The organism is Alkalispirochaeta americana (assembly GCF_900156105.1).
In the GTDB taxonomy this organism is placed as follows: Bacteria; Spirochaetota; Spirochaetia; order DSM-27196; family Alkalispirochaetaceae; genus Alkalispirochaeta; species Alkalispirochaeta americana.
Map to the genome: position 1 here is coordinate 57340 of NZ_FTMS01000014.1, position 52029 is coordinate 109368.

The 52029-nt window shown below is 57.8% G+C and carries 41 protein-coding genes (1 of these 41 only partly in view); 20 read left to right on the forward strand and 21 right to left on the reverse strand.

Going from position 1 to position 52029, the window contains the following annotated elements; genetic code table 11:
* Window positions 1-817: the 3' portion of a glycine betaine ABC transporter substrate-binding protein gene (locus tag BW950_RS11030; RefSeq protein WP_076489403.1), read on the forward strand. Its footprint begins 170 nt before the window's first position; the window shows 817 of its 987 coding nt (coding positions 171-987); the start codon falls outside the window, past its left edge; its stop codon occupies window positions 815-817.
* Window positions 818-819: 2 nt separating this feature from the next.
* On the opposite strand, the gene BW950_RS11035 is transcribed toward BW950_RS11030, so the two are convergent.
* The 4 genes from BW950_RS11035 to BW950_RS11050 form a co-directional block, all read right to left on the reverse strand.
* A complete protein-coding gene (locus tag BW950_RS11035) occupies window positions 820-1626 on the reverse strand; it encodes a patatin-like phospholipase family protein (protein ID WP_076489357.1) in 807 nt (268 codons plus the stop codon).
* Entirely contained in the window at window positions 1623-2288 is a 666-nt protein-coding gene (locus BW950_RS11040; RefSeq protein ID WP_076489358.1) for a methyltransferase domain-containing protein, read from the reverse strand. Before BW950_RS11040 ends, BW950_RS11035 begins: the two co-directional genes overlap by 4 nt.
* Before the next feature lie 112 nt (window positions 2289-2400).
* Window positions 2401-2925: a YeeE/YedE thiosulfate transporter family protein gene (locus BW950_RS11045; RefSeq protein WP_076489359.1), complete on the reverse strand. Its 525-nt coding sequence runs from the start codon at window positions 2923-2925 to the stop codon at window positions 2401-2403.
* Window positions 2922-3491: a YeeE/YedE thiosulfate transporter family protein gene (locus BW950_RS11050; protein ID WP_076489360.1), complete on the reverse strand. Its 570-nt coding sequence runs from the start codon at window positions 3489-3491 to the stop codon at window positions 2922-2924. The genes BW950_RS11045 and BW950_RS11050 overlap by 4 nt, the downstream gene beginning before the upstream one ends.
* Before the next feature lie 168 nt (window positions 3492-3659).
* Here BW950_RS11050 and BW950_RS11055 point away from each other — a divergent pair, with 168 nt between their 5' ends.
* Window positions 3660-3923 (forward strand): hypothetical protein, encoded by a 264-nt coding sequence (locus BW950_RS11055; protein ID WP_143559215.1) that lies wholly within the window; start codon window positions 3660-3662, stop codon window positions 3921-3923.
* On the opposite strand, the gene BW950_RS11060 is transcribed toward BW950_RS11055, so the two are convergent.
* Entirely contained in the window at window positions 3920-4126 is a 207-nt protein-coding gene (locus tag BW950_RS11060) for a YjfB family protein (protein ID WP_076489362.1), read from the reverse strand. The two genes, BW950_RS11055 and BW950_RS11060, sit on opposite strands and share 4 nt — an antisense overlap.
* Window positions 4127-4287: 161 nt before the next feature.
* Between BW950_RS11060 and BW950_RS11065 the strand changes: the two genes are divergently transcribed.
* The 8 genes from BW950_RS11065 (at window position 4288) to BW950_RS11100 (ending at window position 16475) form a co-directional block, all read left to right on the forward strand.
* Entirely contained in the window at window positions 4288-5862 is a 1575-nt protein-coding gene (locus tag BW950_RS11065; RefSeq protein WP_076489363.1) for a phospholipase D family protein, read from the forward strand.
* Between the two features lie 215 nt (window positions 5863-6077).
* Entirely contained in the window at window positions 6078-8444 is a 2367-nt protein-coding gene (gene purL, locus BW950_RS11070) for a phosphoribosylformylglycinamidine synthase subunit PurL (RefSeq protein ID WP_076489364.1), read from the forward strand.
* Window positions 8441-9505, forward strand: coding sequence for a phosphoribosylformylglycinamidine cyclo-ligase (gene purM / locus BW950_RS11075; RefSeq protein WP_083943953.1), 1065 nt, complete (start codon window positions 8441-8443; stop codon window positions 9503-9505). Before purL ends, purM begins: the two co-directional genes overlap by 4 nt.
* Window positions 9506-9516: 11 nt before the next feature.
* Window positions 9517-10812, forward strand: a complete 1296-nt coding sequence (purQ, locus tag BW950_RS11080) for a phosphoribosylformylglycinamidine synthase I (protein WP_076489366.1) — start codon at window positions 9517-9519, stop codon at window positions 10810-10812.
* On the forward strand, window positions 10799-11890 hold the full coding sequence (locus BW950_RS11085) for a phosphoribosylaminoimidazolesuccinocarboxamide synthase (RefSeq protein ID WP_083943954.1): 1092 nt from the start codon (window positions 10799-10801) through the stop codon (window positions 11888-11890). The genes purQ and BW950_RS11085 overlap by 14 nt, the downstream gene beginning before the upstream one ends.
* 129 nt (window positions 11891-12019) lie before the next feature.
* On the forward strand, window positions 12020-13480 hold the full coding sequence (purF, locus tag BW950_RS11090) for an amidophosphoribosyltransferase (protein ID WP_076489367.1): 1461 nt from the start codon (window positions 12020-12022) through the stop codon (window positions 13478-13480).
* Window positions 13468-15390 (forward strand): phosphoribosylamine--glycine ligase, encoded by a 1923-nt coding sequence (purD, locus tag BW950_RS11095; protein WP_076489368.1) that lies wholly within the window; start codon window positions 13468-13470, stop codon window positions 15388-15390. Before purF ends, purD begins: the two co-directional genes overlap by 13 nt.
* A complete protein-coding gene (locus BW950_RS11100; protein WP_076489369.1) occupies window positions 15387-16475 on the forward strand; it encodes a hypothetical protein in 1089 nt (362 codons plus the stop codon). The genes purD and BW950_RS11100 overlap by 4 nt, the downstream gene beginning before the upstream one ends.
* 51 nt (window positions 16476-16526) lie before the next feature.
* Here BW950_RS11100 and BW950_RS11105 read toward each other — a convergent pair whose 3' ends face one another.
* A complete protein-coding gene (locus BW950_RS11105) occupies window positions 16527-17081 on the reverse strand; it encodes a transposase (RefSeq protein WP_076489370.1) in 555 nt (184 codons plus the stop codon).
* A gap of 100 nt (window positions 17082-17181) precedes the next feature.
* Here BW950_RS11105 and BW950_RS11110 point away from each other — a divergent pair, with 100 nt between their 5' ends.
* Window positions 17182-18012 carry a J domain-containing protein gene (locus tag BW950_RS11110; protein ID WP_076489371.1) on the forward strand — a complete coding sequence of 277 codons (831 nt, stop codon included), beginning with the start codon at window positions 17182-17184 and terminating at the stop codon, window positions 18010-18012.
* A gap of 66 nt (window positions 18013-18078) precedes the next feature.
* Here the strand turns inward: BW950_RS11110 and BW950_RS11115 are convergent, their stop codons facing one another.
* From BW950_RS11115 to BW950_RS11130, 4 genes are all read right to left on the reverse strand, one after another.
* The gene (locus tag BW950_RS11115) at window positions 18079-20688 is read right to left on the reverse strand and encodes a putative PEP-binding protein (RefSeq protein ID WP_076489372.1); all 2610 of its coding nucleotides are present in this window, start codon (window positions 20686-20688) and stop codon (window positions 18079-18081) included.
* A 21-nt stretch (window positions 20689-20709) separates the two neighbouring features.
* Entirely contained in the window at window positions 20710-21651 is a 942-nt protein-coding gene (locus BW950_RS11120; protein WP_076489373.1) for a hypothetical protein, read from the reverse strand.
* A 5-nt stretch (window positions 21652-21656) separates the two neighbouring features.
* Window positions 21657-23654 (reverse strand): cytoplasmic filament protein CfpA, encoded by a 1998-nt coding sequence (gene cfpA, locus BW950_RS11125; protein ID WP_076489374.1) that lies wholly within the window; start codon window positions 23652-23654, stop codon window positions 21657-21659.
* Window positions 23655-23834: 180 nt separating this feature from the next.
* A complete protein-coding gene (locus BW950_RS11130) occupies window positions 23835-26528 on the reverse strand; it encodes a LysM peptidoglycan-binding domain-containing protein (protein WP_076489375.1) in 2694 nt (897 codons plus the stop codon).
* Window positions 26529-26757: 229 nt separating this feature from the next.
* On the opposite strand from BW950_RS11130, the gene BW950_RS11135 reads away from it, so the two are divergent.
* The 6 genes from BW950_RS11135 to BW950_RS11165 all read left to right on the forward strand — a co-directional run bounded on the left by BW950_RS11135 (window position 26758) and on the right by BW950_RS11165 (window position 34386).
* A complete protein-coding gene (locus BW950_RS11135) occupies window positions 26758-27897 on the forward strand; it encodes a nucleotide-binding protein (RefSeq protein WP_076489376.1) in 1140 nt (379 codons plus the stop codon).
* A gap of 37 nt (window positions 27898-27934) precedes the next feature.
* Entirely contained in the window at window positions 27935-28513 is a 579-nt protein-coding gene (locus BW950_RS11140) for a hypothetical protein (RefSeq protein WP_234969093.1), read from the forward strand.
* 178 nt (window positions 28514-28691) lie between these two features.
* Window positions 28692-29960: an ABC transporter substrate-binding protein gene (locus BW950_RS11145; RefSeq protein ID WP_076489378.1), complete on the forward strand. Its 1269-nt coding sequence runs from the start codon at window positions 28692-28694 to the stop codon at window positions 29958-29960.
* 96 nt (window positions 29961-30056) lie between these two features.
* Window positions 30057-30956: a carbohydrate ABC transporter permease gene (locus BW950_RS11150; protein WP_076489379.1), complete on the forward strand. Its 900-nt coding sequence runs from the start codon at window positions 30057-30059 to the stop codon at window positions 30954-30956.
* A gap of 17 nt (window positions 30957-30973) precedes the next feature.
* A complete protein-coding gene (locus BW950_RS11155) occupies window positions 30974-31840 on the forward strand; it encodes a carbohydrate ABC transporter permease (protein WP_076489380.1) in 867 nt (288 codons plus the stop codon).
* A complete protein-coding gene (locus BW950_RS11165; protein ID WP_143559216.1) occupies window positions 31837-34386 on the forward strand; it encodes a GH116 family glycosyl hydrolase in 2550 nt (849 codons plus the stop codon). Before BW950_RS11155 ends, BW950_RS11165 begins: the two co-directional genes overlap by 4 nt.
* 27 nt (window positions 34387-34413) lie before the next feature.
* Here the strand turns inward: BW950_RS11165 and BW950_RS11170 are convergent, their stop codons facing one another.
* The 10 genes from BW950_RS11170 to BW950_RS11215 form a co-directional block, all read right to left on the reverse strand.
* Window positions 34414-35871, reverse strand: coding sequence for an SLC13 family permease (locus tag BW950_RS11170; protein ID WP_076489383.1), 1458 nt, complete (start codon window positions 35869-35871; stop codon window positions 34414-34416).
* On the reverse strand, window positions 35871-36761 hold the full coding sequence (locus BW950_RS11175) for a succinate--CoA ligase subunit alpha (RefSeq protein ID WP_076489384.1): 891 nt from the start codon (window positions 36759-36761) through the stop codon (window positions 35871-35873). The genes BW950_RS11170 and BW950_RS11175 overlap by 1 nt, the downstream gene beginning before the upstream one ends.
* Window positions 36758-37972 (reverse strand): succinate--CoA ligase subunit beta, encoded by a 1215-nt coding sequence (locus BW950_RS11180; RefSeq protein ID WP_076489385.1) that lies wholly within the window; start codon window positions 37970-37972, stop codon window positions 36758-36760. Before BW950_RS11180 ends, BW950_RS11175 begins: the two co-directional genes overlap by 4 nt.
* Window positions 37973-37984: 12 nt before the next feature.
* Complete coding sequence (locus BW950_RS11185) at window positions 37985-39397, reverse strand: aldehyde dehydrogenase family protein (protein ID WP_076489386.1); 1413 nt, start codon at window positions 39395-39397, stop codon at window positions 37985-37987.
* On the reverse strand, window positions 39394-39882 hold the full coding sequence (locus BW950_RS11190; protein ID WP_076489387.1) for an RpiB/LacA/LacB family sugar-phosphate isomerase: 489 nt from the start codon (window positions 39880-39882) through the stop codon (window positions 39394-39396). Before BW950_RS11190 ends, BW950_RS11185 begins: the two co-directional genes overlap by 4 nt.
* A gap of 2 nt (window positions 39883-39884) precedes the next feature.
* A complete protein-coding gene (locus BW950_RS11195; RefSeq protein WP_076489388.1) occupies window positions 39885-40886 on the reverse strand; it encodes a transketolase family protein in 1002 nt (333 codons plus the stop codon).
* The gene (locus BW950_RS11200) at window positions 40883-41746 is read right to left on the reverse strand and encodes a transketolase (RefSeq protein WP_076489389.1); all 864 of its coding nucleotides are present in this window, start codon (window positions 41744-41746) and stop codon (window positions 40883-40885) included. Before BW950_RS11200 ends, BW950_RS11195 begins: the two co-directional genes overlap by 4 nt.
* Before the next feature lie 148 nt (window positions 41747-41894).
* Complete coding sequence (locus tag BW950_RS11205) at window positions 41895-43277, reverse strand: sugar isomerase (protein WP_076489390.1); 1383 nt, start codon at window positions 43275-43277, stop codon at window positions 41895-41897.
* A 95-nt stretch (window positions 43278-43372) separates the two neighbouring features.
* Window positions 43373-44785 (reverse strand): sensor histidine kinase, encoded by a 1413-nt coding sequence (locus tag BW950_RS11210; protein WP_076489391.1) that lies wholly within the window; start codon window positions 44783-44785, stop codon window positions 43373-43375.
* Window positions 44786-44905: 120 nt separating this feature from the next.
* Window positions 44906-47086 carry a transporter substrate-binding domain-containing protein gene (locus BW950_RS11215; RefSeq protein WP_076489392.1) on the reverse strand — a complete coding sequence of 727 codons (2181 nt, stop codon included), beginning with the start codon at window positions 47084-47086 and terminating at the stop codon, window positions 44906-44908.
* A 177-nt stretch (window positions 47087-47263) separates the two neighbouring features.
* Between BW950_RS11215 and BW950_RS11220 the strand changes: the two genes are divergently transcribed.
* Window positions 47264-48658 (forward strand): family 4 glycosyl hydrolase, encoded by a 1395-nt coding sequence (locus BW950_RS11220; RefSeq protein WP_076489393.1) that lies wholly within the window; start codon window positions 47264-47266, stop codon window positions 48656-48658.
* A gap of 12 nt (window positions 48659-48670) precedes the next feature.
* The gene (locus tag BW950_RS11225) at window positions 48671-49786 is read left to right on the forward strand and encodes a phosphotransferase (RefSeq protein WP_143559217.1); all 1116 of its coding nucleotides are present in this window, start codon (window positions 48671-48673) and stop codon (window positions 49784-49786) included.
* Between the two features lie 34 nt (window positions 49787-49820).
* Here BW950_RS11225 and BW950_RS11230 read toward each other — a convergent pair whose 3' ends face one another.
* The gene (locus BW950_RS11230; RefSeq protein WP_083943957.1) at window positions 49821-50984 is read right to left on the reverse strand and encodes a M24 family metallopeptidase; all 1164 of its coding nucleotides are present in this window, start codon (window positions 50982-50984) and stop codon (window positions 49821-49823) included.
* A gap of 116 nt (window positions 50985-51100) precedes the next feature.
* Here BW950_RS11230 and BW950_RS11235 point away from each other — a divergent pair.
* Window positions 51101-52029: HAMP domain-containing protein (locus BW950_RS11235; RefSeq protein WP_143559218.1), on the forward strand; the 929-nt coding region annotated here is incomplete at its 3' end.

The window sequence follows — 52029 nt, forward strand, 5'->3', positions numbered from 1 at the left end:
CGAGGCAACAACTGCGGCGGCCCGACTGGTGCTGGAGGCAATCGGCTACGAGACGACCTCGAACACCGTCTCCGTTCCTGTTGCCTACGAGGGGATGGCTGAAGGAGACGTGGATGTCTTCCTCGGAAACTGGATGCCCTCCATGGGAACAATCGCCAATACCTATTTTGAGCGAGGGGCTGTCGAGAAAGTTCGGCCAAACCTGGAAGGCGCCAAGTATACCCTGGCAGTACCCCGGTACCTGGCAGAACAGGGGCTGACTGATTTCTCGCATATCGCAGATTTTGCCGATGAATTAGACTACACGATTCACGGTATCGAGGCGGGAAACGACGGAAACCAGATCATCTGGGATATGATCCACAGCGGGGCCTTCGGGCTGGACGACTTTATTGTGGCTGAATCGAGTGAGGCGGGAATGCTCTCGGAAGCGCGAGCCCGGGCGAATCGTGAAGAGCCAATTGTATTTTTGGGATGGGCTCCTCACCCCATGAACTCCTACATTGATATGGTCTATCTTACGGGTGGTGATGATCACTTTGGACCCGACTTTGGGGCTGCCACGGTCTATACCAACGCCCGCGCGGGGTTTTTGGAGGCCTATCCCAACCTGGAGAGGTTCTTCAACAACCTCTACTATACGGTAGAGATGGAAAACGACATCATGGCAAAAATCGATGAGGGTATCGATGCCCGCGATGGGGCGCGCTCATGGCTTCGGGAGAATCCAGCCATTCTGGACGAGTGGCTTCAGGGCGTAGAAACCCTTTCGGGTGAGGACGCCCTCCCCGTGGTCCTGGACGCTCTGGCCGGCTGATCTCAGGCCAGGGCTTTTAGCGCCGGGAGGGCTTTGCGCATGGCCTGTTCACCTGCGTCAAAGAGCTCCCGGGCGCAGGAGAGCTCGTGGTATCCGATGTGAGCGATCTCCGGTTGCAGGAGGATATCCGCGCTTTCCCTCCCCAGGCGGCTGGTATTCCAGATCAGGACGGCAAAGGTCTGGGACATCACGTCGAGGAGATTCCGGGGGATCCGCCCGTCGGACGATTCCTTGTTCAGATCAATGGCCAGCACAGCCTCGGCGCCCATCTCCCGGACAACCCGGGCAGGAAGATTGTCCACCACTCCCCCGTCTACCAGAACCCGTTCGCCATCACGGAGGGGTTCAAAGATTCCCGGCACGGAAGAACTGGCCCGAACGGCCTGCGCCACAGGACCGGTTTGCAGCAGAATGGGGCTGGCGTTAACAATGTCGACAGCCACGGCTGTGAGGGGTATCAGCAAATCCTCAAAAGAGATGTTGCCCAGTCGATCGGTGAGGATCTCTTCCATCCGGTCTGTCTTTACCAGCCCGAGACCTGAAAAAGAGGGGCGTAACAGCTCTCCCCAGGTTATCTCCTGGCTGAGCTCCCACATCTCCTCCCAGGACATCCCGGCACAGTACATCGCCCCGATGATGCTGCCGATGCTGGTTCCTGCCACAGCGGCAATGGGGATGTCTTCCTCCTGAAGAACTTTTATGGCCCCTATGTGGGCGATCCCCCGGGCCGCACCGCCTCCCAGGGCCAGGCCAAGGGCCTTCGGGCGATGTGAAACGAGGGATCTTCCCAGGCTACGGAGAAGTCTCACCGGGGCCTCCGGAAGAGCGCCACGTTTTTTCGGGGGATTCGGACTTCCCAGCCGTATTGGCCTGCCAGGTAGCGAAATGTTTCTTCCCGATAAAAGACGACGTGGGTGGGGTCGAGCCGGTAATACCATCGGGCAAAGCGGTCGTCATCGTCCTGAAACTCCGTCATGATTCCCAGAAGGCCTCCGGGCAGGAGAAGCCGGGCGAAACGGGAGAACTCTCTGGCCGGGGTGTGAAAATGTTCCGCCGTTTCACAACAGGTGATGAAGGAATAGCTTCCTTCCAAAGGGGTCGGATCGGGTGCGTAGAACGGGTCATAGCAGGCTACCTGGTGACCAGCCTCGGAAAGGATCTCTGCCAGGACCGGGGCTGGTCCCGATCCGTAGTCAAGACCCTGGGCCGAAAAAGGCCGCTCCTCTTCCTTCACTCCTTGATTCAAGGCATCCAGAACAGGGTCGGCCAGGCGATGCAGAAAGGCCCGGTATCGGGGATCTGCGGGATCGTTGTTATGCAGGTTGTATCGGTGAAGCTCCTCCTCGGCAGAAGGAAGCTGGGAGGGGTCCAGGAAGGTCGCCCGGCACTGGAGACATCGCCAATAGTGCCGGGGAGGGAGCGTCATGAAGGGCTCGGCCGAGGTGGCCTCGCAGACAGGGCAGCGTTCCATGGGTGCGAGTATAGCCCGGAAACACCCCCCCTGTCTGTGGATAAGGCCTGGCCCCAACCCTCCCGAAAGCGCCGCTCTGGAGCCCGCGCACCCTTTAGAGCCCGCGCACCCTTTAGAGCCCGCGCCGCTCAAAGAACCGGAAGAGGAAGAATGAGCCCACTGTCAGGGCTGCTATTACCACCCAGTGGTTGACCCCCAGCAGTTGCGGCAGCGAGATCGACCCGAAAGACCCCAGAGGTTGTATGTAGGTCTGAATGAGTGGATAGAGCAGGGCAAAGACAAGACCACCCAGAAGCATCCCCAGGATTGGCCAGATCACATGAAACCGGCCCTCGCCGAGCGCGCCGATACTGGTGCCGGGACAGTATCCGATGATTGCCCAACCGGCGCCGAAGAGGAGCCCCCCCACAATTTGGGAACCCAGGCTGAGGGCTCGGGGGGAGAAGGAAATCACGCCCCCATCCTGAAGGGCATGAATCCCGATGGATCCCACCACAATGGTGGTGAGCATGAATTTGACGATTGTCATGTCCTTGAGAAGCATCGCCTCGACTTGCCGTTCAAAGCGCAAAGCCTGGGCTTGTTGAAGAAAGATGCCGAAAAAGATACCTGTTACAAGACCGTAGACGAGAATCATGAGAGACCTCCCTGGGTTGTGCTGGTTTGAGATGGTGCGCTGCTACGAGACCCATAGAGCAATCGGGCCGTTGTGATTCCTCCGATGAAAAACATGGCCATCGCCAGAAGGCTGCTCACCCCGAGCTGGCTCACTCCGCTCACGCCGTGGCCGCTGGGGCATCCTCCGGCCATGCGGGCTCCCACCATGGCCAATGTTCCCCCTCCCAGAGAATAGAGAAGGCGCGTTTTGTGTCGAGGACCGAAACGGGAGACCCAGAGTTCCGGCAGGTGTTCCCGATGAAAAGTTCCACTCGCTCTGGCAGAGATGAACGCTCCCAGGCCGATGCCGATCACAAAGAGAAGCTGCCAGTTCGGAAAGGCTGAGCCCGTGAGAGCTCCGTCGCGGACCCTGGCAAAGGGGAGCGCGCTAATGTCAATTCCCAGGGTTGTGACTATGAGAGTGGAGAACCTTGGAAAGGTGGTGGATGTGCCGAAGAACTGCCCGGCCACGGCTACGCTGACCGTCAGAAGCAGCCCCGAGAGAGCGCCAAAAATGTACGGCCGGGAACGCTCAGGAATATGCATGGAAACCTCCTGCTATCGAATATATGATAAAACATATATAACGCTTATGAGATTAACAGTCAAGTCTTTTTCTGGTACAATGGAGAATCATCCGTGGCAAGGGAGTCCTTGCGGGCCGGAAAGCAGACAGCCAGGAAAACAGCCAGGAAACCTGCAGGAAAGAAGCTTATGGCAAAACAGAAAAAGAAAGACACAATTGAGACCGTTGGTGAATACAACTTTCGCCATGAGGCCGAACAGGCCTGCGAGCTCCTGCGCAATCAGGAGATTGACTGCATCGTCTGGTCCGACGACGGGGGCGGGATCTACCCCACCGTGGGGTTCATCGAGCGGTACCTGGTGAGGGTCTTTTCCCGGGATCTCGAAGGAGCCCGGGAAATACTGGGGGCCTTCGGTCTGGAGGGGCTCCAGGCCGACACGGGGCGAGACTAGGCCGTTACGTTGATATGCTGACCCACCAGAGGGTCTGTAAAAGCCTGGGACGCTGAGGCTCCGGCCGTCTGGATCAGACCCTGGAGATTTTCCCCGGCCTGCTCCACGGTGTCGATGCTTTTGGCAAGGACTGCCGTTGATACCTCGGTCTGTTGCTTGCTTTGCTCCATGGCCGTGTAGAGGGTGGTAATCGAATCAATCATTTCCAGCTCCTTACGGTAAGTATCGTCATGGGGGCTGATAAAATCAACCCGGCCACGCACCCTGGAAACGAACCCTGTTGTGGCAGTGCAGGATATTTGCTACAGTACAGTATCGTAGGTGCGAACTGTACCATTTTCCAACGTTCAACGGGGCATTTTCCATGGTGATCGCTTCTCTATTCCAAAGGCGGCGGGGTGTTTCCTCTGCTCCACTTTTTCTCTCTCTCGCCTTTGCTGTGACCCTTGGAGGCTGTTCGACCATCGGCCGGCCCCAGGAGCTTCCGCTCGATCACCGGATGCTCCCGGCCGAGACGGGGCGGCTCCAGGAGTTTGCTGCAGCCGGGGAGGATCGTCTTGCCGAGGGTGAATCGGGGCTTTTGCTCCTGCCGGGAAACAGAGACGCCCTGGACTGGCGTCTTGCCATGGTTGATAACGCCCAGGAGTCGATCGACGCGCAATACTTTCTATGGGATGATGATTACACGGGGCGGCTGATGTTAAAGCGGTTGCTCTGGGCAGCGGACCGGGGTGTCCAGGTCCGAATCCTCGTGGACGATATCTTTTTGACCCATTCCGACCGGTCCATCGCGGCGCTCACGAATCACCCCAACATGGATATCCGCATCTTTAATCCCAATCCCGCCCGGCGCACCAGGGCCGCCTCGGCTTTCCGCTTCATGCTGGAATTTCGCAGGTTGAACCGGCGAATGCACAACAAGCTCTTTATCGCCGATGGCCAGGTAGCTATCACGGGGGGGCGGAATATCGGGGACAACTATTTTGGCGTTGCCCGGGGGTATAATTTTCGGGATCTGGACGTGCTGGTGGTGGGGCCTGTAGTGGACGATATGGCCCAGTCCTTCGACGATTACTGGAACAGTCCCTATGCATTTCCGGGGCGAAAGCTGCACCGCCGGGGCACCGAGGAGTACCTTGAACGGGTGAGGGAGCGCCTGGAAGATGATATCGCCCGGGATCCCCGACGCCTCGTCTTTCCTGCAGAGATATCCGCCTGGGATCACCTGCTCTATTATGGTGCCCGGGAGCTGGTTCCTGCCCGGGTACGCTTCGTTGCGGACCATCCCGTGGAACGGGATGATCGTGAGGTGGTGCGGTCGCTGACGGATCTCCTCAACGGTAACGAGGGTAGTGTCCGGGAAATTCTGATTATTACTCCCTACTTTATTCCTGACGAGGGAGTTCTGGAGATTTTTCACCAGCTGGAACAGGACCAGGTAGACGTGCGCCTGCTGGTGCCATCCCTGGCATCGATCAACCATACGGCTGTTCACAGTCACTATCGTCCGCATCGGGAGACACTTCTGGAGAAGGGGGTGGAACTCTTTGAGTATCACCATGAGCCTGGCGGGACGGGCCGCCTCTATGCTGATACCGCGCCCTTTCAGGCTGATTATATCAGCATGCACTTGAAGGCGGTGATAAGCGGGCACCGGAAATCCTATGTGGGGTCCCTGAACTTCGATCCTCGAGCCATGAGAATCAACACCGAGAACGGTCTGATCATCGATTCCCGGCTCTTTAATGAACAGTTGCGGGCCATCGTGGCTCCCCTCTGCGAGGAAGATCAGGCCTGGACGGTGATCCTCAACCCCGATGGCAGGGGGTTGATCTGGACCTCCGACGAGGGAGAGCGCCGCTCTCCTCCTGCCCGGGGGCCGGTGCAGCGGCTGGGTGAGTTCCTCGCCCGGCTTCTGCCGATCGCAAACCAGTTGTAATACCCGGCCTTTTCCGGTACAAGTAGTGTATTCGTTACACGTTATATGGGTGACACATGGCTGGCGCGTTGATAGGAAACACAGTTAAATCTGCACACGTATCCCTTCCGGGGAAGCGGTGCGGCTTTGGCGGTTTCGGGATACCCGCTTGAACGTAAGGACTTCGGAGGACCTCCGGAGTCCTTTTTTTCTTTCTGCACCGCAAGAGAGGGAATATGCAATTAACCAGGGACGTATTTGATCTCCAGGGCCGGTCGGACCAGGAGATAGGGGATTTTCTCGAGCGCTACTCGATCGGGTTGACCTTGCAGGAGGCAAAGCAGCTGCAGTTTTCGATTCTCAAGCGACCTCCTTCGGTGGCGGAGTTTGTGCTTTTCGGAATTGAGGGGTCGGAACATTGCTCGTACAAAAGTAGCCGGGAGCATCTTTCACAGTTTATTACCCAGGGTCCCGAGGTTGTCCTGGGGGCAAAAGAGGACGCAGGTGTGGTCCGGGTTGCCCGGGACCGCCAGGGACGGGGCTATTGCGTGGTGATGAGCCACGAATCGCACAACCATCCCAGCCAGATCGTTCCCTACGAAGGAGCCGCCACGGGCGTGGGGGGGAACGTCCGGGATATCTGTTGCATGGGGGGCGAGGTTGTGGCTCTGGCCGACGATCTTCGCTTCGGCGATATCGAGACTCCTCAAACCAGGTGGATCTACGACGGCGTGGTCTCGGGGATTGCCGGGTATGGAAACCCCATCGGGGTGCCTTCGCTGGCAGGAGGTCTCCAGTTCGACCGGGGATACCAGGATAATTGTCTTGTCACAGTGGTTTCGCTGGGGATTCTCCGGGAGGATCATCTCCTGCATTCCTATGCTCCTCCCGGTGCTGACGGGTACGATCTGATTCTGGTGGGAAAGCCCACCGATTCGAGCGGCTTTGGAGGCGCCAGTTTTGCCAGCTTTGATCTTGATGCGGAACAGCACGAGCAAAACAAGGGCGCGGTTCAGGAACCGAACGCCTTTCTGGGACGACATCTCCTTCAGGCAGCGGGAGCGCTCTCGGAAAAGCTGGCAGAGCTTGGGGCTCATCACCGGGTAGGGTTCAAGGACCTTGGTGCCGGAGGAATCGCCTGCGCCAGTGTGGAGATCGCCGATACCGGGGGCTATGGGGCCGAGGTCATAATCGACCAGGTCCACCGGGACGCCCAGGGCCTGCCTCCTCACGTAGTGCTCTGTTCCGAGACCCAGGAGCGGTATATGTACGCTTCTCCTCCTGATCTGACTCCCCTGATTCTGGCTCATTACAACGAAGATTTTGCCTTGCCCCAGGTTTCTCGGGGGGCCGAGGCGCGGGTGATCGGAAAGATTACCGATTCTCCCCGGTTTCGGGTGATCGCCGGGGATGAAGTGATCGTGGATGCTCCGGCCTGTGAAGTTACCCGGGGATTTCTCTACGACCGGCCCTATACTGATCCCGTGGTGGCGGCCTCTCCGATTCCCCCGGGGACGCTTCCCTCCTGGTCCGGTTCCCGCAACGCCGGGGAGGACCTGTTGGCCTTGCTGGGACACGAGAACATCGCTTCGCGCAAGCCCCTCTATGACCGCTACGACAAGCAGGTTCAGGGACGGGTGGTGGTCGAGGCGGGGTTGTCCGACTCCGGCATCCTGGCGCCCTTTAATAGCACCGACTACCCCGAGGAAATTCGGCGGGTGGGGCTTACGCTTACTACGGATCAAAATCCCCGGATGAACCGCCGGGATCCCCATCTCGGAGCAGTTCTGGCGGTAGTAGAGTCCTACACCAATACGGTTGCTTCGGGGGCTCGTCCTGCGGCAGTCTCGGATTGTCTGTGCTACGGCAATCCCGAGAAGCCACAACAGATGGGGCTCTTTGTAGCAGGTTGTCGCGGTGTGGCCGAGGCATGTCGGGAGCTTTCGGTGCCTGTCATCGCGGGAAACGTCTCCCTTTATAACGAGTCAGCTACGGGCTCCATTCCGCCCAGCCCCATGATCGCCTGCCTGGGAACGCTTGATGACTATGGCCGGGGGATCACCCAGAGTTTTACTCACCCCGATTCCCTGGTGTACCTCCTTCTGGAGCGTCAGGGTCGATGGGGCGGGAGCGTCTACGAGGAGCTTCTGAACACGGACGAAGCTGGCAGCGACCCCGCTTTTACTCCGGTTGTGGGCCCTCTTCCGCAGGTCGACTACGGAAAACTTCGTGCTGCCGGTGAGACAGTTCTGGCAGGAGCCCGCGAGGGGCTTTTGCGGGCCTGTCATGATATTTCCGAGGGAGGGCTGGGTGTTGCCTTGTGCGAGATGACCTTTCCCCGTTCCCTGGGGTGTGCTGTCTCCCTTGATACGCCCGGAGAGCCAGCAGCGTTCCTCTTCGAGGAGTCGCCCGGGTTTGTTCTGGAAATTGATCCTCACCGGGAACAGGATTTTCTTGCCCTGGCGGATCATCAGGGGGCGAAGCCAGTTCTTTTGGGGCGGACCATCAGGGAACCGCGCATAATTGTTGAAGGAGTATGGGATATGACGATTGAAGATGCCCGAACCCGTTGGGAGCAGGGGCTTATGGAGAAGTTGTTGTGAGTTTGTCCTACAAAGATTCCGGTGTTGATATCGAGGCGGGAAACCGCACGGTCGATCTTATTCGTGATGCGGCGGCATCGACCTTTACCCCGGCGGTCCTGACAGGTGTGGGGAGTTTCGGCGCCTTCTACGATCTCTCGGAGATCGCTCCCTCGTATCGCCAGCCTGTGCTGGTTCAGTCTGTGGACGGTGTGGGTACCAAGACCGTCGTGGCTCGTCAGGCCGATGACTTCAGTCGGATAGGCGCTGACCTGGTGAGCGCCTGCTGCAACGATATCGCGGTGCACGGGGCCAGGCCTCTCACGTTTCTGGATTACGTGGCCAACGATGTCCTTGATCCGGAGCGGGTTGCCCAGATTGTCTGCGGTATAGCCGAGGCGTGCCGTGCCGTGGGAGCCTCCCTGATTGGGGGCGAAACCGCCGAAATGCCCGGGGTGTATCTGCCGGGAGAGCATGATCTGGTGGGCGTCGTAACGGGTATTGTGGAACGGGACCGGATTATCAATGGCGAGACCATTACTCCCGGCGATGTTATCCTGGGAGTAGCCTCAAGCGGCCTTCACACAAACGGGTTTTCGCTGGCTCGGAAGATTATCCAGGTGGCAGATCTTTCCCTGAAAGCCCCACTGGAGCAGCTTTTGCCCGGTGCAGGGAGCTCCCGGTCTCTTCAGGATGCGCTCCTGGAGGCCCACGTGAACTATACCCCCGGTATCCTGGCCCTTCTTGAAGCAGGAATACCCCTGCGGGGCATGGCCCATATCACGGGAGGCGGGGTTCTGGAAAACATTCCCCGGATACTTCCTCCCGGGTGCGATGCCCTTCTGGACGGGACGGCCTGGAAGGTTCCGCCAATCTTCTCTGTCCTGGCACACCACGGGGGAGTTGCTCCCGAGGAGCTGCACCGGGTTTTTAATATGGGAGTGGGACTGACGGTTATCCTGCCGGCGGCTGCTCGTGACGAGGCCCAGGCACTCATGAAGGAAGTCTTTTCCGTTGAGTCCTGGGAGATCGGGGTGGTAACCGAGGGAACCGGAGCGGTGCGGATCTCCGGAATCGCCTGAAGGGGGCTTTCATGACGATAGGGATCATCCAGTTTCCCGGGACAAACTGCGAACGCGAATCTCGCCTGGCCCTGGAGCGGGTCGGGCTGGAGGGTGTCTTTTTCCGGTGGAATCAGGACCTCGCACAGTTGCGGGACTTTGACGGCTACCTTCTGGCGGGCGGTTTCTCCTATGAGGATCGGAGCCGCTCGGGTATTATCGCTGCCCTGGACCCTCTTATGGAGGTTATCCGTCAGGAGAGCGATCGGGGAAAACCCGTTCTGGGGATTTGCAACGGGGCGCAGATCCTGGTGGAGGCAGGGCTTGTTCCGGGAGGAGGTTCTCCGGGAGACCCACCCCTGGTGGCGCTCACCACAAACCGCCGTGTGGCCCGGGGGCGCGTGGTGGGTACGGGGTTCTACAACGCCTGGGTAACCTTGAGAGCCGAAACAGAAGAGACGGCGTTCACCGGAAGAATTCCCCGGGGAACCGCTCTGAATGTTCCTGCCGCTCATGCGGAAGGTCGCTTTGTTATGTCTCCCCAGGTATACCAGGAGCTGAACGAGCGGGGCATGATCGCCTTCCGCTATACCGACGAAGAAGGACAGGCCCTGGAAGAGTTTCCCGTGAATCCCAACGGATCTGTGGGCAACATTGCTGCCATCACCAATGTACGGGGTAATGTCATGGCGATCATGCCCCATCCCGAGCGAACTCCCCTGGGAGATGGCATCTTCCACTCCCTTCGGGAGTATCTCGAGAGAGGACCCGGAGAAGAGAAGGCCCGTTCCCGGGAAGAGGCTCCATCGTTTTCATCCTCTCCCGCTGAGACACGCCTGTCTGTCGATGATCTTCCCGCATTTGCGCCTCGACAGGGGGCTCACGAGCTGGTGGTGCAGCTGATTATCACCGATAACGCCGCCGTAAGCGTAGAGACAGCGCTTTCTCACCGGGGCATCTCTCCGGGCATTACCCGCAGGGTTCACTGGGAACTCTCGCTGGACCCCGACCTTTCGCCAGCTCGGGCACAGGAGGTTCTGGAGGCGATCCAGGCCAGTGGCGAACTCTATAACAGCAACAAGGAAGAATGTGTTCCGGCCCCGGCGGGGAGTAACTCGGTTTCTCTCCTGGTGCGGGAGCGGGATGATATTCAGGGACGGCGTGTGCTGGAGGCTCTGCAGAACTGGTTCGGTCTCCAGGAGGTTCGTTCTCTGCAAAGGGGAATCCTCTGGACCCTCGATGAGGCCCAGGATCTGGAGCAGGTCCTGAATACGCATATTTTGCTGAATCCTGTGAGCCAGGTGGGACTTCTCTATGATCGAAGATAATCTCGCTGGAGGTGCCCTGGCCGGGGATAGCCGGACCAGTCGCCTGATCAGCGACAGCCTGGGCCACCTCCCGGGCGTGCAAGGGGAGGCCGAATACCGGCAACAAATCCGGGAGGCCTGCGAAAACTGCCTCACCGAGACTGACCTGGCTCTGCCGGAAAAACACCGGGGAAAAGTCCGGGACCGCTATCGGGCCGGGGAATCTCTTCTACTGGTCTCCACGGATCGCCAAAGTGCCTTTGACCGCCTTCTTGCGTCGGTTCCCTTCAAGGGGCAGGTCTTGAACCAGACCAGCGCCTGGTGGTTTGACGAGACCCGGGACATCTTGCCCAACCATCTCGAGGGGGTTCCTCACCCCAACGTGAGTGTTGTTCGCCACTGTACTCCCTTTCCGATAGAGTTTGTGGTGCGAGGGTACATTACGGGCTCCACCGAAACCTCCCTGTGGACTCGCTACCAGGCCGGAGAGAGGCGCTATTGCGGAATCGATTTTCCTGACGGGTTGGAAAAGCATCAGGAACTGCCCCGGCCTGTTGTGACACCCACAACCAAAGAAGCAAAGGATCGGCCCATCGCTCCCGAAGAGATTATCGCCGAGGGCTGGATGACCCGCCGCGACTGGGAGCGGTGCCGGGACCATGCCCTGGATCTCTTTACCTTCGGCCAGAAAAAGGCCTCCGAGAACGGCCTGATTCTTGTTGATACCAAATACGAGATGGGGTTCGATAACCAGGGAACCCTGCGGCTGATCGATGAGATCCACACTCCTGACTCCAGCCGCTACTGGATAGGCGGAACCTACCACGAACGAAGAGCGGCAGGAGTATCGCCGGATCACATCGACAAGGAATTCCTCCGGGCCTGGTTTGTGGCCCATTGTGATCCCTACAGGGATGCGATCCTCCCCGAGGCCCCGCCAGAGCTCGTCGAGGAGTTGGCCTATCGCTACATTCTGCTCTACGAGGCAATTACCGGCAGGCCCTTTCTCTTTCCCCCTCGTGCGAAAGGGGGGCGTTCCCTCGCTGAGGAGCTTCGTGCGGCAGGGGTTTCTCTCCCCGGGGATCAGGGGACTGGCTGATTTCCGGGGTGGCATCGTGAAGAATGGCACCGGTTGTTCTCGAGCATCCAGAAGCCGGATGATACTTCGGGGCTGGCTTTCATCAACTGGATTGCATCAAATAGTACAGATAGTACAGAGGAGCAGGATATGTGCGGGATCGTTGGAATCTACGCCCACGACCAGGTAGCACCGGATCTCTACGATAGCATGATCCAGTTACAGCACCGCGGCCAGGATGCTGCGGGAATAATCACCTGTAACGAGCGGTTTCATGTCAAGAAGGGCATGGGCCTGGTGCAGGACATCTTCGAGCAACGTCACATGGAGCGTTTGCGGGGCTCCATTGGTATTGGCCATACCCGCTATCCCACCAGCGGGACCCACAGTAACGATGAGGTGCAGCCCCTCTGGACCAGTGTTCCCAACGGGATCGCCTTCGCTCACAACGGCAACGTGGTGAACTATCAGGAGATGCGCCGGGAGGTTCAGGAAAACAGGAAACGCTATTTGAACTCCCACAGCGATTCCGAAATGCTCTTGCAGCTCTTTGCTGATGAACTGCATCGGCGAATCGGGGCCGGGCCTGCCTCGTCCCTGGCCGACAGAGCCTTCTTTGAGGCCCTCTTTTCTTCAATGGCTGAACTCTTCTACCGCATCGCCGGAGCCGTCTCGGCGGTGATGCTCATCAAGGATCGGGGTCTGGTAGCAATGAGGGATCCCCATGGTCTGCGGCCTCTGGTATACGGCCAGCGGGAACTTCCCGATGGAAGGGTAGACCATATCTTCGCCTCCGAGGACACCATGTTTTATATGCTGGGCTACCGCCGGGTGCGGGATGTCTTGCCCGGGGAGATCATCTACATTGCCAGCGACCGTCAGGTTTTCACCAGGCGACTGGCCCCCAAGGCGTTCACTCCCTGCATTTTCGAGTACGTCTATTTTGCTCGTCCCGATGCGATGCTGAACAACGTTAACGTCTATCGCTCTCGCCTGCGCATGGGCGAAAATCTTGGTAAAGCCTGGAAAGAAACCTTCCCGGAAGTCTCTCCCGATGTAATTATCCCGGCTCCGGCCACAGCCAATACGGTGGCTCTCTCCATGGCCCGGGAGCTGGGAGTAAACTACTCCGAAGGGCTTTATAAAAATCCCTTTATCGGAAGAACCTTCATCATGCCCAACCAGGAGAAACGCCGTCAGTCCGTGCGGTACAAGCTTTCGCCCCAGGAGCTGGAGTTGCGAAACAAGGACGTCCTGATTGTGGATGACAGCATTGTGCGGGGTACCACGAGCAAGGAAATTGTCCAGATGGTGCGGGAGTTTGGAGCCCGTCGGGTCTACTTTGCCTCGGCCTGCCCTCCCGTGACGCAACCCTGTTACTACGGTGTAGACATTCCCACCTCGGAGGAGCTGATCGCCTCAGTTTCCACAGAGGCGGAGATCCAGGAATATCTGGGAGCGGATTTGCTCCTGTATCAACCTCTGGAATATCTGGTAGAGGCGGTAACACGGAAAGGTGATCATCACATCGATACCCCCTGCACAGCCTGCCTGGGAGGGGACTACATTCACAAGCTGGACCAGGAGGAGATGAAGCGATGCGTATCCTGATTATCGGGTCCGGAGCACGGGAACACGCCCTGGCAAAAGCCTTTTCCCGGTCTCCCCAAAAACCGGACCTGTCCTGTCTGGGCAGTCACCTGAACCCGGGGATCCGGGAACTCTGTCGCGGCCAGTACCGGACAGGAGATATCACCGATCCGGATCTGGCTCAAGCGGTGGCCCGTGAGGTCGATGCTGATCTGGCCTGCATTGGTCCCGAGGCGCCCCTGGAGACGGGGGTCGCCGACGCGCTCTGGGCCGCTGGTGTGCCTGTGGTGGGGCCACGCCAGGCTGTCGCAAAAATCGAGACGAGCAAATCCTTTTGCCGGGAGTTATTGCGCAGGATCTGCCCCGAGGCGGTGCCTGCCTTCTATCTGGTGACCTCCCTGGATGAGGCGGAACAGGCTCTGGATGAGCTGGGAGCTCACTATGTGGTGAAGGAAGACGGTCTGCGGGGCGGTAAAGGAGTGAAAGTCTCGGGAGAGCATCTCCACTCCCGTGAGGAGGCTCTTGCCTTCTGCCGGGATGTCCTGAGTGATGCCCCGCAGCTTGTTATTGAAGAGAAGCTTGTGGGAGAGGAATTCTCGCTCCTCTCCTTCGCCGATGGCGAGCACTGCCTGCATATGCCTCCCGCCCAGGACCACAAGCGGGCGTACCAGGGCGATCGGGGCCCCAACACCGGGGGGATGGGGAGTTACACCGACGCAACAGGTTCTTTGCCGTTCTTGAACCGCCAGGATATAGTCGCTGCCCAGAATCTGAACGAGCGGGTGGTTCGGGGACTCAAGGAGATAACAGGCGTGCCGTACCAGGGCATCCTCTACGGGGGGTTCATGGCCACCGCCAAGGGTGTGTCCATCGTTGAGTACAATGCCCGTTTTGGGGATCCCGAAGCGCTGAACGTCCTCCCTCTTCTGGAGGGCGATCTGGCAGAAATCTGTTCCGCCCTGGTCGAAGGTCGACTGGAGGAGGTGGCGGCCTCCTTCCGGGGTGAGGCCTCGGTCTGTAAATATCTGGTGCCGCCGGGGTATCCCGAAAAGGGAGAGCGAGGACTCGTCGTGACCGTCCCTGCCGAGGCCGCAGGGACCGAATGCTTTTTGGGTTCGCTGGCGCTTCAGGGAGATCACCTTGTTACGGAGGGCTCCAGGACACTGGCTGTGACCGGTTTCGGCAATACCCTGGATGAAGCCGAAGCACGGGCCGAATCCTGGATCGCTTCGGTTGGGGGAGGACTTGTTCATCGCGGCGATATCGGCACTCCGGGACTGATCCAGAAACGGATCGATCACATGAAAGAGCTTCGGGGAAGGTCTGTTCGGGTGGGAGTTTTGGGCTCTACCCGGGGAACGTCGCTCCAGGGGCTGTTCGATGCGGTGGAGAGCTTTTCCATTCCTGCCTCGGTGGAGGTTGTTCTCTCGGACCGGCCCGATGCGGTGATTCTGGGCCGTGCCCGGGAGAGGGGAATACCTGCTCGTGCTATCTCCCCCCGAACGCCGGAGGGCGAGAAAAAAGACCGGACTCTTTTTGACGAGGAACTTACCCGGGAGTTCAGGTTTTTTGGGGTGGACGTGATACTGTGTGTGGGGTACATGCGGATTCTCTCGCGGGAGTTCTGCAGTACCTGGCACGGAAAAGCACTGAATATTCACCCGTCGCTTCTCCCCGATTTTGCCGGCGCCATGGATGGAGCGGTCCATGAGGCGGTTCTTGCCGCAGGCCGGCAGGAGACGGGGTGTACCGTTCATCTGGTGACAGCCGAGGTAGACGCTGGTCCGATCATCCTCCAGAAACGCTGTCCTGTTCTGCCTGGTGACACCCCGGAAACGCTGAAAGACCGGGTTCAGGCGCTGGAATCGCAGGCGCTGGTGGAGGCGGTGTGCCGTGCCCAAGACCAATTCGAGAGAGGAATGACGGTATGATCAAGTATGGATTATGTGTTCGGACGGTGCTGGTTGCATTTATTTTAGGGCTGGCGCCCTGGGCTGTATCAGCCGGCGGGTTCGGCTTTTTGCCGGACGCCGTTCAGGAGGCCCTGGAGGAAGTTGAAGAGGCTCGCTCCGTGTGGGAATCGCGTCGGGGTGAGGTGACGGCCCTGCTCGAAATCCAGCCTTGGGAAGAGGTGGAAGAGTTCATGAGCAGAGTCGACCGGGCTGTGGCCCGTGGAGCAGGCCGGGAGTACCGGTTTCTCCAGTTTCAGCTGGAAGAGTTGAGCCGCGAGATCTTCTGGGTGCCCCGAGAGGCAGTTGAGCTGGCACGCAGGGATGCCCGGGAGCTGGAAATCATCAGCGACCTCGGGTTTCTTCCCGAAAAAGATAGCTTTCGGGTGCGGATACCCGATGAAATCTCGGCAGCAGTCTCAAGGGCGTTTTCCCGGGATTCTCTGGAGGTCCGGTTGGGCTATTCCCTGCGGGGCGGCCTCGACGAGCAGTACACCCTGGCGGTGCGCCAGGTCCAACTTCGGGATTCTGCCGATTCCTTGCCTGTCCTGGCGGTGATTCCCCTGTCCCGGAGTTACCGCTTTAACCGCTATGAGACAATAGCTGTGGCTCCTGCGGGGTTGCAGACAAACTTCTTCGACGGCCAGATACCGACAGAACTTCAGACCGAGGGAGGCCTCTCCTCGAGTGACCGCCCTTGGGTTATCACGGCCGGTCAGGCTTTCTCCGGGGGGTATTCCCTCAGATCAGGAGAGATCGGCCCTAACGGAAGCAGCCAGGTCTGGCATCAGGCGGATATTCCTTCTGGAGCATCGGAGATTCGAATTTCTTTTGCCCTTCGGACCTCTTCGGAAGACTATTATGACCGGTTAATCTTCTCCGTGAATGGCACAAGACACGGCGAGTGGTCTGGCGAGACTGACTGGACCGAGGTCTCCTTCTCGATTCCCCTGGGATCGGGTGCTTCCAATCAGCTTGAGTTGCTCTGGAGTTTCGAGAAGGACGGTAGCGTGGATCGTGGTGAAGATGCCGTCTGGATAGACGAAATCAATATATCCTTCGAATAATCGGACCTTTGAAGAAGCAAGGGGAGTCCTGGAGACTCCCCTTTTTTTGCTCTAGTTGAAATCCGGAGTGACTACGATCTTGGAAAAGACCTGATCAATCTCCTCGGTGACTTTCCTGGCGTCGCCTTGGGGTACGCGAGCTTGCTTCCAGAGACTTAACCGGAAGAACTCCAGGATTGTCTGCTTGATATCGCCCTGATCGTAGAACACGTAGGAGATATCCTGCCCTATGCTCTTGAGAATGGTAAAAGATGTGTAGGTTACCACAGGCTCTTTGCCGATGTAGACGTGGTCCTGGCGGCGGGTGGTGTAATCCAGAAGATCTTTTTTGCGATAGGGGATTCGTTGATCCTCTGTCCGGTAGGCCGGCTCAATGTGGCTGTTGGGCCACCCGGCAGGTTCCACCATCACATAAAGTTTCCTTCCCTCCGCCTGGAAGACCAGCCCTTCATCGGTGATGTATATATCTTTTACGTTGTTAAAGGATATTACCTCGTACCGGGTATAGGTTGAGTTGTTGTGATAGAACACGCTGACGATATAGCCGTGATCCGAAGGGAGTTCACCCTTTTGGTATGCGTTAAAGAGTTCCTGAAACTTTTCCACCTTGTGCCTCCAGTCCTGAGTTTCACTGTAAGTGTAAACGGTATTTCAAGAAGGTGCAAAGGATTGAATTACCCCGTCAGGTGGCGTATTATCTAGGATAATGGATCTTGCCGAGGCCTACGAGTTTCTTCAGTTAGGGGCGGCCGCTTCCTCTGAGGAGGTGAGCAGCTCCTTTCGCAGATTACTGAAGGAATACCACCCCGATAGAAACACCTCCCGAAGCGAGTGGTCTCACCGGATGACGGTTCGCCTCACCGAGGCTCACGCCACGGTGACGGAGTACCTGCGCCGTGAGGAGCTCCCTTGGGAGAGCTTCATCGAAGAGCCCTCACCGGAACACGCGCCTTCTGTCGAGACGGACGAGGGGTTCGGCTACAGCCTGACCTTGCAGGGGCACATTGCGGAGCTCTACGATCTCCTGCTGGACCAGATCCACGATTACTACAACTACGGCATGGAGAAGTTGCATCTGCGCGAGGAGGGGGCTCTCCGCTACCGGTATCGCAGAACCTTGAGGCAGATGACCGATATTGTCGAGGGGTTGGCGCTTGCTGCAGAATGGCCCGGGAGTGCCCTGCAATACCGACAGGTAGGGGCGATCCGGGATTTTGCCGCTGCTTTTTATGAGAACATGTTAATTCGTCCCAAGAAGCAGCAGGTTTTTCTGGGAGAAGATCAGAAGGCGTGCCAGCTCTATCGCCAAGGTGCCGATGCCCTGGACCAGTCGATCCGGGAGGGTGTGCTGGGACTCCAGATGGAGGGAGGGCGAGTCTGTCCGGCGGCGCGGGACATGGCAGAGCGGTCCTTCATGGTAATTCTTGCACGCTTTCCCCGTAGTCCCCACACGGCAGAGACGCTGATCAAACTGTATTTGCTCCGGGCTCTTACGGGGCTTTGTTCCTTTCTGGAGTCGGCCGCCGAGACGGCGTAATACCTTCCGGGGCAAAGAAAGACCCCGGTGTTGCCACCGGGGTCACAGGAGGGGATCGGCAGATTTTCAGGCCTGGCTCATGTTCATCTGGGCGATAGCCAGTTTTGCGATGGGAATCCCGAAGGGGGACACCGAGACGTAGTCGAGTCCCGTTTCCTGGATAAAGGTAATGTTCTCCGGTTCTGCACCGTGCTCTCCGCAGAGTCCCATGGTAATATCGGGCCTTACCATTTTCCCTCGCAGGGCCGCCGTTTGGACCAGCTCCCGCACCTGGGGCTGAAGCATCTTGAAGGGGTTTCCTTCCAGCAGGTCCAGCTCGGTGTAATCCGAAAAAAAGGTGTTGAAATCGTCCCGGGAGATTCCGTAGGTGGTCTGGGTGAGGTCGTTGGTGCCGAAGGAGAAGAAATCAGCGTACCGGGCAATCTCGCCTGCGTTGAGTGCCGCCGCCGGAAGCTCGATCATGGTGCCCACCTTGTAATCCAGCGGTTCGGTCTGAAGGCGTTGAAAGACCTCCCTTTCGATATCCCGGATTCCCAGGATGTGTTTTCCTTCGATACGCTTGCCATTTCGAACGGTCTTCAGCTCGTGGGGGTTCATTACCAGGGGAATCATGATCTCCGGACGCGGTGAGAAACCCTCGGCCTTCAGCTTGTAGGCAGCCTCGAAGATCGCCCGGGTCTGCATCCGATAGATCTCGGGGTAGGAGATAGCGATGCGGATACCCCGGTGTCCCAGCATGGGGTTAAACTCCCGCAGGAGTTGACTCCTGGCAAGGATCTCCTGTTTGGTGAACTTCATCTTGTCCTTTTTGGCTTGGGCTACAAAATCCTTCATTGCAGCGTCGCCCTGGGGAAGGAACTCGTGGAGGGGGGCATCCAGAAGACGGATCGTCACGGGAAGCCCGTCCATGATCTTCAGGAGCTGGTAAAAATCCTCGGTCTGATCCTTGTGGAGGTCATCGAGAATCATGGTGCGGGTTTTCTCGTCCTGGGCGATAATCATGTAGCGAAAACGATTGATTCTGCTTTCGTCAAAGAACATATGCTCCGTGCGACACAGTCCTATACCGCGGGCGCCGAAGAGTTTTGCCAGATGGGCATCGCGGGGCTGGTCAGCGTTGGCATGGACCTCGATCTTGCCGATCTTGTGCTGGACAATCTCCAGGAGTTCCAGGAGCCCGCTGTCTTCCGGAGTTGGCTTTGTGAGGGACCCTGCACCGATAAAGATGCGCGGTGTTGTGTAATAGGGAACCTCCAGGGTAATAAAATCGCCCTCCTTGATCTCGTTTCCGTCGATGATCATGACGTCGTCCCTGAAGGTGATATCGGGACGAACCATGGCGACTTTTCCCAGGCTTCGGGCAACAACCGGAGCGTGGGAGGCGTAGCCGCCCTCGGAGGAGAGAACTCCCTGGGCGATCTCGATTCCCTTGACGTCCCCGGCGAAGGTGGAGGGCATGGCCAGGATCAGATTTGTGTCTTCACCAGCTTGCTGAGCCTGGCGGTGGGCCACAACCAGTCGTTCTGTAGAAAAGAAAACCCGGCCGATCGCAGCCCCCACGGACCCGGCAATTCCCCCCTCCAGAGTGATGAAGGAGGACACAGACCCCGCGTCCAGCGTAGGATGCAGTATCTCCGAGAGCCGTCCGGGCTTGATCGTCCGGATCACGTGTTCTTCCGTGACCGTTCCGCGCCGGAGCAGATCCAGAAGGGTCTTGATCTCTGCCTGGGCAGATTTATCGGGGACTGATGCTTGATCCACAAGCCAGAGCTTGCCTCCCTCGATGGCAAAGCGTATCCACCGGAGCTCCTTGAAATGATCTTCCAGTTTGCGGGAGATATCCTGAAGCATCTCCAGCCGTTCCGAGGGGAGCGTTGCGAGGGGGGCTCCGGAAGTTTCGTTTTCGTCGAAGGACCCGGAAAAGAATTCTCCCTGGAGAATGTCTTCACCGGTGATGATATGGTGAGTGAAGAGATATCCCGACGCACTCTGGCTGTCGAGATTTCCGTAGACCATGGCCTGGATCATGATCGCTGAATCTTCGGTGGTGGGGCTCAAGGCAAAGGCTTTGCGGAAGAGCCGGACCACGTAGGCCAGTTGAAAGAAGGGTTCCGAGAATATCTGTTCCGGCAGAAGACCGGAAAAGGACTCCAGGACGCTCTTGATCGACTCTTTCCGCTTCGCCGCCTGGAGTTCTTCCCGGAACTCCTTGAGTTGCTTTTTTCGTGTTTCGGACTCCTCGATTACCAGCTCCAGGCGGAGGATACTGGTGATCAGGAAGGTGTATTCCTGCCAGATGAAGGTCTCTCCCATGGCGGAGGCCAGGGCATCGATTGTGGTGTTGCAAAGCCCCACATGGTGCACCGAGGGAAGGGCGCTGCGGACGTTGAGCATGGGGCTTTCCACGACCTTCAGAAGAAGCGGCGTATCTCCCTCGCCGAATCGTTTTTCCATGCTCGCTTCGATGTCGTGAAGGGGTTTTTGCAGGATTGACCAGGCTGCTGTTGCGTTCTCGGGGAAGACCGAGAGGGCTTCACCGGGGATCACCACCCCGGGACAGACAGGAACGCGCAGATCTGCCAGAGAAACGGCGCGTTTGCCTCGGCTGCCTGCAGCCTCCAGAACGTCCGGTTCCACGTGGTGCTGATCCGTTCCAAACAGTATCAGTTCTTTCATAGTTGGTGCCTCCCAGATTTTTCAGAAAAGCTCGAGGGGTTGGTCTATCCCCCCCTTCAGAAACATCTCAAACCGGGGGCTTGCACCTTCGAAGAGATATCGTTGCAGTTTGGAGACGTCCTGTATCTCCTCGCCGGCGACGCTGACCATAATCGGAGTCCCGTGTTTGACTTTGCCCCACTTGAAGAGGGCATTGATGTCGTTGATCCGCTCGTTATCATACCAGATGAGAACGTCCAGATCGGGATAGGTAGTTCGATAGCTGGCGATGATTCGCTTCCAGGCTTCCACATTTCCATTGTGGAAGAGTTCATTTGTAACCACCACGGAGTAGCGGGGAGTTATCCTCTTTTTCCCGCCTGGTTTCTTTGCCGATCCGGGAGGCGTCCCTGAAGGAGTTACCTTCGGAGGAGTGACAGCACGGGGTTTTGCCCCTTCGGGAAGGCGATAGCGTTGGTCGGTATGATTAACGGTGCGGCCCGCCAAAATGGATTGGACATCGCCAAGAGCTCTTTCGAGAGTTTCGGGAGAGAGATCCACCCCGGGGATGCTATCCAGATATACCACCAGGAGCTCGTCGCAGATGATCGGCAGGGCAGGTTCCCAGGACTGGGGGTTCTGGGGATTAATGAGGAGCAATCCTGCCTGGGGGTGTTCGTAGGCGATGACAATCTGCAATGCCGTCCAGTCCGAGAGCGCCTCTGTGATGAAGCTGGCTGATTCTATCGTTATCGGAGCGTTACAGGATCGGGTGCGGTAGGAAAACTTGTCCACCAGCAGAGCACTGGTGAGGGGGCGCACCTGATCGCGGGAAATCGCCTCCTCATCCAGCTTGGCTGCTACCAGGTCTGCGAAGTTGGCGCCTTTGGAAACGGGCTCCAACAAGGATGTTGCCAGTCGAAAATGGCGCAGGGCGGTGTTAAACCCCGCCCTGCGTGACAATAAGTCATAATTCCCTACCATAATGATTACAGTTCCTGCAAATCATCGCTGGAGATAGACCCTTTTCCGGGAGAGACATCGGCCTGTCCGCGTGGTGATGCCGGATTTCGGCTCACCGTTTCGGTGGGGGCCGGTGTCGATTCCTGCGTTCCGTGACTCGGCAGGCTCTGTGCAACGGGTTCATCGTATTCGTTGGAGAAGTTCATGCCGATATCGTCGCGGATGGTGGACCGGCGTCGCTTGAAGGCTGCAAAGGCCGCATCCTGGAATCCCTTGGAAATACCGTGGAGGAACTCGTTCAGCACGTTGGCCATGCCGTTGAGGGTGAACTTCTTTCGCTTGATGCTGGTAATGTCCACGTCGAGAACCACACCGGACTGAATGTGATAGGGGTTGATCAGATAGTCGAAGTCATCAAACTCCCGTCGGAGAAAGCGTACCCGGTCATCGAGGATCACCCGCTCTTGGGGGTTCTGGTAGCCGTAGATTTGCTCCAGTTTGCGGGAGCTCTTGTTGAGCATTTCCTTGAAGAGCTTTTTCTCGTGGCGGTAGGTCTGGTTGAGCCTCTCCACATCGGTGGGGTTCGCCTTGAGGAGGGTGATCTCGTTCCAGGTCCGCTGCATTTCTTCCACGAGCTTGTCGCCCGATTCCTCGAAGCGGAAAGTGTCCTTGCGCTTCTTCATGGTGCGGGACATCTTTGCCACGATATCGTCGTAGTCGTTTACCTTGAATCGGGATCTTCCCGTCTGGTAGACCGCTTCGATCACATCGTAGAGCTTCTGGATCTCCTGGCGGAAGGCCTCCATCTGCTGGTCGTAGACTTCCCGCTCCTTCTCGAGCTGCTCCGAGTCGTAGTACTTGAGGCGGATCTGGTAGCGCTCGTCGGGGAGGTTCTCAATATCGGTGTCCTCATACTCGCGGATGATCAATTCCCGGGCGTTCTTGAGGTTCTCCACATACTGGTAGCCCATTTTGCTGGTATCCAGGATTGATGTGATCGAGTTGACCGCTGTGTTGAACCCCCGGTTGCGGATGTTCTCCATGTCGATGATTTTCTTCAGGTTTTCCCGAATATTCACCGGGTCAAACTCGCTGGGATCTATCTCGGCGCGGAGGCCCTCGATCTTCTGCATCAGATCTTTGGCCAGGAAGGTATAGCGCTTGGAGGTTTCATCTTCCACATCGTCGTCGGTGTAGTTGGTGACGCGCTTCATCTTCTCGAAGATGATCTCCGAGTCGGTGAGTTCTTCCTTGCCCTGATCGATGAGCTCATCCTGGAATCGCTCCACCTCCTGATCGATCAGGTTGCTGATCGTCCTGGATATCTGGTCCTTGATCAGTTGCTCCACCGTCGCCTGGTACTGGAAGATGGGGCTGATGAGCTCCGAATCAAGAATATTCACCGAGAGCTTGGTATCGGTAACGGTTTTGGGCTTGGTCGCGCTGTCCTTGAATGCCGCTTTCACCACGGAGTAGGCGTTCTCACCTCGGATGAAGGCGCCTACATCAGTTTTTTGGCGCAAGAGCGAGTTGGTTTCGTTCTCGAGATCGTTTACACCGCGCTGAATGTGGCCGTGAAGGTGACCGTACATGTTGACGATCGATTTTTCGACTTCACCGGTATTGAACTTGTCGGCTCCGGCGATCTCGTCCAGCATGGCGGAGATTTCTTTGGGGGTATATCTGGCAAGGGTTTTGTTCTCTTCCTTGTCGATAAAGTTCCGGATTTTCTTCACCATCTCATCTTCAGTGGTGGTGATATACCGGTTGAACATATTCTGGTAGTTCTGGTTGAAGTAGTTATAGAGCTTTTCTTTGAGACCCCCCATAACATCGAGTCGTTCCAGAACCTCGGCAGGAAGCTTTGTTTGAATTGTATCCAGGATACGATCGGTTTCTTCCTGAACGAGTTGATCGTACTCTTGTTTTTGGTCCCGTCCGTCCTGGGCGAGGCTGTTGCGGGAACCTACTGCTGATGGGCGTGTGGGATGAAATACGTTGGGACTGCGTGAAAGATCGGACATACTGCTTCTCCTCCTGGTCTATGTGTCTCGTCGCGGGCGCCGGGGGCGCCACGGCCGATATGCTTCGCTCCCCGGGAATCCTTGGACTCGCCTGGGTCCGGGGGAGTGAACACGTTTACAAAACGATCCGGTTCCTGTGCTGTGCACCTCTATTCTAACACGATGTTTCGCCTGTGAATTTTATTCGTTCCTCCTTATCTCCCTTATAGGGTACTGCTCTCGCGCCACAATTTCCCGAAAATCCTCTGGTTTCCACGGAGAATCCGAAAAAAAGCGGGTGAGAAAACGCTCGGCGATCCCCCAGAGGGTGTCGCCGGCGACAATGGTATATGGTCTGCCGTCGGGCAGTTCTATGAGATTGCCAGGGTATATCCAGTGAGGGCTGGGAGAGAGGTGTTGCTCCTCCCCGATGGGAGCGTAGCCGTTCCCCCGGGCGATCCAGTTGGTGGCCAGGAGAATATCCCGGATTGACCAGTCGTGGGGCCGCGGCTGATCGGGCGTTTCCCGCTCTGGTGATGACGGCGGAGGCCCTGAAAGAAGGGGGGCTTCCCCGGGGGGTGTTGGGGCAACAAACTCATCCAGGGAATCTGTTGTCGATCCGGTCCATTCCGGGGAGTCCCCTTCGGTTTCTGCTGTGGTTGGTGCTGTGGTTGGTGCTTCTTCCGGGAGGGGGCCCCTGCTCGGCGGACCGGTTGTATCTGGTGTTTCCCGCACGGCCGGCGTCTCCGTTGGTGGGCCCGGCGCATCGGGGGTTCTTGTAAGTATCGGTATTTCTGCTGGTGAATCCCCGCTCTCCGGGAGAGGCCGTTCCGTTTCTGCTCGTGGCACCCCCTTGTCGTCCTCCAGGTGACTTGCAGGAGGTGTCCCGGTATCTGCGGGCCGGGTAGGGGCAGGAGGGGTCTCCTGGCTGTGAAAAACCTGCTGCCAGAGTCCCTGGCCGGAAAACCTTGAACCGGGCAGGAAGAAAAGAAAGAGCGCCAGGATCATCAGGCACGCTGCGGCAGAACCTCCCAGGAGAAGGCGCCACGTCTTTGACGGAGGGGCCTGGGTCGGGGCGGTTGCCTGCGGTTTTGTCGGTGCTTTTCCTGGTGATCTTTTTGGTGAGGAATTCGGTGAGAGAGCCGCTGGGGGAGGTGATGAGGAACCAGAGGAGCTGGAGCTGCCTTTGCCACCTGATGGTACCTGCCCTTCCACAGGGGCTGGAGATGATGTTTTCTGATCAGCCAGGGCTGTGCCTTCCTGCTTGCCCGGTTCCCGGAGGGGGGGCTGGTGCTGGATCGGGGCAACCGCCGGGTCTGGCCGGGCCGGTGCAGGTGGTGTGGTAACCCTGTTGGCAGCCAGTAGCGCCTCCAGCAACGCCTTAAGACGAGCCCGTTCCTTCTCGAAGAAGGTTCTGGGGCAGGACTGCTCCAGGAAGGGTTTCATGCGTTGTCGGGCTCGTTCGTTGTCGTCCACAGCTCCCCGGGTCAGGCCTTCCCGGGGGGAAAAAAGGATGCACCACCCCTGGGCTCCCTCCTGGATGCACGCCGTTACGGGCACGTGACCGGCCAGAAAGAGCGATTGTGCCGTCTCCCGGGCCTGCCGGGCCAGTTCCTGACGAGCTTTCTCCGGAAGGCTGGAGGAGGTATCGGTAACGCTGTTCCATAACCAGAGAGCGGCGCATACCCGGTCCAAAAGGGGCAGGTCCGTGCGAGCCATGATCTTGCCCAGCCCCTCTTCCAGAAAGGGAAAGCTTTCCAGCTCTTTCCTGAGATCGCTGCGCAGGAGCATTCTGAAGGCGGCCAGAGAGTTCTCCAGGGAGACATCTCGCTCGCTTGCTGTGCAGTGGTGTGCGTAGCGGTGTGCGTAGCGGTAGAGGACACCCGGCAGAATTGGGGGAGCGATTCCAGCGTTCCAGGGGTGCTCTCCGGAGAATTCTGCCGGGTTCCCTGAAGGGACAGGCGAAGAAAAGCGCAGTTTTGTCTCGGCCAGAGCTACAGGAGCGGGCTGATCGGCAGGAAGATTCGGCGGGGTGTTCCGTGCAACAGGAAAGCCCGCCCTTGAAAGGAGCAGAAAAAGCTCTTCCGCCAGGGATGACTCGTGATCATGGTCGGGAGGTGATTCGCCTCCGGGCAGGCAGAAAAAAACATTTCTTTCGGTAGCGAGCCGCCATTTGAGCAGTTCCAGGAAGGCTGCGCGCTCACCCGTCCCTGCAAGAGTCGAGATGAGCGAGAAGGGGATCATGGCTGGTGCCCACTCCCTAATGGAGGATGTCTGCTGCCGCAGGGTGAAGATTTCTCCTCGGGAGAATCCCAGAAGCGAATGGTCCTTGCTCACCAGGAACCCGGAGTCCTGGAAATCTTCCCTTCGGTAGGCCCCTCGGGAGGAGGAGATGATTTCATCCAGGCGGTTGAGACAGTACAGGGCGTGACGGTCCGATCGTTCCTGCTCCTTCAAGTCAAACAGGCGGTGCCCGTCAAGAAAAAGACGAAGCGAGCCATCCTCGTAGAGGATAACCTGTCCCCCCTTGGCAGGGGCCTCGTGAGAGACCGACTCCAGCGGTTGAGAAGATATCTGTTCCTTGTGGACGAAGGCTTTGACCGCCTCCACCAGGGCGGGAGATCCCACGTAACGCGCTCGCCCCGGAGCATGCGGATCAAGGCATCCTTCTTCGAGGAAGATATCACCCGTGAGGTGATCCGTAAGAACCACGGATCCGATATGGCGTTTGATCTGCTCCGGGAGAAACGAGCTGGTGCCGATCCGCAGGAAGGGTCGCACCCCGTAGCCCTGGGAGCCCATGTATACCACATAGCACTCCTCGTCCACGCGGAACAGGCGGTTGCCAATGTGCAGGGGCTCTTCTTTCCTGAATGAATCTTTTCTGGTCGACACGGTTCTTAAGTATAGTACGTGATGTCCCTTCTTTCACGAAAAGATGCTCCGAAGAGGAAGAAAATAGACAGAGATGGCCGTTCACGTCATACTGGTCCCGTGGGGTGTGCCGATTTAATCGATAACACAGCTTTCATGCAGGGAGATTCCCGCTCCGGGGATTCCCGCAAAATGAGCAGGAAGAAGCGTTGTTTTTTCTTCGCCCTGTGATACTGTGGAAGGGGGCATCATGGTAATAACGCAACGAAGAGACACAAAAATCATCCCTATTGCCGGAGGAAAGGGCGGTATCGGCAAGACCGAGCTCTGCGCAAACCTGGGCGTGCGTCTGGGGCAGTTGGGGTACCGCACTGTTGTGGTCGATCTTGACCTGGGAGGCTCTAATCTCCATTCAGCGCTTGGGGTAAAGAACAAAAATCCGGGGGTGGGAAACTTTCTCTCCGATCGGGCTCTTGCCTTCGAGTCGCTTTTGTCGCCCACGCCGTATGACAATCTTCAGTTTATTCCTGGCGATGTTCTGGTAGCGGGCACCCCGAATATCACCTACGCCCAAAAGCGCAGTATTCTGCGCAACCTTGAAGAACTCGAAGCAGACTATGTCCTTCTGGATCTGGGAGCTGGGGCGTCCAATAATGTGGTTGATTTCTTTCTGGTGGCTAATTCGGGTCTCATCGTTACCTCGCCCCATGTGGGGGCCATCGTGAACGCCTACAGTTTCCTGAAAAACGCTGTCTTTCGCTTTCTCTTTCGGGCTTTCTCCGGAGAAAGCGATGTCGAAAAGTTCTTGCGAAACCAGATCAAGGAGCGTCGTCCGGGTAACCCCGTCAAGGTTTCATCGGTGCTCTCGGCGATGGCAGAGATCGACACGGAGCAGGCCTTGAAAGCCAAGCGCTACATTGATCTGTTACAGCCTCTCCTGGTGCTGAACATGGTTCGAAGCGCCGACGATCTGAATATCGGCGAGAGTTTGCGGGACCTGGTGGATAAAAACCTCTCCATTACCTTTGACGCCCTGGGAATGATCATCCACGATGAGTCCCTGGCAGGGGCCCATCGGGCGCATAAACCGGTGATGGCGGCGAATCCCGACAGTTTTGTGGGAATCGAAATCGATCGGATCGCACAGAAGATCGTTCAGTCCCCGGAGTTCCCTACGCTGGCTCTGGAAAAATCGCTTTACGCCGATTCATATGAGCTTCTCCGTATCGAGGCTCAGAACGATCTCTCTACCCTCCAATCAGAACAGAACGAGGAATCACTCCGATCGGAGAGCGATGCCGCCGAGTTCATCGAGGTATTGACCGCCCAGAAAAAGCAGATTCAGGAGCTTCAGGGCACCATCCGCATGCTGACCATGCGTCAGGGGTGAGGAGGGCTTGCAAAAGCAGACTATGGATCGGACTCCCATGGTATCGAAAGAAGTGCACCGGGGGTGTGCTTACTACTCAATAGAATGGTCTGTTCTTGAAACAGCCTCCCGGAGTCGGATCATCGGCGGGGTTCCTTCCCTGCCGGGAATATGGGAACTCTACTGGCTTGAGCATTCCCGGATACCCCGTCTGATCAAGATGGGGAGGGCCTGGCATGGCGGGGTGCGTCATACCTTGCGCGTTGAAGCTGATCCCGAGGAACGGATAAACCGGTCCTGCCGATCCTATCTTGCCAGCGGTGATTGCTATTTCCGATACACAATCTGCGAAAATGCCCCTGATCTTGCCGATGTCTACTCCGTTCTCTTCTCGCTGCGGGAGGAGTTGCGGGGAGAAGGCTGTGAACCTTCGGGCCGGTATCGAGAGGTTCGCATCCAGGAGCCGGAGGAGATGGAAATCCGGCGGGTTCGAAAACCCCGGGAGCCTTCATCTCCGGCGGAGCCCTTCGGGGGGCATGTGCCGAACATGTTCGATGTGGTTCGGGAAATGCGGCGTCTTGAGGAGGAGCAGAGCCAGGGGAACCAGGACGGCGAGGACTCCCCCTCCGGGGAATGATCGGGACGCCAGGAGGGGCGATCGGGCCACGGAGTGTTCAGACCTTTCCCTGAGGTGCTCTTGTGGTCGGGGAGGAAGATCCCTGTTACGATGAACTTTTGGGGTGCCGAGGATTACTCGTTGACAGCCCCGGGAAACCGTGTTCTACTTACTTTTAGAAAGAAATTAGGAGGTTCGTATGCACCGAAAAGGCATTGCCGCTCTTGTTATGGCGGGAGCGCTGTTGTTTACCTCGATCCCGATCTTTGCCGGAGGACGGGCAGAGGCAAGCGACGAGATAGTTTTGACCTGGCCCGGTATCTGGGTGGGGCAGGACTCAAAAGCTGCCGTGATGGAGGAGATTGTGGCGGAGTTCAACGAGAAGCACGCGGGAAGTATTCGCGTCGTGGTTGAGCCGCAGCCCGACTACGACGGGTACGAGGACTCGATCCGTACCCGCCTTGCCGCCGGTCAGGCCCCGGATATTTTTACCTTCAAGCTGAGCCCCACCACGGCAGCCTATTACGACAGTAATCTTCTCATGGATTTTTCCCGGGAGCTGGCGCAGGGATGGGGTGATAATTTCAACCAGGGAAACCTCCGGGCCTCCACCGTGGCGGGTGCAACCAAATCCCTGCCCTACGAGATCGGTTTTACTCCCATTTGGTATAATCAGGAGCTCTTTCAGGAGGCCGGGATAGAGAGCTTCCCCGAGACGATGGACCAGTTCTGGCGGGCCACGGAAAAATTGAAGGCTATCGGTGCCGTCCCTACCAGCCAGATGACGGGAGGAACCAATGCCTGGACCTCCATGCTCTGGTATACGCATTTTGTGGGCAGTTTTGGCGGCCCCGGTGTCTGGGAACGGGGTCTTGATGATCCTGCCTTCGAGAAGGCAGCCGCTGTTCTGAAACGCCTCTACCAGGACGGAAATACAACCCGCGATGCGATCGGGGCTGATGCGGGTGTATCGGGTGGACATTACCAGGCAGGGAGAACGGCGATGTTCATTAATGGCCCCTGGTATATCGGGAACATTCGGGAGAACTCTCCCGAGGTCTACCGGGCTACCCGACTTGCGGCAGCTCCCAAAGCAGGAAACTACCATGGTCACCAGGTAGGATGGTTGCACACGAACCTGGCAGCAGCCAATACCACAGATCCCGCACGGCGGGAGGCGGTCATCACCTTCCTGCAACACCTGACCAGCCCCGAGAATGCCCGGCGGGTCTCCCTGGCTTCGGGCTCTCTGCTGGCGATCGAGTTTGATATTCCCGATGATGTGGAGCTGGATCCGTTGCAGAGGATGTTCATTGAGGCGGGGAACGAGGCGGCCTTTCTGATAGACCACCTGGAGGCTTCCATGCCCGTGGACGTGGTCTACGAGTTCGGTCAGGCCCTGGGGGCTATGGTCCTTCGGGATCTCTCTCCGGTGGAGTTCGTTGAAATGCTCCGGGCATCCCTGTAGGATCAGCGGATTACCTTCACGTACACAGAATGAAGCGGGCGGCGTGGCCAGGGGCGATTCCCTGCGACGCCGCCCTGCGACGGGAAAGAACTCTTTATGAACAGGCAATCCTTCAAGCGAAGATCGGACAGAATATGGATCACCGTGTTTCTGCTTCCCGTGGGTCTCATGATTATCGCGTTTTTCGCGTATCCGATTATCTTTTTAATTCTTCTTGGTTTTATGGAGTGGAACGGGATTCAGCCCATGTCCTTTGTAGGACTCGACAACTTCCGGGCGATCTTTTCCAATGCCGTGTTTCGCACGTCCGTGCAGAATAACCTGGTCTGGGCGCTCTCGGCGGCTTTTTTGCAGATTCCTCTGGCCCTCGTGCTGGCCCTGATTCTCACCCGGGCCCCCCGGGGGTGGCGGTTCTTTCGCACCGTCTACTTTCTTCCGAACGTCATCTCTCTGGTGGCGCTGGCCATGATGTGGTCGGCTCTCTATAACCCCGAGTTTGGTCTGATCAATCATGCCCTGGAAGCGCTTGGCGCGGGGCATCTTGCCAGAAACTGGCTCGGCGAGATCGATACCGCCCTGCCGGCCCTGATCTTCTCGTACCAGATCTACGTGGGGTATTTCATGGTTATCATCCTGGCCGGAACGCTCTCGATTCCCCAGGAGTTTTACGAGGCAGCGCTCATGGATGGAGCAAACCTTCTGCAGCAGGAAATCTATATCACGCTCCCGGCAATTCGCGGAATTATCGTAACCGCCGGCACCCTGGCGGTGGCCTTTGCCCTGCGGCAGTTCGAGACCACCTTTCTTATGACGGCCGGAGGGCCAGCCAACAGGACTCCCGTGATGGGGCTCTTCATGTACCGCCGGATGGCCGGGCTCCAGTACGGCCGAGCGGCAGCCACGGGGGTTCTCTTGATCATTTTGGGGGTTGTTGTGCTGGCCGGGCTGCAGCGGATCTTCGGAAAATCCGATGCCGTCGCCGATAGCAATCAATAAGGGGCAGGAAAATGAGTATGAAAAAAAAACCCTCTGAAGCGCTGAACGAGACGCCCCCTGCAGTGATTGTGACGCTCGCTGTCTTGCGGTGGACCCTGTTGCTTTTCTATCTGGTGGTGGCGCTCTTCCCTCTGGTGTGGCTCGGCATCTCGGCTTTCAAGACCAATTTCGAGATAGAGACGTCTCCCTTTGCCCTGCCTGCGGTCTGGCAGTTCGGAAACTTTGTCAGCGCGGTCTCCATCTCGGGGCTTCCCCGGTTTTTTCTGAACTCCATCGGGGTGGCCCTTCTGGCTACGGCTTGTAACCTGATGGTCACCTCCATGGGGTCCTTCGTTATCGCCCGGGAGAAGTTCGCCCTGCGGAAGCCCCTCTTCACCATCATAACGGCGGGCGTGCTGGTGCCGATTGTCTCGTTTATGGTTCCCTACTACACCCTGATCATGCATTTGGGGCTCTACGACACGCTTCTGGCACTGATCATCACCTACGCCGCGATCAATATTCCCGTCTCTACCTTTCTCATCAGTAGTTTCATGACCACCATTCCCAGAGAACTGGAAGATTCTGCCGAGATCGACGGGTGCAGCTTTGTGCAGCGCTACTGGAAGATCATCATGCCCCTCTCCCGATCCGGCCTGGTCACGGCCGGAACATTCAGTTTCATCTATTGCTGGAACGAGTTTATCTACGCCCTGCTTCTGACCTCGTCCCGAAGTGCCCGGACGGTGCAACTGGCAATCCGATTCTTTACCAGCCAGTTTCGTACAGACTACGCCGGGATGTTCGCCGCTATTGTGCTTACCATGATTCCCACCGTTGCGGTGTACATCTTCTTTCACGACAAGATCATTTCCGGGCTGACCGCAGGAGCGGTGAAGGGGTGAATGATCCGGCAGGGAGCCGATCCTGGTGGAACGATCTCGAGGAGTATCGGAAGCGGTTATCCCGGGGACATCGTTATTCTTCTTCGGCAGCCGATACGGGAAGAGCTCCGTCTGGCGGGGGATCCTCCTGGACTGCCAAGGCAGGGAGTCACGACGATGGGGACCGGTGCGGGCTCTTTCTTGGCGGAATTGGAACTCCTGTCATGAGCCGGGATCTCGACGGCCTCTTTGCTCGCTGGCACATGCAGAACGGGTATCACCTGAGACAGGTTCTGGAGGAGGCGTTTTTTTCCCTGCGCTGGGCTGAAGAGGGGGCAGAGGGTATCTCCCGTGGGGGATATATGCGACTGGCCGATTCCCCCGGACAGGAATATCACCGACAGGTTCTGAGTCTTTTCCCGGTTACCCGGGAACGGTACCAGGGAGAAGGCCTTCCCCTTGAGGTAGTTGCCGAATTCTTCTCACCGCTTCTGCCCGAAGATCATCTTCTGCCATCGGAATTCTCCTCGCCGGGAGGTTCCCCGATTCCTCTTGCGTCTCTTCCTGTTTTTATCTCGACCATAACAGTGTGCAATCGATCCTCTGCTCCCATGAGCGTTGATGCTGCCTGCGTTTGGCCGAATCTTCTGGGCTGGAAAGCAAAGCAGGCAACATCTCTGGATCAGCCCGAACGATCCTGGCCGGGGCAAAGCCATGCCGGAAACAGTGCTCACGCCTGCCATGACGGTCAGGGGGTTGCGGCCCTTCAGACAAAACACGCTGGACGTCCTGTGAAGGACGAGCTCATGGGGCAAGTGGCGATCTTTTCTCCCGCTCCGCGAAGAGGCCAGGAGGGTCCGGTGGCTTCCAGGGCCTCTGTCGAGGCCTGCTGCAAGGCCCGGGGAAACAAGATTGACCGGCCGCCCCATGATCAGGGCCATACTCTGGCCTGGATGGAGAATCATTTTCGTCAGCACGGCCTGTTTCCCGAGTCGGGGTTGAGCTGGACTGCTCACTGGGATGAGGCGCTCTGCTCGGGAGTGAGTCGTGGAGGGAGAATCGAACCTGGTGATTCCCTTCGAATTTCCTTTGTTCTGGCCTTTGACATGCCGATCATCCGTTTCGGGAATGGCCGCCGATGGTATCGGAAGTACACCGCTGCCTTCGGACGCCAGGGGACCAGTGCTCTGGAGATCGCCCGGATCGCCGCCGACTCGATTGATCTGTGGAGAAGGGACATCGATGAATGGCATCAGAGCGTGCTCGCTACCCGGGCCGAAGAACCCGATCTGGCGGGAGCGATGCTGAATGAGCTCTATTTTATCAACGGGGGTGGCTCGGTCTGGACGGAGAGTTGGGCCAGGGACCTCGATACTGACCTTCCCGAGCCGCTTCTTGGTGCAGGAGAACACGGGGCAATCCTCGAGGGCTACGATGTAGGGTATTACTATTACAATACTTCCGACCTTTGGCCCTACGCCTGGTACGGGCTGTGGCGCTGGTGGCCCGGTTTTGCCGGGAGCATTTTTTCTGATCTTCTCAAAAGTGTTCCTCTGGCAATTCCCCGGGAGCAGATGATCTACCGTAGTGAGACTATGGAGCCGCTTATGGTTTCCGGGAAGGTTCCCCACGATATCGGGGCGGTAATGGAAGACCCCTGGCACAGTCTGAACGGATATCAGATGCGTGATGACTCCAACCTCTGGAAGGATCATAATCCTGCCTTTTTGTTAAGCCTCTATCTGGAGCGGCGTTTTTCAGGACACCGGCTCTCACCGTCCGAGTGGGCTGCAGTCCGGCAGGCGGGGCTCTTTATGCTCGATCAGGCCGAGGAATCGACAGCGCTGCCCCTGCATCGAGCCTTTGGTGATAGCACCTGGGATAATCTGGGTCTCCAGGGTTATGTGTCGTACAGCGCAGCCTTCACTCTGGGATCGCTGGCTGCGCTGATCTCCTGGGCGGATGATTTCGGTGACGGGAGCCTGGCTCGGAAGTGCCGGCAGCGGCTGAAACTTGCTGAGGAAGCATTTGAGAAACATCTCTGGAATGGAGAATATTACCGACTTTGTGATCAGGGAAGATACACGGACTGCCTCATGGGAGATGGAGTCCTGGGCATCTTTCTTGCCGATCTGGCGGGGCTAACAAAATCTCTTGGGGCGATTCCCCGGGAACAGGTGAAAAGTCACTTAAAATCGGTCTATCGCTATTGTTTCATCCAGTATCATCGGGGGCAGGCGGGGCCCTTGCTGGTAGCAGCCCCGGGGAAAATCCGCTTTTCCGGCGACGGTGGCGATGAGCTGCAGGTCAATGAGGTCCTTCTCGGGTCGGCCTGGTCCACTGTCGCCATGATGGAATACTATGAATTGAAGCATGAAGCCCGAGAAATTGCTTCGGTACTGGTGGAGCGTATCTACGGGACAAACCAGCATGGACGAGGATTGCAGTTTCGGACTCCTGCCGCTATTGATGGTTTCCTGCGGTTTCGAGCTCCCCTGAACATGCGTCCTCTATCGATTTGGCTTCTTGATGCGGTTTTCCAGGCACGGGCCACCCCGGATCACTGACCCCGGGGTGGCTCGCAGAGTTTCAGACTAATACAGCCCGGTCATCATTCCGATGCCGTAGATCACGGCGGCAACAATGGGAGCCGAGACCAGCGACACGATGATCCCTCCCAAGGCGAAATCCCGGATGCTGAAATATCCAGCGGTATAGGGGATAACGTTGGTGGGGGTGCTGGTTACCATAATAAAGGCCATGCTCGCCGTGAGGGCCGCCGGCATGGTTATGGTGAGGGCGTCCAGTCCCACCGCTGCTGCCAGGGTTATCATGATGGGAATCATGATAGTGGCCGTCACGGTATTGCTCGAGAGAAAGATCTTTATCAGACTCACGATAACCACCACCAGGAGTACCAGAACGAAGGGGTGGAGCGTTCCGATCCCTCCCAACGTCGCCAAAGCAAGCCACTCCGCCGCTCCCGTGCGGTAGAGCACCATGCCCAGGGATATTCCCGCCAGGATCAGCACGATACTACTCCAGCTTATGTCTTTCTCCACTTTGGCCCAGGGTGTTTCTGCCACACCGGGAAAAAAGAAAATCGATGCCGTGAGAAGTACCGGAAGGGAGATGGGAATTGCGATTCCCAGCAGATGCTCCCAGACTGGCGTGGTGATCCAGAGAGAAACCGTGAGAAGGAAAATCAGGAGAGTTGTCTTTTCTTCTCGGTGCATCGGAGGAAGACATCGGTATTCTTCTTGCATCTCGGCTCGGGTTTTTTGCAGGCGCTTCATTTCCGGTTTGAACACCACCATGAGCACACCCCAGGTGGGAAGCAGGATCAGGAGCCCCGCCGGAACGCCGAAGGCCATCCATCCAAGAAAAGTGAGTTCCACCCCGGCCATCTCCTGGAGAAAGCCGATGGCGATGGGGTTTGGTCCTGCACCGGCGGGTGTCATGATTCCCCCCACGGTCGGCCCCCAGGCGCAGGAGATCATCAGGGCTTTGCCGAAATTGCTCTTCAGCGGCTCAACCCCTTCCTCTTTCAGGATGGCTGCTCCCAGGGGCATGAGCATGGCAGCCACGGCGGTATCGGTGATCCAGGCCGATATCAGAGCTCCCACGGTCATGAACCCCAGGAGTATCATGGAGGTGCGGTTTCCCGTGCGCGAAAGAAGAAATACCGAAATCCGGTTTCCCAGTCCCGAAGTGGTAATAAAACTCGAGAGAATCAGGACCCCGATAAAAAAGGCAACGATGTGGTTGCCGAAGCCGATACTTACAACACCGGCGAAGCTTTCCACACCGAAGAGAGCCAGCAGAATGAGGCCCAAAAGTCCGGTGATGTGGAAGGGTATCGCCTCGGTAAGCCACAGCAGGAGGGTAAAGAGCAGGACTCCCATGGCGGTGAGCCCATCGCTGGTGAGGGTGGCCCCGCCGATTCGGGCAATGCTCTCCGGCACCGGAGCAAATCGCCCCAGAAGCGCTATGGCAAAGGCCGATGCCAGGATCAGCCAGCGGAAAGAATTTTCTCTCTCCCGAGCCGCCATCACCGGGCCTCCGGGAGAAGAGAACGCAGCATGGTGCCTACCGTGCTTGGCCGGTCTGCCACGAGGGCTCCCGCTCGGGTAAGGGCCTGGTCCTTGGCGGCCACCGTGCCGGCGCTGCCCGTAACGATCGCCCCGGCATGGCCCATTCGCTTGCCCCGGGGGGCGGTGCGTCCTCCGATGAAGGCAACCAGGGGTTTGGTAAAGCGCTGGTCCGCCATGGCCCGGGCTACTTCTTCCTCCATTGTTCCCCCCAGTTCTCCCACGATCACCACACCTTCGGTTTCGGAGTCGTGCTGGAAAGCGTCGAGAAATTCGGCAAAGCGGGTTCCTGGCACGGGGTCTCCTCCCACACCAATCAGGGTAGAGACGCCAAACCCTTCTGCAACGATCATGGAGGTCACCTCGTTAGTGAGAGAACCTGAACGGGTCATGACGCCGATTCGCCCTGGTTTGTAGACTCGTTTGATCCAGTAGGGGAAGGTTCCTGCCATGGATCTCCCCGGTGAGATCACCCCGGAGGTATTCCCTCCTACCACCTGGGCTCCTTCGCTTCGGGCAGCGGCACGAATCTCGACCTGGTCCCTCAAGGGTATGCCGTCGGCGATGGTGATAATCTTTTTGATTCCCCCATTCAGGGCCTCGTATACGGCATCCCTGGTAAATCGGGGAGGGACGAAGAGCATGGCAGCCTCGGCCCGGTTTGCCTCCTGGGCGCGGGCGACGCTGTGGTATACCGGGATTCCCCGCACCTCCTGACCCTCTTTGCCTGGAGTAACTCCGGCAACAACCCGGGCTCCCAGGTCGATCATGTGCCCTGTCCAGAAGGCTCCTTCTTTTCCGGTTATGCCTTGTACAACGATCGGTGTTGTCTCGTCTATGAAGATGCTCATGCCTTTCCTCCTGCCAGGGCTACGGCTTTCCGAACAGCCACTTCGGTATCGTAGAGAGGCTCCAGTCCCGCTGCACGGAGAGTTGCATCGGCCTCTTCCTCGTTGGTTCCGCGAAGGCAGGTCACTATGGGCCGGTCGGGGTTGAGGTTTTTCACCGCCTCCACCACCCCTTTGGCCATTACGTCAGCCCGGGCGATCGTTCCGAAGGTTACAATGAGAATTACCTTGCTTTTGTTTTTGAGGCAGAGCTCCATCGCGCGCTGGGCCTTGTTGTAGTTGGGGCCTCCGAACTCCAGGTAGTTGGCCACAGATCCTCCCTCGTAGTTCACCAGATCAAAGACTGTGGTCGCCAGTCCTGCTCCGGCGCACATCAGAGAGATCGTTCCGTCGAACTGGAGGTAGGGTATCCCTTCCAGGGCAGCTTCGAAGGCTGGATCAGACTCGTATTGCTCGCGCAGAAGCTGAAACTCGGGGTGTCGATAGAGGCTGTTGTCGTCAATGATAACTTTTGCGTCGCCAGCAACAAGTCTTTTCCCGTCGGCTCGCACAAAGAGGGGATTAATTTCTGCCAGTTCGGCATCGTTTTCGATAAAAACCGAGTAGAGACGGGTTGCCAGATCAGCAAAGGATCTGACCATATCTCCCTGAAGCCCCAGGTCGTAGGCGAGGCCGCGGGCCTGATAGGGGAGTATCCCCCGTAAGGGATCAAGAAAAACCCTTTTGATAGCGTGGGGACGTTCCTCTGCCAGGGTCTCGATATCCACTCCTCCCTCGGCAGACGCCAGGAGTACGTAGCCGCCGCCCAAGGCATCGACGGAGATAGATATGTACAGTTCCTGGTTGAAAGGGACCGCTTCTTCCAGGAGTATCGCGGGGATGGTGTGCCCCCCTTCCAGCATCTCCTGGACTGCCAGAAGGGTCTCTTGTGCCAGCTCATCAGGATCGCCCTGGTTCCCTCCAACGATCCTGATGAGCCCTGCCTTCCCTCGTCCTCCCATATCCAGTTGGGCCTTTACCACCAGGCGTGACGTCTTTCCGGAGGAGAGATGTGCCAGTTCGTTGATAGCAGCGCCCAGTCTCTCCTGGAGGTCCGGGCTACCATCGGGTAAAGGAGTTCCATCGGGGTTCATGATTCTCACCAGTTGTCCCTGGGGAATCGCTATTCCTGCGCGGGAAAAGAGTTCCTTTCCCTGAAATTCAAATCGTTTCACAATTCCTCCGCTTTATTTCCTGTAGCGTGTCCAGAATGATCCCCAGATCTCTTCATCTCCGGGTCGGTCCGGGGGAATCGGTTCGCTCACCCAGGTGACGTTGATGAAGTGTTTCCAGTAAATATTCTCGGTTGTGATATTTCCTCCCCAGGTTCCGCAGCCCAGTGTTACGGTGCTGGGCATGGCGTTGAAGAAGTTTCCTCCGTTGCCCGGAGCCTGGGCCTGGCGAACCATAATTCGACTGGTGCGTATGGTCTCTCCCAGATGATGGATATAGTCTTCCCGGAAGGTGTGGATCCCGCAGGAATGGCCCGTGCCGGCCTGGTCGGTGAGACGTACCAGCAGGTCCACCGCCTCTTCCCAGCGGGTATACCGGTAAACCGTGAGGACGGGGCAGAGCTTTTCCTGGCTGAAGGGGTCCTGCTCGAGGGGGTGCTGGCCCTCAACGAGGATAACCCGGGTTCCTTCGGGGAGGGTGATTCCTGCCCCGGCAGCGATAGTTTCGGCGCTACGGGCGATGATTTCGGGATTCAGGCTGACCACTCCTTTTTTGTTGGGTCGCCAGAGCCAGGACTCGAGCTGGGACCGTTCCCGGGAGGTCGCAAGATAACAGCCCTGATGGTTCACCAGCTCCGAGAGCATCTTATCGTAGACGGAGTCCTCCACGATGATGCTGTTCTCGCTGGAGCAACTGGTGGCATGATCGAAGGCTTTGCTCAGGGCAATTTTTGCGGCTGCATCGGCCAGATCGGCATCTTCTGCAACGATTTGAACCGAGTTCCCGGGCCCCACCCCGAAGGCGGGCGTCCCGCTGGAGTAGGCCGCTTTGACCATCGCCCCGCCTCCGGTGGCTACCACCAGATCGACCTGTTTCATTAATTCGCCGGTTTGTTCCAGTGATGGCTCATCCACTATCTGAACCAGATCTTCCGGGGCGCCCACCCGGCGAAGACCTCGGCGCATGAACTCCACCGCCAGAGCACTTGCCCTGGCCGCCCGGGGGTGGGGAGCAAAGATGACGGCGTTTCGACCTTTGAGTATGCTGAGACCGTTGCTCGCCGGAGTTGCCGTGGGGTTTGTGACCGGTAAAAGAGCTCCCACCACGCCAACGGGTTTAGCGTATTTGCTCAGCCCCCTTATCTCGTCCCGTTCTATCAGGCCCACCGTTCGTGCCTGCTGAAGATCCTTTAACACCCCCAGGACCTTTACCTTGTGTTTGGTGATCTTGTCCGCCACGTTTCCCATACCCGTGGCCTGGACAGCGCATTCTGCAAGCTTCCCGATGTTTTCGTCGTTGTAGACCTCCCAGCCCACGGAGAGACACAGGTCGTCGATTTCCTCCTGGGTGTAGGCGGCGATTTTTTCTTGCGCTGCCCGGGCTCTCTCCATGAGGGATGCAATAACGGTTTGATCAGCGCTGCTCATGCGAAGTTCTCCTCCTCCAGCCTCTGAACCCCGGAAAAGGCCGACGAAAGCCACTCGGCCCGATCTTCCATGGTCTGGGTGAACTCCAGGGCGAGCCAGGACTCGACGATCTGGATTCCCAAGAAAGGAGCGGTGATCCAGCCTCCGAGGGTAATAACGTTGGAATTATTGATGATCCGGCCCCGTTCTCCAGCAAAAACCGTGTCTGCCACGATGGCATAGACTCCCTTGAATTTGTTTGCCACGATAGCCATACCCTGGCCCGTTCCACAGACCAGAACCCCCTTGTCGGCCCTGCCTTCCTGAAGTGCCCGGGCCACTTTGGGAGCCTGCTCGACGTAGGGGCGTGCTTCGTCGGGGCTGTCCTGGCCAAGATCCAGAATTTCCAGGTCTTCCCGGGTTGTCAGGTGTTCCAGAAGCGCCTGCTTCAGGGGGTATCCCGCTCTGTCGCTGGCCACGGCCAGGCGTGTCTTTTTCGTATTCATAGTCATGCTCCCTTTCGCTCGGGGTGGTTCCCGGTTTTTTTATCCATCAGATTTCGGGCCTGGTTGGTGATATTTTCGGCTGTAAGGCCAAACCGTTCCTGCAGGTACCGCTGGGTTCCTACCTCGCCAAATTCATCCTGAATACCTACCCGTATGTGCGGAACCGGGTAGTGTTCACCCAGAACCTCGGCTACGGCGCTCCCGAGTCCTCCCTGGACCTGGTGATTTTCTGCGGTCAGGACAGCTCCGGTTTTTCGGGCGTACTGAATCAGAAGCTCTTCGTCCAGGGGCTTGATTGTGTGCATATCGATCACCGTCGCCGATAATCCTGTTTCTTCCAGGAGCTCCGCCGCCGCGATCGCTTCTGCTACCAGGATGGCTCCCGATGCAATGATTGTGAGGTCTGATCCCTCGCACAGAACCTTGCCCTTGCCGAGCTCAAAGGTCTCCGAGGGTGCATAGATTGGTGTTACGGGCTTTCGGTGGAGCCGGAGGTAGCTCGATCCCTTGCGGAAGGCTATCTGCGGAAGAAGTGACTTCAGGCTGACGGGATCGGCGGGTTCGCAGATGACGATCCCCGGGATTGTACGCATAAGCCCCAGGTCCTCAAAGGACATATGGGTGCCCCCATTGTAGGCGGCGGCCACCCCGGGATCAGATCCGGTGAGTTTTACGTTCTGTCTTGCGTAGTTTGCCGAGAGAAAGAACTGGTCAAAGGTTCGGCGAGTAGCAAAGCAACTGAAGCTGGCGGGAAAGGGGATGAAACCTGTTGCCGAGAGGCCTGCTGCTACTCCCACCATGTTTGCCTCGGCTACTCCCATATCGAAGGTTCGTTCGGGAAACCGTTCCTTGAAGCAAACCGTTCCATTGGCACGCATCAGATCGGCATCGAGGACCACGATTCGATCATCCTCCTCGGCCAGGCGAACCAGTTCTTCCCCATAGACAGCGCGCATTTCCGGCTGCTGCTCATCCTGTGGTGCCCGTTCGATCACGTAGTTCATGGCTGTACCTCCCGATTGGTTTCTTCCAGCTCGCTCTCACACCGGTCCAGCCAGGCGTAGACTTTTTCGGCATCTTCCCGGGTGAGGGGCATGTTGTGGTTCGTGTAGTCATTCTCGATGTGGGGAATGCCCTTGCCCTTGATGGTATCGGCGATAATCATGGAGGGGCGTTTCTCCTCGGCGCAGGCCCGTTCCAGGACCTCGTCGAGGGCGCCCAGGTCGTGGCCGTCAACGCGTTGCGTAAACCAGCCAAAACTCTCCCATCGTTCTTCCAGATGATCCAGGTTCATGATTTTTTCGCTGGGGCCATCGATTTGCATCTTGTTGTAGTCCGTGAAGGCTACCAGATTGTTCAGGCCATACATGCTGGCTGACATGGCAGCTTCCCAGGTTTGCCCCTCGTTGGTATCGCCATCTCCGATGAGGGCAAAGATCCGTCCGGGGAGGTTCTTGAGACGATGCCCCAAAGCCATCCCCACGGCAGCAGAAAGCCCCTGACCCAGGGAGCCGGTGGTCATATCGATTCCCGGGGTTCTGTTCATGTCGCAGTGGCTGGGCAGGTTTGTTCCTCCCTGGTTCAGGGTGTAAAGCATTTCCTTTGGGAAAAAACCCCGATCAGCCAGGACTGCGTAGAGGGCCGGTCCGGCATGGCCCTTGGAGAGGACAAACTTGTCCCGATCCTCCCGGACCGGATCTGCAGGATCGTGCTTCATGTGGCGGTAATAGAGCAGCACCAATATTTCTGTTACCGAGAGACAGCCTCCCACATGACCTATTCCAAGGTGGGCAATTTCCTCCACCGTGAGGCGTCTGATGTCAAGGGCCTTTTCCTTAAGCCTTCGCAGATCTTCCGTCGTCATAGAACCTCCTTCTGCCAGGTTGTAACCTGTTTTCTTTCTGTAAGTAACTATGTGACAGGTCCGGGAGTATGTCAAGGGTTTGTTGCTGTCCAGGGTGGCCCCCGGGCCTGAGGAGTCCCGGGGTGTGCCCATCCTGAGGGAAAAATGTCTACAGAAAGGTAGCGCCCATGAGTTGGGCCGTTCTTCGAAGAATATCGCGCTGCCGTCCTTGAACAACGCAGAGATGGTGGGGCATGCCGGCCTGGATCATCTCTTCGAACCATAGTCGTATATCAAGAGACTCGGTTTCAAAAAGACCGTTGGTGGCCAGAAGATCCCGCAGAGGGGGTGCGGTTTTTCCTTCCAGAGCTGTCATGTAGTATCTGTTTCGGAAACGCCAAAGCCGGAAGAGGGTCACCTCCATACCGGCGCGTATGGTAGCCTCCACAACGGTGGGTTTTAGATTATTAAACTGAAGTCCCAGTCGGGGAGCTCCCGGTGAGCCTGGGGGCTCGCACATCTGGAACGGGGCCGCGCCGGTGTGCCAGATTGTGGCGGTTTTCTCTGTGTGCTCCAGCCAATCGGTGAGATACACGGGGCCGATCCCCAGGCTTTCGGCGATACGTGAACAGATAGCTCCATCAAGATCTCCTTCCATGGCGATGGGCATTCCTTGCGAGACCAGTTGTGCCAGGGCAAGATAGGGCCAGTGACCGGTCTGGTTGGGAAGATCGGGCCAGCACCGGAAAGCAAGAGCGTCGAGGCCTGATTCCTGGTAGATATCCCTGAAAGCCCGGGAGTATCGGGCCTGCATCTCCAGTTCCCCGGCTGCTCCCGGACTGAACCCCTCTCCCGAAGGAAGACCAAGATCCTTCAGGGTTTGAAGATCCCCGGCGATCTCGTCGCTACTGTACCCTTCAACGCGGGATATCAGTTCGGTGGTGCTCACGTGGTAAAGGTGAGACCCGAGAGTTTCGGCCAGAAAGACCGGATCGGCATGGAAATCGATAAACCCGGGGGCATGGTATCCGATCAAGCCGAAAACCTTTCCTCGGATATTCTGGGCGGCATGGACCGTCAGGATCTCTCGCTGGAGCGCCTCCTGCGTTTTCGGGTCATCGGGGTGGCCGTAGGCAAAGGAAATGGCGTGGCCCAGATGACGAAGTGTGGCAGCCATGGCATGGGTTCCCACCAGAGAGTTGGCACTTATCATGGATCCCTCCTGTTTTTCCGTGGTCGCCCAGAGCAGGAGCGGTTCTTCCCAGAGCCGCGAAAGAAGGGGGGCCAGGCGGCCATCGGAGATGGTGGGTTGTACTATCACAAGGACTGTGACGCCCCGGGCCCGGCAGAAATCAACCGCTTTTGTGAGTTCCGTCGTGTCAGTTATGGTTTCGGGAGGGCTGTGAACGGTCCAGGGAAGGCTTTCAAGAAAGGCCTGGATACGGCTGGTGATCGTTGCTCCCCACTCCGGGTCAAAGCCTGGCCGTTTTCGGCCCATAATCAGCAAACCGATCGACGGTGGTGCCACAGAACGCTCCTGGTGCAGGTTCATAGGGTTCTCCTTATGCAAACAGATCTTATTTTCAGAAACTAAGTAATATTACCGCAGGTCTTCCGTTCCGTAAAGGAGTTCTTTGCCAGAGGTTTCTAGGGTGAGTCCGGGGAGCTGTTCCGGGGGAATCGTATTGTCAGGGATGTTCCCTGACCCTGGGTAAGCTCAAGGGAGGCCTTCTCCTGCTCAGCCAGGGTTCTTACCAGAGAAAAGCCAAAGCCTGGGGATGTTTCCGGAACCAGTCCGGGAGGGATTCCGATTCCGTCATCGCGGACTTGAAGTGTTATGCAATCCTGGTCCGAAGAGACCAAAAGAGATAGAGAGATGGTGCCCGAGCGGCCTTGAGGAAAGGCGTGTTTCAGGGAGTTTGTTATCAGCTCATTGGCGATAATTCCGGCCACAGAGAGCGTTTTGCTGTCCACAAAGGTGTCATCGGCGGTTGCGGTGAGGGTAATTTCGGGAGGTATCGAGAGGGCCTCGCAAATTGTCTCTACCAAGGATTCCAGATAATCCCGCGCCGAGATTCGCCGGAAATCACGGCTGCCATAGAGCTGTGCGTAGAGCACGGCCATGCTCTGGAGGCGTCCTCTGGCATCGCGGAGAACTTTTGCCGCCTCGACGTTTTCCGTGGCACCCTCCTGAAGGGCCAGCAGGCTGGTCATGATGGTCATGTTGTTTTTTATGCGGTGGTGTACCTCGTGGAGCAGCAGTTCTTTCTCCCAAAGGAGTGATTTAATCGTCTGATCGTCCTCCTTGCGCTCCGTTATATCGTGTGCTACTGCCAGAACGGTTCCCTCCTCGGGGTCACAGGGGGTCACCTGAGCCTCGAACCATCTTGCCTCTCCCGCAATGGCGAGCTCGTATTCAAAAATCTGGGTTTCCTTCGAAGCCAGGGCCAGGGCAATAATGTCCAGGATGCGCTCCTCTTCATCCGCATCGAACAGATCGGCAAGGCTGATCCCTTCCAGCGCTTCCAGAGGGAAGGCCAGGAGCTCTGGCCTGGCCGCGAAGGCCTCCAGAAAGTGCCCCTCCCGGGTGATCACAAAGACTGGATCGGGCAGGGCTCGAAGGATCGCCTCCTTCCGCTCGCTCAAGGAGCGGGCCCGTTGCTGTTCTTCGAAAAGCTCCAGGGCGAGGTGAAGGGTCTGTCGGACCACGGCGGCTCCCGCAGTGAACTCCAGGCATCCCTGGAAGGAGGCCTTCTCGGGAAGGTCCCGGGGATCCTCATCGGTTGATACCAGACGGATCAGGGGCAGGCCCTGGCAGGCCCGGAGAAGGGTTGCCAGCACGTCAGGACCGCCATGATTTCGGGTGGCCCTGGTATCAAGAAGAACCAGATCGGCCACTGATCCTTCGCGGTGCAGGGGCCTTCCGGACTGGAGGGTCGACTCGCCCCAGGGGTCAATCTCGACCAGGTATCCCCAGGAACTCAGGAGACTCCCCAGACGGTGTGTCTCCCCGGCTTCCCCGGAAAGGATCAAGAGAAGTTTCTTCTCAGATTCGACCATAGGCCTTCTCCACCATGGAACCCCTTCACTATGAAATAAAGGATAGTGCATAGGACCCGAAAGTTCTACGCCGGGATCGGCCTCCGGGATAAAGGGGCGTTTTTGCTCCTCCCCTTCCGGTTATTCGGATAGTGCTTCAATTGTGTTGGATATTTCCTGTAGCAGTTGTCTGGCCTTATAGGGCTTCGGCACGTAGCTGTTCATGCCTGCTTCAAGAAAAAGGGTGATATCGTCGGCAAAGGCGTGGGCCGTGAGGGCGATGATCGGCTGAGGTTTCCGGTTCTGATCCTGCTCCCATTGTCGTATGGCCCGAGTTGCCTCGATTCCGTCCATTTCCGGCATGGATACGTCCATGAGGATCAGATCATAGTGGTTCTGCCTGGCCTGGTTGAGCGCCTCCTGTCCGTTTTCCGTGGCAGTCACCAGGCAGCCCTGCTGTTCCAGAATTCGTACAAGGTATAACCGGTTGATCGCCTCGTCCTCGGCAACAAGGAGTCGGAGTCCTTCCAGGGAGGCTGTTTCGCGGGCGGGGGCAGTCGCTCTGGGAGGTGGGCCGGGTTCGGGAGGGATCACGACAGGGTTCGGCGGGTCTTCCTTCCCGGGAGAGCTGGCAAGGGGCAGAGGCACGCTGAGATGGAAGGTCGTCCCTTTTCCCGGCTCGCTCTCTACTGTTATTTCTCCTCCCAGAAGGTCCACCACCGAATGAACTATCGAAAGGCCCAACCCCAGCCCGGCTGTCTTTGCCGGGCTGCTCTGGTCCAGCTGTACGAAGGGATCGAAGATGCGGGAGAGTTCCTGGTGGGTCAATCCTGGTCCGGTATCCTGAACGGTCAAGAAGAGCCGCCCCTGACGGTAGACAAAGGAAACCGAGACCTCGCCCTGGGGGGTGAACTTGATGGCGTTGCTTGCCAGGTTTATCACGATCTGGGCGATACGTTCCTGATCCCCCACCACCGACCGGGGAAGATCCTGACAAGAGAAGGAAAAGTGCAACCCCTTTTGCCGGGCGGCCAGGTGGAGGGTCTGTTCCAGCCACTGCACGAGCGGGGGAAGATCGAACGGATTTGACTTGACCGAGAGAGTTCCCACAGTGATTCTGGAGACATCCAGAAGGTCCGAGAGCACTCTCAGGAGCTGCTCTGATGCCCCTCGAAGCATGTGGATCTGGGCCTGAGCCTCCTGGTCCAGATCTTTTTGGCCCAGCAGATCGATCATTCCCATGATTCCCTGGAGGGGGGTTCGCAATTCGTGACTCACGCTGGCCAGGAACCGCGATTTTGCATTATTGGCTTGTTCTGCCTGGGCAAGGGCATCCTGAAGTTGACTGGTCTTTCTTGCCACCTGACGTCGGAGCAGGAAAATCCAGCCGGCGCTCCAGAGCACCGCCGCCAAAGCACCCCCGACAAGGGCAAGGAGGATTCCCGCCGTTCTGCTTTGCCAGAACGAGGGGGTCTCCAGGACACCGAACCATTCCTGGTAGATGGTGTCGTGCAGTCCGGTGGAGTTCAGGATCGAGAGGCCCTCGTTCAAAATAGCCAGCAGCTCGGCATCGCCCTTGCGGACGGCCATTCCGTAGGGTCTGCGGAAAAGGGGAGGGTGCAGCATCTGCAGATTTGTATAGTTTTCTTGCCGGATCTCCCTCATCCCCTGGCCCATTCCGAAGATTGCGCAATCACCGGTGCCATCGGAAAGGGCTTTCAGAACCTGAGTCCAGTCCCGGACGGTGACAATTTCCCGGCCCAGTTCGTGGGTCAGGGCGTAGTCGTGGCCAAGATCGCCTTCCTGGACGAGAATCACTGCGTTGCCAAGATCACCGGGGCCGGTGATGGGCGAGCCTTTGCGGACAAATATCCCGTAGGAGGCGATCAGGTGAGGTACGGTGAACTCGTGAAGGTCTTCCCGTTCGGGGCTACGGTACATACCGGCAAGCATATCGATCTCACCGGACTGGATCCTTCGGCGAGCCTCGGCCCAGGAAGTCAGTTCTATGGTAATGTCCAATCCCATGATCAGGGCAATGTGATTGAGAATCGCGATGTTGAACCCGTCGGGTTCTCCCCGGGCATTGATGAACTCAAAGGGGGGGTAATCCCAATCGCCGCCAACGACGATGGACCGCGTTGTTTCCAGGGAGGGGATGAACTCGGGCTGTGATCCCTGCTCGAAAAGGACGCTGCGCTCTTGCCGGATGGTGCAGGTAATCAGGCTTGCCGTCAGGACAGCCAGGAGGGCCAGTACTATCAAGGCAACCGTGACGAGACGGGGTAATCGGGATGTGCCGGAGGAATCGAAGAGCCCCATACCTCTAGTATGGGACAGGTCGTGGCAATTGGGTAGAGCCAGGGAGGTGTTTTTGGTACTGTCAATGGAATCGACGGGGGATGGAAAGTCTTCCTTGACCGGGCCTCCTGAATGCGGTTAAAATAGTTTCTTACAGACAGGAATAAAATAACAAACGGTAACCAGGGGGGTATCCTAATGCAGAAAGCACCGGTCATTGTCATCATTGGGGCGGGAAGTGCCGTCTTCGGCCAGAGAGCCATCTCGGCCATATTGCGCTCGGAACGGCTCAGGGGCGCTGATCTTCGTCTGGTCGACATCGACGAATCGGCCCTGGAATGTATGTATAATCTTGCCCAGGTAATGAACCGCCAGTGGGGATCGATGGCCTCCGTCAGTGCGCACACCGATCGCCGTCAAGCCTTGCCGGGTTCTGATTTTGTGATCGTCTCGGTACAGGTAGGACCTCGTGAAGAAGTTTGGGAGAAAGATTGGCGCATTCCCCGGGACTACGGCATTCATCAACCCTACGCAGAAAACAGTGGTCCCGGCGGGTTGGTTCATACAGCTCGAAATCTGCCTCTCATTCTGGCTATCGCCCGGGATATGGAAGAGCTTTGCCCCCAGGCCTGGATGATGAATTACGTGAATCCCCTGATCCGGCTCACCCAGGCTGTGGCGCGTTATACAAAAATAAAGGTGGTGGGTATGTGCCACCAGCTGCTCTGGGGGTACGCCATGGCCATGGCCTTGCTGGCTGATCTCTACGGAATCGATGTCCCCGGGGATGTCAAAATAGACACCAACCACGAGACCCGGCATTTTCGGGAGCCTCTCATGGCAGCAGGTCTTGAACATCTGGATATCAAGGCTGCCGGAATCAACCATTTTTCCTGGGTCTACGATATCCGGGACAAAAGCACCGGTGAGGATTTGTACCCTGCCCTGAGGGAACGGTGGTTTCGGCCGGAGAGGGCCGGTTTCGAACCGCTTTCCCGGGAGATGTATCAGATTTTTGGACTGATGCCGACACCCAGCGACAGCCATCTCTGTGAATTTTTGCCTTTTGTTCATGATCCTGTGAAAAAACCCTGGGAGCGCTATGGCCTTCATACCCAAAGCTGGACGGGAAATCATGCGCGACGCGAGGTTCGGCGTGAACTTGCGCAGAAAATTGTCGCCGGTCAGGAGTCGGTGGAGCAACTTCGGAACTTGCGTACCGAGGGTGTTCCCGAGGTGATCGAAGGGGTTCATTTTAACCGAAACACCTTCATTCATCAGCTCAATCTTCCCAATAACGGATTGATTCCCAACCTCCAGAATGATGCGATCGTCGAGGTTCCCGGTGTGAGTTGCGGTCAGGGTGTGCAGGGCCTGGCCATGCCGCCTTTGCCCGAGGCAATCGCCGAGCTCTGCAGAAGGGAGCTTGCCTACAGTTCCCTGGTGGTGGACGCTTCTGTGGCAGGGGATCGTGAGCTGGCGCTTCAGGCCATGTTACTTGATCCCGTGGTAAACGATGTGGAGAGCGCCCGCCTGACCCTGGATCATCTCTTGCGGGAGTTCGCAGAGTTCCTTCCGCAGTTTGAGCGGTGATTGGTGAGCGGTATGACGCATCTCCTGTATTCGGGGTTGGAGGAGCTTCTCTCCCCGGCGGCGCTCTCGCGGGTGACGGGAGAGACCGTGGAGACCCTGGAGCGGCACCCCCTCTCGGCCGGCTTTGCCCATTCCGGCAGCGGGCTTGAATTTGTCCAGTGCCGGGGGCCCGGCGGGGGGAGCGGGCCGCGTCTGGTCCTGAAAAGGGTCTCCCGGGAGTGGGACTGGCTCATGCGCGTTACGGGAGACACCCGGTGCCGGTCGGTCTCTCTCTGGAGCCTAGGATTTTTTGATCGGCTCCCCCCGTGGTGCGAACCTCCGGTCCTGGCCTGTTGCAGGGACGGCTCCGGGTGGGCTCTTCTTATGAGAGACTATAGCGGGACGGTTATGACGAATCGCCCCTTCACGGGGGAGGCAAACCGCCTCTTTCTGGACACCGCAGCAGCAATGCACGCCCGTTTTCTGGATGACCCCTCGCTGGCGGGGAACGAGCCGGGTCTCTGTGCTCTGAAAGAGGTTTACGGAATGTTTTCTCCGGCCACGGCCAGAGAGGAGATCGCCAGGGGCCACGACGGGGAGATTCCCGCCAGAATTCTTGAGGGTTGGGGGATGGCTCGCGACCTTTTGCCGTCCGATGTGATGGATGTGGTGGAGCCCCTTGTGTGCGATTCTGGTCCGCTCTGTCGGGCGCTACAGGCGTTTCCCTTCACCCTGATTCACGGTGATTACCGGCATTCCAACTTTGCCCTGACCCCCGGGCCTGACACCCCTCGTGGGGTAGTTCTTCTGGACTGGCAGCTGGCTGCCCACGCACCGCCGGCGGTGGAGCTGGGACGATATCTTGGGGCAAACTCGCCGTTGCTACCGGAATCGAAGGATGAAGCTTTGAGCTACTACCGGGAACGGTTCTTTTCCGAGCTGAAAGGCCGGGCCCGATCCGGGCACGGGAGATCCTGGTGGGATGCCCAGGAGGACCTGGCCCTCCTGGGGGGCTTTGTTCAGGACGGGTGGGCCATTATCCTGAAAGCAACTCATTGGCACGTGGGGTCTCGGGATCGGGAGCACTGGAAGACTGATCTGGCCTGGTGGGCAGACCGGGTCCGCCGGGGGGCAGAGCGCCTCCGCTAGTCCCGGCCGGAGTGCTTCGGCCGGGCTCTCCAATTTAGCGAATCAGAATATCCGGCCTCGGGATCACTCCCGGAGGGGCGGATTCTTCATAAGGAAGCTGGCGCTGTTCAAGCAGGGGCCACCCCGGAATCTTTGTGAGGATCGCCGGCTCCGTTTCACCCACCAGAAGGGTGTCTTCCGATTTTGCGCCGGGTAGTGAGGGGTTCCAGGCGCAAATATGTCCCGGTGAGAGTTGATCCGATCCGTCCGGCAGCGCCAGATATTCCCTGGGCTCGTAGCCCGCCACACCTCCCTGGTGGTGGTCGACCCAGGCCTGGGGAAATCCTGCCCGGCCGTAGGAATCACGGGCTATCCGGAAGATCTCTCCCGTGGTGATCCCGGGGCGTGAAGCTGCGATCATGGCCTGGTCGACCAGGGCCACGGCGTTCTGGCGGTGACGGATATCTTCGGGCGGGGGGCCGAAATGGACCACCCGGGTAAGCGAGACAACCAGTCCCTGACGGCGGCCGCAGAGAACAACCATGGCGTGGCGCTGGAGGATCTTTTCGGTAGGAAGGGGGTGTCGGTACTGCTCTATTCTTTCGTCCACCGCCACTAGGGACACCACGGCCTGGATTCCCCGGCGCTGGGTTTTCTGCCAGAGCAGGGCTGCGATCTCCTCTTCACTTTGTCCGGGCTCCAGAGAGAGGCACGTTTCCATCATCGCAGCAGCACAGTCGGCACCAAGGCTTTTGGCACGGTCCTGCTCTGCTGGAAGAAGCCGCGCCCTGAGCCGGGAAATGCTCCCGCCCAGGTCTGTTGCTGGAAGGTCGGGGATATTCACGACGGTGTCGCACCCCAAAGAGGGTTCTTTCCTGAGGTCAGGAGCAACACCGTAGTCTCTCAAAACATCGGCCAGGGTGCGGGGCGATCTGTGCCAGGGGGTGCTCTCCAGACTCCATCCCGCAGCGGCGAGATTTTCTTCCTTTTTCAGGCGGGGGGCCTCGATGTTGTTGGTTATCAGCAGGTGGGTGTGGGGTGTCACCAAGGCCATCACAGGGCCTTCGCTGCTGGCGGTGTTCACCCAGGTGCGGGCTCCGCCGGTGATCCAGGCCAGGGAGGAGGTTTTCTTCAGCAGGACAGCCGAGAGGCCTCGGGTCTCCATAAGATGGCGAAGGCGAGTCAGTTTTTCCTCAGTCTCTCTTAATGTTTCTTTCATAAAATTAATAAACCACGAGTTTGGGTTGCTGTCAATCGTTCGGAAATGGTCATAATTTCTGACAATCGCTTTTTCATTGTTTTCTTGTTTAAAAAAGAAAGCTATACTCTCCAGATATGGGTAAAGGAACAAAAACAAAGCGGGCCGGAAAAGATGGGGTCCTCGCCAGGACAAATGCCGGGAGCGGGGAGAAACGGACCCGGAGTATCCACCTTCGGCTTCGAGCCAAAATGCTTCTCGCCTTCGGGTCGCTGGCTTTTATTATTCTTGTCGCCGGGGGAGTGGGGGCTGTTCGAATTGGTGGCTTGCACCGGGATGCGCGACGTCTCACGGATCGGGCCACGCCCTACCTCTACGCGATCATGCAATCCCGTCTGGCTGTGACTCAGGCCCAGCTGTTGCTCGAGAATGTGATCGCCGGTGTGGAAGATCAGGCGGAACTGGAGCGGGTTCGGACCCTCTCGGCTCGGGCGAACCAGTACCTCAACGCAGTCCTGGAGGGCGGTTCCGTGGAGGGGACAACCTTTCTTGCCACGACCTCTCAAGACATTGAAATTGCCCTGCGGCAGCTCCAGACTTTTACCATGTCCATGCGCAGCATGGTGGATAACCGGCTGAGCTTTTTTGAAACTGCCGGCCGGGATAACGTGACGCTCCGAAGAGGGTTCATCCAGAATCAGCAACAATACGAGGCCTCGGCCGAACGAGCCCAGGCGGTCATCAATCAGGAAGTGGAACGAACCATAGCGGTGATGAACGCCAACGCCGCTCAAGGGATGCGCCTGCTCCTGGGAGCAACCGCAGTGAGCCTGGTTCTTGCCCTGGTCCTGGCCATCGGCCTCTCGCGGCACGTGGTCAACCGGGTGCGCCTCACCAGGGACATTTCGAAAAAACTCGCCACGGGGGACCTCACGGCCCGCGTCACCGTCCGGGGCCACGACGAGATCGGTGAGATGGGCCGGGATATCTCCTCGGCCGTGTCGGGGTTGAACCGGATCATAGGCACCGTGGTGGACCGCATCCAGGTCCTCAACGCCACGGGAGA

Coding starts and splice junctions, on each gene's coding strand:
- BW950_RS11040 (WP_076489358.1), bottom strand. CDS start 2,288: ATGGAACGCTGCCCTGTCTGCGAGGCCACCTCGGCCGAGCCCTTCATG.
- BW950_RS11045 (WP_076489359.1), bottom strand. CDS start 2,925: ATGATTCTCGTCTACGGTCTTGTAACAGGTATCTTTTTCGGCATCTTT.
- BW950_RS11050 (WP_076489360.1), bottom strand. CDS start 3,491: ATGCATATTCCTGAGCGTTCCCGGCCGTACATTTTTGGCGCTCTCTCG.
- BW950_RS11055 (WP_143559215.1), top strand. CDS start 3,660: ATGGCAAAACAGAAAAAGAAAGACACAATTGAGACCGTTGGTGAATAC.
- BW950_RS11060 (WP_076489362.1), bottom strand. CDS start 4,126: ATGATTGATTCGATTACCACCCTCTACACGGCCATGGAGCAAAGCAAG.
- BW950_RS11065 (WP_076489363.1), top strand. CDS start 4,288: ATGGTGATCGCTTCTCTATTCCAAAGGCGGCGGGGTGTTTCCTCTGCT.
- purL (WP_076489364.1), top strand. CDS start 6,078: ATGCAATTAACCAGGGACGTATTTGATCTCCAGGGCCGGTCGGACCAG.
- purQ (WP_076489366.1), top strand. CDS start 9,517: ATGACGATAGGGATCATCCAGTTTCCCGGGACAAACTGCGAACGCGAA.
- BW950_RS11085 (WP_083943954.1), top strand. CDS start 10,799: ATGATCGAAGATAATCTCGCTGGAGGTGCCCTGGCCGGGGATAGCCGG.
- purF (WP_076489367.1), top strand. CDS start 12,020: ATGTGCGGGATCGTTGGAATCTACGCCCACGACCAGGTAGCACCGGAT.
- purD (WP_076489368.1), top strand. CDS start 13,468: ATGCGTATCCTGATTATCGGGTCCGGAGCACGGGAACACGCCCTGGCA.
- BW950_RS11100 (WP_076489369.1), top strand. CDS start 15,387: ATGATCAAGTATGGATTATGTGTTCGGACGGTGCTGGTTGCATTTATT.
- BW950_RS11110 (WP_076489371.1), top strand. CDS start 17,182: ATGGATCTTGCCGAGGCCTACGAGTTTCTTCAGTTAGGGGCGGCCGCT.
- BW950_RS11115 (WP_076489372.1), bottom strand. CDS start 20,688: ATGAAAGAACTGATACTGTTTGGAACGGATCAGCACCACGTGGAACCG.
- BW950_RS11120 (WP_076489373.1), bottom strand. CDS start 21,651: ATGGTAGGGAATTATGACTTATTGTCACGCAGGGCGGGGTTTAACACC.
- cfpA (WP_076489374.1), bottom strand. CDS start 23,654: ATGTCCGATCTTTCACGCAGTCCCAACGTATTTCATCCCACACGCCCA.
- BW950_RS11135 (WP_076489376.1), top strand. CDS start 26,758: ATGGTAATAACGCAACGAAGAGACACAAAAATCATCCCTATTGCCGGA.
- BW950_RS11140 (WP_234969093.1), top strand. CDS start 27,935: ATGGTATCGAAAGAAGTGCACCGGGGGTGTGCTTACTACTCAATAGAA.
- BW950_RS11145 (WP_076489378.1), top strand. CDS start 28,692: ATGCACCGAAAAGGCATTGCCGCTCTTGTTATGGCGGGAGCGCTGTTG.
- BW950_RS11150 (WP_076489379.1), top strand. CDS start 30,057: ATGAACAGGCAATCCTTCAAGCGAAGATCGGACAGAATATGGATCACC.
- BW950_RS11155 (WP_076489380.1), top strand. CDS start 30,974: ATGAAAAAAAAACCCTCTGAAGCGCTGAACGAGACGCCCCCTGCAGTG.
- BW950_RS11170 (WP_076489383.1), bottom strand. CDS start 35,871: ATGGCGGCTCGGGAGAGAGAAAATTCTTTCCGCTGGCTGATCCTGGCA.
- BW950_RS11175 (WP_076489384.1), bottom strand. CDS start 36,761: ATGAGCATCTTCATAGACGAGACAACACCGATCGTTGTACAAGGCATA.
- BW950_RS11185 (WP_076489386.1), bottom strand. CDS start 39,397: ATGAGCAGCGCTGATCAAACCGTTATTGCATCCCTCATGGAGAGAGCC.
- BW950_RS11190 (WP_076489387.1), bottom strand. CDS start 39,882: ATGAATACGAAAAAGACACGCCTGGCCGTGGCCAGCGACAGAGCGGGA.
- BW950_RS11195 (WP_076489388.1), bottom strand. CDS start 40,886: ATGAACTACGTGATCGAACGGGCACCACAGGATGAGCAGCAGCCGGAA.
- BW950_RS11200 (WP_076489389.1), bottom strand. CDS start 41,746: ATGACGACGGAAGATCTGCGAAGGCTTAAGGAAAAGGCCCTTGACATC.
- BW950_RS11205 (WP_076489390.1), bottom strand. CDS start 43,277: ATGAACCTGCACCAGGAGCGTTCTGTGGCACCACCGTCGATCGGTTTG.
- BW950_RS11210 (WP_076489391.1), bottom strand. CDS start 44,785: ATGGTCGAATCTGAGAAGAAACTTCTCTTGATCCTTTCCGGGGAAGCC.
- BW950_RS11215 (WP_076489392.1), bottom strand. CDS start 47,086: ATGGGGCTCTTCGATTCCTCCGGCACATCCCGATTACCCCGTCTCGTC.
- BW950_RS11220 (WP_076489393.1), top strand. CDS start 47,264: ATGCAGAAAGCACCGGTCATTGTCATCATTGGGGCGGGAAGTGCCGTC.
- BW950_RS11225 (WP_143559217.1), top strand. CDS start 48,671: ATGACGCATCTCCTGTATTCGGGGTTGGAGGAGCTTCTCTCCCCGGCG.
- BW950_RS11230 (WP_083943957.1), bottom strand. CDS start 50,984: ATGAAAGAAACATTAAGAGAGACTGAGGAAAAACTGACTCGCCTTCGC.